This is a genomic window from Nitratireductor sp. OM-1 (assembly GCF_003296175.1).
GTDB lineage: Bacteria > Pseudomonadota > Alphaproteobacteria > Rhizobiales > Rhizobiaceae > Nitratireductor > Nitratireductor aquimarinus.
On sequence record NZ_CP029208.1, the window covers coordinates 3099017 to 3154867 of the forward strand.

Here is a 55851-nt window from a genome sequence, read left to right on the forward strand (position 1 = left end):
GCAACATTGATGTTGTTCGTGATGACCAGAAGCCCTTCATGATCCAGAAGTGCATCACTGACTGCCTCGGTCGTCGTGCCGATATTCACGAAGAGCGACGCCTTGTCGGGGATCAGACGGGCGGCGGCCTGGCCGATTGCGTGCTTCTCATCGGCCGCAATCTTGCGCCGTGCCTCATATTCCATGTTCTCGATGCCGGACGGCATCAGTGCGCCGCCATGAATGCGGGTCAGAAAACGTTTTTCGCAGAGTTCGTTCAAATCCCGGCGGATGGTCTGCGGCGTGACATCGAAATGGGCAGCGAGATCGTCGACAAGAACGCGACCCTGCTCCTTCGCCAGATCGAGTATCTCGGAAAGTCGCGGTGTCAGAAAAGTGTTGTTCATGCCCACTCCAATGTTCGTTTTCGATATTTAAAACTAAAAACGAACATTGAGCAAGCGCGCCCTTCAGCTGGCAAGAACGAAACCATCCCCTATTTTCTTACGTAACTGAAAGACAGGCGGCGCGGCTGCCTTTGAAAAGAGCCGTGATTGTCTGCCGCCGTTCAAGTGGCCGCCGTTCAAGTGGAGGAGCGATCATGCAACGACTGTTACTGACCATCCTTATCTGCCTGACACCCGTTTTCGCTTTTGCAGGTGAGGCAGAAATCCGCGCAGCGCAATCATCCATCAAGGGGCAGATCGAGGCGTTCATCGCCGGCGACGACGCCCGCGCCTATTCCTATGCCGCCCCCAACATCAAGCGCATGTTCCCGACACTGGAGCGCTTCATGGCGATGGTCAGGCAGGGCTATCAGCCTGTCTACCGCCCGCGCAGTCTTGCATTCGACAAGGCCGTGGAGCTTTCCGGCGAAACCATCATGCAGCGTGTTCTGACAACCGCACCGAATGGCAGGAACTACGAAGCCGTCTACACGCTGAAGCGACAGGCAGACGGCACGTTCCGCATCACCGGCGTGAGCCTCAGGGAAGCGGCGTCGCTCGCGATCTGATCCGGCTCACGGCAAGGTTCGTTCAGCGCGTGAAGTCGGGAAGGCTCTTGAACGCAGACTTCAGCGCTTGCGACCAACCCTCTGAAATCGTGCGCATATAAGGATCTTCCGCCTCGATGCGTTTCTCATATCCGATGCGGAAACTGTCCCGCTCGTAATAGAGAAGGTCTATGGGCGGCGCGACCGACAGGTTGGAGCGAAGCGTGGAATCGAAGGAGACGAGAAGCAGCTTCACCGTCTCCTCAAAACTCATTGCGGTATCGAATGCGCGCACCAGAATGGGCTTGCCGTATTTGGTCTCGCCGATCTGGAAGAACGGTGTATCCGCGCTCGCCTCGATGAAATTGCCTTCCGGGTAGATCATGAACAGACGCGGTTCCATCCCGCAGATCTGTCCACCCAGAATGAACGAGGCTCCGAAAGCGTCAGCGCTCTGACCCGCTGGCGCGGACTGGCGAATGACTTCCTTCACCGTGTCGCCGACCAGGCGTGCGGCCTGATACATGGACGGCGTCTCGAGCATGGATGGCGTGCGCTCGTCGGGGGCCTTGGTCCGCTCTTCCAGCAGGCTGACAACAGCCTGCGTGGTCGCCAGATTGCCCGCCGATAAAAGAACCAGAACCCGCTCGTCCTCTTTCTGCCAGCAATGCATCTTGCGGAAAACGGAGATGTTGTCGACGCCGGCATTCGTCCGCGTATCGGACATGAACACCAGCCCCTCATGGGTTTTCAGCCCGACGCAATAGGTCATGCGGACTGTGCCTCTTCAGTTTCGTCTGGATAGATTACTGCTCGACGGTGATCTGAACCGCAAGCTCTTCCTGCGCCATGCCGATCCTGATCCCCATAATCGGCATGGCGTCGCGGTAATCGCGGCCGGTCGCCACGCGCACATAGCGGTCGTCCGCCGAAATCCCGTTGGAGCAGTCGAATGCGACCCAGCCCAGTCCGTCGAGATGCGCCTCCGCCCAGGCATGGCTCGCCGCCTGTTCGTCCGTATCGTCCATGCGCAGATAGCCGCTCACATAGCGCGCGGGAAAGCCCATCAGGCGCGCCGCCGTGAGAAAGATATGTGTGTGATCCTGACACACGCCCTGGCCGTTTGTGAGCGCCTCTTCGGCAGGCGTTCCCGCATCCGTTGTTCCGATCCGGTAGGCCACCTCTTCGCGCACCAGCGCCATCAGGCTGTGCAGGCGCTCGACATCCGTTTCGCCTTCTGCTCGCTTTGCCAGCGCGGATATGCCGTCACCCGCGCTGCAAAGCGTGGTTTCCTGCTGAAACAGCCAGAGCGGCGCGAGCCCCTGATGCCGGCCGGTCACGCCGGCGGTGTCACGGGTCTCCACGATGCCCGAAGCCTCGATCACGATTGTATGGGGTTCGCCATCAATGCTGATAAGGCGCGTGTCGTTTCCAAACCCGTCGATGAACTGCACTTCTTGCGCTGCGCCATCGGTTCGAAGCGACCATTCGATCACCTCCTGCGTCGGGCCGCTGCGGGGAACAAGGCGGAGACGCTGCAGCGCGTAGACGAGCGGGGCGTCGTAGCGATATTCTGAATGATGCGTGATCCTGAGGCGCATGCGACCCTCCTCAATAAAAGCGGAAGTCTGCCGCGATCTGGTTGCCCAGCGCCGCATTGTCACGGATGAAGTCGCTCAGAAACTCGTGCAGCCCGTCATCAAAGACATCCGCAATGTCGGCCGATTTCAGCCGGGTCAGGCGGGCATGCGCAAGTTCGTGGCAGGGCTGGCGTTCGCCATACTCGTCGGCCAGATAATCGAGGGAATCGCAGATGCCGCGATAGGAAAAGGCCAGCGAGCGCGGCATGCGTCGATTGAGGATCAGAAAATCGGCAATCTTCGATGGATTGAAATCGCCGTCATAGGTCCAGCGGTAGGACCGCAGCGCCGAAACCGAGCGCAGAATGGTCTGCCACTGGCTGTTGTCGAGCGATGAACCGACCCAGGCGGCCGAAGGCAGGAGAACATAGTATTTCACGTCGAGAATGCGCGCCGTGTTGTCGGCCCGCTCGATCAGCGTGCCGATCTGCGCGAAGTCGAAAACCTCGTTGCGCAGCATGGTGCCCTGAAACGCCCCGCGAATAAGCGCCGTTTCCCGTTTCACCGCATCAAGAACGACCGGCAGATCGGGTTCGTCCACGCGGTGCTTGAGCATGCGATGAAGCGCCATCCACGCTTCGTTGACGCTTTCCCAAGTCTCGCGCGTCAGCGCCGTGCGCACCATCCGCGCGTTCATGCGCGCCGTGTCGATGGAGGAGAGGACGCTGGAGGGATTGTCCGTATCGCGGAGCAGGAAGTTCGTCACCGTCGCCGTATCGAAATTGTCGTTCGTCTCTTCGAACAGATCGCGCACGCCGGCACTGGTGAGAACCGAGGCCCATTCATCGGAGGCGGCATTGTTCTGGGTCAGCGCCAGCCGGAGCCCCGTGTCGGCCAGACGCGCCATGTTCTCCGCCCGCTCGATATAGCGCGCCATCCAGTAGAGACCGTTCGCAGAGCGCCCCAAAAGCATGTCAGCCCTTGCTCCTTCCACTCATAGCACAGCCCTTAATCATCGAGCCCCCTCAGTCATCGAGGACCCATGTGTCCTTGGTGCCGCCGCCCTGTGAGGAATTCACCACCAGAGATCCCTTCTTGAGCGCCACCCGTGTCAGCCCGCCCGGCACGATGCGGATGCGGTCGGAAACCAGAACGAAGGGGCGCAGATCGACATGCCGCGGCGCCAGCCCCTTGCCGGTCATGATCGGGCAGGTGGAAAGCGAAAGCGTCGGTTGTGCGATATAGTTCTTCGGCCGCGCCCTGAGCTTTGCGGCGAAGGCCGAAAGCTCCTTCTTCGAGGCTGCGGGACCCACAAGCATGCCGTAACCGCCCGAGCCGTGCACCTCCTTCACCACCAGTTCGTCCAGATGGTCGAGCACATAGGCAAGACTGTCGGGCTCCGAGCAGCGCCAGGTGGGCACATTGGGCAGGATGGCCTTGCTGCCCGTGTAGAACTCGACGATTTCCGGCATGTAGGAATAGATCGCCTTGTCATCGGAAATGCCGGTTCCGGGCGCGTTGGCGATGGTGATGTTGCCGGCGCGGTAGACATCCATGATGCCCGGCACGCCCAGCACGGAATCGGACCGGAAGGTCAGCGGGTCGAGATAATCGTCATCGATGCGCCGATAGAGGACGTCGATACGCTTGTAGCCCTGTGTGGTGCGCATGGCGACGTGCCCGTCCACCACCCGCAGATCCGGCCCTTCAACCAGCTCCACGCCCATCTGGTCGGCCAGAAAAGCGTGTTCGAAATAGGCGGAGTTGAAGCTGCCCGGCGTGAGAACGGCCACCGTCGGCGCGCCTTCGCAGTTCTGCGGCTTCACCGCATTGAGCGACTGGCGCAGGAGCCGGGGGTAATGCTCCACCGGCAGCACCTTCACTTGCTGAAACAGCTCCGGAAAGAGCTGCATCATCGTCTCGCGGTTCTCCAGCATGTAGGAGACGCCCGACGGCGTGCGCGCATTGTCCTCCAGCACGAAGAAATCATCCTCGCCGGTGCGCACGATATCGACACCGGTGATGTGCGTGTAGACGCCACCCGGCGGCCGCACGCCGATCATCTCGGGCAGGAAGGCCTCATTGTTGGATATGATCTCCCTGGGAAGGCGCCCTGCCCGCAGGATTTCCTGCCGGTGATAGATGTCGTCCAGAAAGGCGTTGAGCGCCTGTACCCGCTGCTCGATGCCCTGAACGAGCCTGCGCCACTCCTTGCCGGAAATGATGCGCGGAACGATGTCGAAGGGAATGAGACGCTCAGCCGCTTCCTGCTCGCCATAGACCGCGAAGGTGATGCCCGTTCTGCGAAACACGCGCTCCGCGTCGTCGGCCTTCTTCTTGAGGCGTTTGGGATCCTGCCGGTCGAACCAGCGCTGATAATCTTCGTAGGGATCTCGTGCCTGGCCCCCCAGGCGCATCTCGTCGAATGGCGTCAAGAAATGCTCCTCTCACGAGCATTTCAACGGGGATACAGCCAAAAAGCAAGTCGTTTCTATAACTTACCGAAAACGCGCCCAGATTGGGCGCGTTCTGGGCATGATCCGGGCACTGCGCTGGCCCCGCGCTGGCCCCTTGAGCAGCGATCACGGCGCGGCCGGTCAGAGCGGCGGCAGGTCGCCTTTTTCCCAGGCAGCGGTGATTTCGGCAGCGCGCTCGGCAAAGCGGCCGGCCTCGATGGCGTCGCGAATATCCTGCATCAGAGACTGGTAATAGGCGAGATTGTTCCAGGTCAGAAGCATGCCTGCGAGCGACTCGCCCGACTTCACCAGATGATGCAGATAGGCGCGCGAATAATCACGGGCTGCCGGGCAATCGCTCTCTTCATCCAGCGGGCGCAGATCTTCCGCATGGCGGGCATTCTTCAGATTAATCTTGCCCCGGCGCGTGTAGGCAAGGCCGTGCCGGCCGGCGCGCGTCGGCATCACGCAGTCGAACATGTCGATCCCGCGCGCCACCGATTTAAGAATGTCGTCAGGCGTGCCGACGCCCATGAGATAGCGCGGCTTTTCGACCGGCAGCACCGGGCATGTGGCTTCCAGCATCTCAAGCATCACCGCCTGCGGCTCGCCCACGGCCAGACCGCCAACGGCATAGCCCTTCAGGTCCATCGCAGCGAGTGCGGCTGCGGAACGCTCGCGCAGATGCGGTTTGTCGCCGCCCTGCACGATGCCGAACATGGCCTTGCCCGGCTGATCGCCAAAGGCGGTCTTGCAGCGCTCGGCCCAGCGCAGCGAAAGCTCCATCGCGCGCTCGATCTCTTTTTCTTCCGCCGGCAGCGCAACGCATTCGTCGAGCTGCATCTGGATATCGGATCCGAGCAGCCCCTGAATTTCGATGGAGCGCTCCGGCGGCATCTCGAACACCTGGCCGTCCACATGCGAGCGGAAGGTGACGCCCTTCTCGGTGATCTTGCGCAGTTCCGACAGCGACATCACCTGAAATCCGCCCGAATCCGTGAGGATCGGATAGGGCCAGCGCGCGAATTCGTGCAGTCCGCCCAGCCGCGCCATGCGCTCCGCACCCGGCCGAAGCATCAGGTGATAGGTGTTGCCGAGAATGATGTCGGCCCCCAGATCGCGCACCTGGTCCATATACATGGCCTTGACGGTGCCCGCCGTTCCCACCGGCATGAAAGCCGGTGTGCGGATCGTGCCGCGCGGCATGGTGATCTCGCCACGGCGGGCCTTTCCGTCCGAAGCGAGAAGGCGAAAGGTGAACCGGTCACTCACGGTTGGTCATCCCTGAAAAGCAGGCTGGAATCGCCATAGGAATAAAAGCGGTACTCATTGCTGATCGCGTGCTCATAGGCGCGCTTCATGCGTTCCGTGCCGCAGAAGGCCGAAACCAGCATGAACAGCGTCGAGCGCGGCAGGTGAAAATTCGTCATCAGCACATCGACGGTGCGGAAGCGATAGCCGGGCGTGATGAAGATGTCGGTCGCGCCGGACCAGGCTTCAAGCGCGCCCGTTCGTTGCGCCGCACTTTCCAGAAGCCTGAGCGATGTGGTGCCGACCGAGACGATCCTGCCACCCCGCGCCCGCACGGCGTTCAGCGCGGCAGCGGTCTGCGCGCTCACCTCGCCACGCTCAAAATGCATCTTGTGGTCGTCCGTATCGTCGACCTTCACGGGCAGAAAGGTGCCCGCCCCCACATGCAGCGTCACGAAGTGCCGCTCAATGCCGGCCGCATCCAGCGCCTGCATGAGTTCCGGCGTGAAGTGGAGCCCGGCCGTGGGCGCAGCCACCGCACCTTCCTCGCGGGCGTAGACCGTCTGATAATCGGTATCGTCGCGCGCATCTTCGGCGCGCTTTCCGGCAATGTAGGGCGGCAGGGGCATGTGGCCCGCAGCCGCAATCGCCTCATCCAGAACCGGACCGGAAAAATCGAACACCAGCAGGGCTTCGCCGCCCTCGCCCTTTTCGGCGACGGTTGCTTCCAGCGTTCCCAGAAAGCAGCTTTCGCCGTCATGGCCGAACTGGATGCGTTCGCCCTGCTTCACCCGCTTTGCGGGTTTCAGGAAGGCGCGCCAGCGGTCCGGGCCTTCGCGCATATGCAGCGTGGCCTCGATGCGGGCCTGAGCCTCGCCACGGCGGCGGATGCCGGAAAGCCGGGCCGGAATGACCTTGGTATCGTTGAAAACGAGTGCGTCGCCGGGTTGAAGCAGCGACGGCAGGTCGCGGACCGCGCGATCTTCAAGCGTGTCATCGCGAACCAGAAGCATGCGCGCACAATCGCGCGGACTGACAGGCCGCAGCGCAATGCGCTCTTCGGGGAGATCGAAATCGAAAATGTCTACGCGCATGGCAGGTAAGGCCGGAAAGAGACCGGGCGGCGACTGCCGCCCGGTGTCAGAAATTTAGGCGACGTCAGCCGCAACACGCATGGTGATGATGGAATCGGGTTCAGAAACCGGCTCACCGCGCTTGATCTTGTCGATGCTGTCCATGCCTTCGACCACCTGGCCCCAGGCCGAGTACTGACGGTCCAGCCACGGAGCCTTGTCGAAGCAGATGAAGAACTGCGAGTTGGCGGAATTCGGGTTCTGCGAACGGGCCATCGAGCAGGTGCCGCGCTCATGCGCCGTGTTGGAGAACTCGGCCTTGAGGTCCGGCTTGTCGGAACCGCCCATGCCGGTGCCCGTCGGGTCGCCGGTCTGCGCCATGAAACCGTCGATCACGCGGTGGAACACGATGCCGTCGTAGAAGTTCTCACGGGCCAGTTCCTTGATGCGCTTCACATGCTCGGGCGCAACGTCCGGGAAGAGCTGGATCACGACCTTGCCCTTGGTCGTCTCCATCACGATCGCGTTTTCCGGATCCTTGATATCAGCCATTTTTGTACCTTTCTTATATCGACGCGGTTAGAGCGTTTGCGCTTTTCGTTGAATCGAGAAAACGCTCTAATGCATTGGTTTTGCGCAGTTCCGGACGGAAAAAAGTTCCCGCTTTTCCTGGAACTGCTTTAATTCGCGCTGTCGCTCGCCATGCGTGCTTTCAGAACCTTGTCCGGGTTCTGCACCATGCCGTTTCTTGCGGAATCACCCTTCTTGATCTTGTCGACCAGCTCCATGCCCGATTCGACCTCGCCGATCACGGTATATTGGCCGTTGAGGTGGGAGGCGGGCGCAAACATGATGAAGAACTGGGAATTTGCGGAATTCGGATCCTGCGAGCGGGCCATGCCGACCGTGCCGCGCGCAAAGTCTGCATCGGAGAACTCAGCGGGAAGATCGGGCTTTTCCGAACCACCGGTGCCAACCAGACGCGCATCGAAACCATCTTCCACGTCGCCGAACTGGACATCGCCGGTCTGCGCCATGAAGCCATCGATCACGCGATGGAACGCGACATTGTCGTAAGCGCCTTCGGCCACCAGAGCCTTGATCTGTTCGACATGCTTGGGAGCCAGGTCAGGCCGCAGTCCGATGGTGACATCGCCGTTCTTGAGCGTGAGAATCACCGTGTTTTCGGGTTCGGCTGCAGAAGCAACGCCAAGACCGATCATGAGTGCACCGGCCACGAGCGCAGACGAGGCAAGCTTGCGAAGCTGCATGAAACTCTCCTTTTGGTTTCAGGCGGGGAATTTGGCTTTGAGCGCTTCCAGAACAACGGAAGGAACGAATGGCGCTATATTTCCGCCCATGGAAGCGATCTGCCGTACAAGTGTGGCGGTAATTGTGCGCACGGAAGGACTTGCCGGCAAAAAAACAGTCTGCAGGTCGGGCGCCATGGTTTCATTCATGCCCGCCATCTGCATTTCATAATCGAGATCGGTGCCATCGCGCAGGCCGCGGATCATGATCGATGCGCCATGCTCGCGCGCCGCATCGATGACCAGCCCGTCAAACGCGACGACCTCAATGCGCCCGGCATCGTCGCCAAGCTCGGCCAGCGCAGAGCGCTGGATCAGAGCGACGCGCTCCTCATAGGAAAAAAGCGGCTTCTTGCCCGGGTGAAGGCCGATCCCGACGACAATGCGGTCAGATACCGTGAGCGCGCCCTTGAGCACATCCAGGTGGCCATTTGTCAGTGGATCGAAGGACCCGGCATAAAAGGCTGTTCGTTCGGTCATGGCGTGCTTTTATCCGTCTTGCCGGGCGATGGCAATTCAGCAATCACGCCACGGCAGCCCCGTCGGGCACAACGCCGCAGAGCGCATGAACGAGGCATGAACGCCCCATTCAAGAACGGTTCGAACCAGTTGGGCTAGTCAGGACACCAATGGCAGGGAGAGCGCCAGCCATGAAACCAAATGGCGTCTCTCTTCGTTAACAGGCCAAAGGAGACAAGCCATGCTTATCTTTACGCTCGCTGCCGCAATGACCGTCGCCATGCTGATCGCAACGGCGGTCGGCCTTCATGAAGAGGCCAACCGCATCAAGCTGGAAAACCGCGTGCGCAACACGGGCCATAGCCGCCTGCGTTAAAGGGCAGGAACGGACCCCTGCCCCTTACGTTTGGAAGAAGGCTGCCGATTATTCGGCAGCGCCCTCGCCGCCAGAAGCACCGTCTTCGCCAGCGCCATTGTCGGCATCAGTGTCAGAACCAGTGTCGGGCGTTTCCGCGTTGGCGGCAGGAGCATCCCCCGCCTCGGCTGCGGCTTCTCCGTCCAGCGCTTCCATCTCTTCTTCTTCGGCCTGCGTATCGGAAATACGCTCAACCGAAACGACCTTCTCGCCCTTGGCCGTGTTGAAGATGGTCACGCCCTTGGTGGCGCGGCTTGCGATGCGGATGCCACCGACCGGAACGCGGATGACCTGACCGGCATTGGAAACCAGCATGATCTGGTCTTCCTGCTCGACCGGGAACGCCGCGATGAGCGGACCGATCTCGCCGGTTTTGGAGACATCGGTGGCGCGAATGCCCTTGCCGCCACGTCCGGTGACACGGAAGTCGTAGCTGGACGAGCGCTTGCCATAGCCGAACTCGCTGACGGTCAGAACCATCTGCTCGCGCGCCTGAAGCTCTTCGAAGCGCTCCGTGGAGAGGCTTTCCTCCTCACCGACATCCTCGTTGGTGAGCGCCACTTCCTCTTCTTCACCCGAAGCCTGACGCCGCTCGGCCGCGGCCTGCTTGAGATAGGCAGCGCGTTCGGACGGGCTCGCCTCCACATGGGCCAGGATGGCCATGGAAATGACCCGGTCGCCCTCGGCCAGATTGATGCCGCGCACGCCAATCGAGTTGCGTCCGGCAAAGACGCGCACATCGGTGACGCAGAAGCGGATACACTGCCCCGAAGCCGCCGTCAGCAGAACGTCGTCGTCTTCGGTACAGGTGAAGACGCCGAGGATCTCGTCGCTCGGATCATCCAGCTTCATGGCGATCTTGCCATTGCGGTTGACCTGAACGAAATCCGACAGCTTGTTGCGCCGCACCGTGCCGCGCGTGGTGGCGAACATGACGTCCAGCGCGCCCCAGCTCTCTTCATCCTCCGGAAGCGGCATGATCGTGGTGATGCTCTCGCCCTCTTCGAGCGGCAGCATGTTGCGCAGGAACTTGCCAACCGATTGCGGCGTACCGACCGGCAGACGCCAGACCTTCTCCTTGTAGACAATGCCACGCGAGGAGAAGAACAGGATCGGCGTGTGGGTGTTGGCGACGAAGAGCTGGGTGACGAAATCCTCGTCCTTGGTCGACATGCCCGAGCGGCCCTTGCCGCCACGCGCCTGCGCCCGGTAGATCGAAAGCGGCACGCGCTTGATGTAGCCCTTGCGCGTGACCGTAACAACCATGTCCTCACGCTGGATCAGATCCTCATCGTCGAGATCTGCGCCACCTTCGGTGATCTCGGTGCGGCGCGGCGTGCCGAACTCGTCGCGCACGCCGATGAGCTCGTCCTTGACGATCTGCTGAATGCGGGCGCGCGAAGACAGGATCTCGAGGAAATCCGCAATCTCCACACCGATCTTGTTCAATTCGTCGGCAATCTCGTCGCGTCCGAGCGCGGTCAGGCGCTGGAGACGCAGCTCGAGGATCGAACGCGCCTGTTCTTCGGACAGATTGTAGGTGCCATCCTCATTGATGCGGTGACGCGGATCGTCGATCAGCAGGATCAGCGCTTCCACATCGGAGGCCGGCCAGCGGCGCTCCATCAACTGTTCGCGCGCGGTCTGCGGATCGGGCGCGTGACGGATGAGCTTGATCACCTCGTCGATATTGGCAACGGCAATCGCCAGGCCGACGAGGACGTGCGCGCGCTCGCGCGCCTTGCGCAGCAGGTACTTGGTGCGCCGGCTGACCACTTCCTCGCGGAAGTAGACAAAGGCCTGGAGCAGATCAAGAAGGTTCATCTGTTCCGGCTTGCCGCCGTTGAGCGCCACCATGTTGGCGCCAAAGGAGGTCTGAAGCGGCGTGAAGCGATAAAGCTGGTTCAGCACCACATCGGCCACGGCGTCGCGCTTCAGCTCGACCACGACGCGGTAACCCTGACGGTCACTCTCGTCGCGAATGTCGGAAATGCCTTCAATGCGCTTGTCGCGGACCAGCTCGGCCATCTTTTCGATCATCGACGCCTTGTTCACCTGATAGGGAACTTCGGTGATGATGATGGCTTCGCGATCATTGCGCGCCGGCTCGATCGAGACCTTGCCGCGCATGAGGATCGAGCCGCGGCCCGTCTCATAGGCGCTGCGAATGCCCGAACGGCCGAGAATCAGGCCGCCGGTCGGGAAATCGGGACCGGGAATGATCTCCTGCAACTGCGGCAGGCCGAGTGCGGGGTTCTCGATCAGCGCCACGCAGCCATTGATGACTTCGACCAGATTGTGCGGCGGAATATTTGTCGCCATGCCGACGGCGATACCACCCGAACCATTGACCAGAAGGTTCGGATAGCGCGCCGGAAGCACGCGCGGCTCGCTGGAGGAGCCGTCATAGGTGTCCTGAAAATCGACCGTGTCCTTGTCGATGTCTTCCAGAAGCTCATGCGCGCCCTTGGTGAGACGCGACTCGGTGTAACGCATTGCCGCCGGCGGATCGCCGTCGATGGAGCCGAAATTGCCCTGCCCGTCGACCAGCGGCAGGCGCATGGACCAGTTCTGCGCCATACGCACCAGGGCGTCGTAGATGGCGGCATCGCCGTGCGGGTGATACTTACCCATCACGTCGGCAACAGGACGGGCCGATTTCACATATTTGCGGTTCCAGTGGTAACCGCTCTCATGGGATGCATAGAGAATGCGCCGATGCACCGGCTTCAGACCATCGCGTGCATCCGGCAGGGCGCGGCTCACGATCACGCTCATCGCATAATCGAGATAAGAGCGCTGCATCTCCTCGACAATGGAAATCGGCTCGATTTCGTCGGGCTCGCCCGATCCGTTCGGCGTCGTCTGGTCAGTCAAAACGTGTCACATTCTTAATGAGGAATCACATACTCTTTATATATGAGCCGTCAGCGATTCTCCAATTGAGCATCCGTTTTTGATGACGGAAATCCAACGCAATTTCAGGCGCATACGAACCTCCTGGGGATGAGCGCCTTGACAAATTGTCGCAGGAAGCGAGCCTGCGTGAAGAATGAGGGCTTTTCCCTCGCATCCAAGCTGGGCTAGAGAGGCCGCAAGGAGAACCCGATGCCTGGTTACGATACCGTTTTCAACGCCTTCGTCACATTGCTGGTAACCGTCGACCCGCCAGGGCTTGCGCCGCTCTTTCTGGCGCTGACAGCAGGCATGAACCGCTCGGAGCGCAATCAGGTGGCCGTGCGCGCAGCCATCATCGGATTCGCCGTTCTGGCCCTGTTCGGCGTCGCTGGCAGCGTCATTCTGGCCGTGTTCGGCATCACGCTTCCCGCCTTCCGCGTGGCGGGCGGCCTGCTTCTGTTCTTCATCGCCTTTGAGATGATCTTCGAGCGCCGCCAGGAGCGCCATGAGAAGAGCGCCGAGCGCGCGATCACGCGCGACATGATCCGCAACATCGCCGCCTTCCCGCTGGCCATTCCGCTGATCGCGGGTCCCGGCGCCATCTCGGCAACCGTGCTTCTTTCGGGCGAGTTCAATTCGATCCTTGGCACCATCGCGCTGCTCGGCATCCTGCTTGGAACAATCCTCCTCACCTATGCCGTTTTCACGCTGGCGGAGCGCGTGGACCGCTTTCTGGGCGAAACGGGACGCTCCATCCTGACGCGCCTCCTGGGCGTCATTCTGGCAGCCCTCGCGGTCCAGTTCGTGGCAGACGGAGCCAAGGCGCTTTTCGCCGCGCCATAAGCGCTGCAACCGGACGGTTGCGGAACACAACTGGAACATATAGAGTATGTTCTGGTTTTGTTTTTAACTGATTCTCGGTGGCGCCCATGCTGACCCGCAAGCAGCACGAACTTCTTCTGTTCATCCATGAACGACTGAAGGAGACCGGAATCCCGCCCTCCTTCGATGAAATGAAGGAGGCGCTCGACCTCGCCTCCAAGTCCGGCATTCACCGGCTGATCACGGCTCTGGAGGAGCGCGGCTTCATTCGCCGGCTCCCGAACAGGGCGCGTGCGCTGGAGGTTCTGCGGCTTCCCGATTCCATCGCGCCCGGCCTCAATTCCGCCGCGCGCGGCTTTTCGCCAAGCGTCATCGAGGGCAGCCTCGGCAAGACGCCCGCGCCAGCGGCCTCCAAGCCTGCCGCCAGCAATGATGACGCGCTTTCCGGCGTCGTCTCCGTGCCTGTCATGGGCCGCATCGCTGCCGGTGTCCCCATCGACGCCATTCAGCACCAGACCCATTCCATCGCGGTTCCGCCGGACATGCTGACCGGTGGCGATCACTACGCGCTTGAGGTCAAGGGCGACTCGATGATCGATGCGGGCATTTTCGATGGCGACACGGTGATCATCCGCGAGACGCAGACCGCCAATCCCGGCGAGATCGTCGTGGCGCTGGTGGATCAGGAAGAGGCAACGCTGAAGCGCTTCCGCCGCAAGGGCGCATCGATTGCCCTTGAAGCGGCCAATCCGGCTTACGAAACCCGTATCTTCGGCCCCGACCGCGTCAAGGTGCAGGGTCGCCTCGTCGGCCTGATGCGCCGCTACTGAGTTTAAGACTATCCGGGGCGGCTTCAGGCATGCCCCGGCTCCGATGCCATCCGGCATCCAGAATGCGCGCTCTTTTCAAGCTCCGCGTCGGTTCAGCTAACATCGTCCGGGAAGAGCGCCTGGAAGACATGCGGAAGCATCTCGGGCAGATCCTCCGCAATCAGGCCCCGGCCGAACATCCCGCCAGCCTCTGCATGCAGCCACACGCCGGCCGATGCCGCCTCGAAGACCGGCATGCCCTGCGCCAGAAGGCTGGCCACAATCCCGCACAGAACATCGCCAGAGCCCGCCGTCGCCAGGAAACGCGATCCGTTGGTGTTGATCGCGGCGCGCCCGTCCGGGCAGGCGACGACCGTGTCCGCCCCCTTCAGGATGATCACCGCTCCTGAGCGCTCTGCCGCTGCGCGCGCACGCTCCACCTTGGACATGGAAGCGTCAGCCGCAAGGTCGCCAAAGAGCCGCGCGAACTCTCCTTCATGCGGCGTCAGCACGGTCGCTATGACGGAACTTCTCACGGCCTCGAAGAGCGTATCGGGCGTATCGGCAAAGGCGGTGATGGCGTCGGCATCCAGCACCAGCCCTTTCAGCCCTTCATCGCGCTCCAGAAAGCCCAGCGCGAAGCTGCGCGTGCGCTCGCCTGTACCGGCTGCCGGACCGAGAACGGCGGCTGTCGGTTTTCGCTCATCGAGGAAGGCGATGAGTTCATCCACCGCCTCCGCCTTGCGCAGCATGATCGAGGTCAGGTGCATCGCGTTCACCGACAGGGCGTTTGCAGGCGAAAGCACCGTCACGGCCCCTGCCCCGGCGCGCGCCGCGCCACGCGCGGCAAGCCGCGCTGCACCAGTGGATGCGCCACCGCCCGAAACGACGGCCACATGACCACGCACATATTTATGCGCATCGATCTCCACCGCCGGCACGCCGTCGCGCCAGAGCGCCGGACCATTCTCCCAGAGGGCGATATCCATTGATGCAAGCGCCATCTCGGCAATGCCGATATCGGCCACGACCAGCTCGCCGCACAGGCGTCGACCGGGCATGAGCAGATGCCCCGGCTTTTTGCGGAAAAACGTGACGGTCAGGTCCGCATCGAAGCAGCTTCCCAGCGGTTTGCCCGTGAGCCCCGAAAGACCGGACGGAAGATCGACGGCAACCACCGGGACGCCCGCAGCAGCAACCCGCTCGATGAGTTCGGCCTCGATGCCCTCAACTGGCTTTGAAAGCCCGGCGCCATAGAGCGCGTCAACCACCAGCCAGCCGGTCTCGGGGCGAAAATCGGCCAGCGCCTCGGGCGTTACAAAACAGTCTTCACGCGCCCTGGCGGCATCGCTGTCTTCCTGCGGCGCAGCATCGGCGAACAGGCGAACATTGACGCCGCGCTCGGCCAGAAGCCGCGCAATGACATAGCCGTCCCCCCCATTGTTGCCCGGTCCGCATAAAACCGCGACGCCGGCAGCGCCGGAAAACCGCTCGAGGATCAGATCGGCCACCGCCGCGCCGGCATTGCGCATCAGCCCGTACCCGTCATGAGGGCCGGCTGTGATGGCCGCGCGATCCACATTGCCCATTTCTTCAGGTGTCAGAACAACCATACGCATAACAAGCTGCCGCTTTCTTCGGCTCATTGCATATTTTTTAAGCAAGTCTCAAACTGCGAACCGCACCGCATGGTTCCCATCTTGCTATCCGGGGGCGCTCGCCTAGCATGCCAAAGCCGGAGAAAACCGCGTCGCGCCAATTCTCAAGACGCAGAATGCAGCGTTTGGCACGCAACATGCAAGGCTCTGTCACGAGTTGGCATGTTTCGTGCTTCAACCGAACCGGAGCAATAAGGGATGCGGACCATCCGTCCCTGAACCCATTTGGAGGCCACCGAGGCATGAAAAAGGTCGAAGCGATCATCAAACCCTTCAAGCTAGATGAGGTGAAGGAGGCCCTTCAGGAAATCGGCCTTCAGGGCATCACTGTCATCGAGGCGAAGGGTTTCGGACGCCAGAAAGGCCACACCGAGCTCTATCGCGGGGCGGAATATGTCGTCGACTTCCTCCCCAAGGTGAAGATCGAGGTCGTCCTGCCGGACGAAACCGTCGACGCCGCCATCGAGGCGATCCGCAAGGCAGCCCAGACAGGCCGCATCGGCGACGGCAAGATCTTCGTCACCAATGTTGAAGAGGTCATCCGCATCCGCACCGGCGAGACCGGCGCAGACGCAGTCTGACCCAAATCAGTAGTTCCCGGACCATGTCCGGATCATCAGGCAAGCTCATCGCAAACAGGAAAGCGAATATGACCACAGCACAAGACATCATGAAGCAGATCAAGGAAAACGACGTAAAGTTCGTCGATCTTCGCTTCACGGATCCAAGAGGCAAGCTTCACCATGTCACGATGGATGTCACGGCAGTGGATGAGGACATGTTCGCCGATGGCGTCATGTTCGACGGCTCGTCCATTGCCGGCTGGAAGGCGATCAACGAGTCCGACATGGTTCTGATGCCGGAGCCCGACACGGCGCATATGGACCCCTTCTTCGCCCAGTCCACGATGGCCATCGTCTGCGACATTCTCGACCCGATCTCCGGCGAGGCCTACAACCGTGACCCGCGCGGCACCGCCAAGAAGGCAGAAGCCTTCCTCAAGGCCGAAGGCTTTGGCGACACCGTCTATGTGGGCCCGGAGCCGGAATTCTTCGTCTTTGACGACGTGAAGTACAAGGCCGATCCCTACAACACCGGCTTCAAGCTCGACTGCAGCGAACTGCCGTCCAACGACGACGCCGACTACGAGACCGGCAATCTGGGCCACCGTCCGCGCATGAAGGGCGGCTATTTCCCGGTTCCGCCGATCGACTCCGCGCAGGACATGCGCTCCGAGATGCTCACGGTCCTGTCCGAAATGGGCGTGATCGTTGAAAAGCACCACCACGAGGTGGGTGCTGCGCAGCACGAGCTCGGCATCAAGTTCGAGACGCTCCTGAAGAGCGCCGACAGCGTTCAGAAGTTCAAATACGGCGTTCACCAGGTCGCCAATGCCTATGGCAAGACCGCAACCTTCATGCCGAAGCCGATCTATGGCGACAACGGATCGGGCATGCACGTCCACCAGTCGATCTGGAAAGACGGCAAACCGACCTTTGCCGGCAATGAATATGCCGGTCTGTCCGAGAGCTGCCTCTACTATATCGGCGGCGTCATCAAGCACGCCAAGGCGATCAACGCCTTCACCAACCCGATCACCAACTCCTACAAGCGTCTGGTGCCCGGTTTTGAAGCCCCGGTCCTGCTCGCCTATTCGGCCCGCAACCGTTCGGCATCCTGCCGCATTCCTTTCGGCTCCTCGCCGAAGGCAAAGCGCGTCGAGGTTCGCTTCCCCGATCCGGGCGCAAACCCCTACCTCGCATTCGCAGCGCTGCTGATGGCCGGCCTCGACGGCATCAAGAACAAGATCCATCCCGGCCAGGCCATGGACAAGGATCTCTACGATCTGCCGCCGAAGGAGCTCAAGAAGGTCCCGACCGTCTGCGGTTCGCTGCGCGAAGCCCTCATGGCGCTCGACAAGGACCGCGGCTTCCTGAAGGCCGGCGGCGTGTTCGACGACGATCAGATCGACGCCTATATCGAGCTGAAGATGTCGGAAGTGCTGCGTTACGAGATGACGCCGCACCCGGTCGAGTTCGACATGTACTATTCCGTTTGATCGCTACTGTTGGGGCGATCAGGGCTCCGTCGTCGGACGGGGCCCTTTTTTATTGCGGCGTGCTCAAGTGACCGACTGCGCCCGCCAGTCCTGCGCCAGTTCAGGAAGCTCTGCGCGTTCGCGGAACGAGCGCGTCACTTCACCGAAGGCGAAGCGGATCGAGTTCTCCACGATCTCACGGTCATACCGCTTGAGTTCGTCAGCAATCGGCGCCCATTTGAAAAGCGCCTTTGGGCTTTCGGTAAAGCAATCTGCGGCCAGCGCCGCATTCTGCCAGTGAACATCCGCAATACGCTTCACGAAAGCGCTGCGCCAGGCCTCCACTGTACCGGCATCGGGCAGCACATCGCCATTGTCCGCCAGTCCGGCCTCGTGACAATGAAGCGCCAGCGTGCGTGCCTCTTCCCCCGCCAGCGCGCCGCCAGAAGCCACCCTCGCAACGGCATGAACCGTCAGATCCGATAGACAGGCGGCAAACACATGCAGCTTGGCGATATTGATGGATTCAACAAAGACATCATCCTCGAACATGGATGGATAGCGCGTGCCCATGCGCGCCTTCAGGTATCCATAGAGCTTCTTCTGTGCGACGAAAGATGAACGTGTGCAAACAAAGTCGCACATGATCCCGACAGTATTGATCGCTGTATTTTCACGCCGGAAACGCATGCGTGCTGCGGCTTCCCGCAAGAATAAAATGCCTTTCGACCACTCAACACCCATTGCGTGCTTCCCGTTACATACGACCAATGTCTCGATTTTCATTGAACTTGAGATGCCCAATGCTTGAGGCATTCCATTGTGATTCCAATTCCACAGAACCGCAATGGTGACATCCAACGACTTTCGTCGCTGACGTTTTTAGGGAGGAGGACAGCATGTCCGCTAATAACGCAGATGATGTGAGGGATCGCTACTGGGCAAAGACCAGAAACCTGACGATTGTGGTTCTGACGCTCTGGGCATTCTTCGCGCTTGTCGTGCCAGCCATGGTTTCGACGCTGGATCAATACACGTTCCTGGGCTTCCCACTCGGTTACTACATGATCGCCCAGGGTTCTCTGCTGGCCTTTGTCATCATCATCTGGGTGCAGAACTGGCGCCAGGATGCAATCGATGACGAGTTCGGCTTCGGCGAAGAAGACGAATAGGGAGGAACCGGCATGGCCTTATTACAGGGACGGTTCATTGATAATATCGGCCGGGTGTACACGCTCTACACCGGCGGTTTTCTAGCATTCATCCTCTTGATGGCGCTGTTGGAGCAATTCGGCGTGGGCGCCGACACGATCGGCATTCTGTTCGTGGCCTTCACCATCGGTATCTATGCTCTCATCGGCTGGTTATCGCGCACAATGGAGGTCGACGCCTACTATGTCGCCGGCCGACAGGTTCCTGCCGTCTATAACGGCATGGCGACGGCGGCCGACTGGATGTCGGGCGCATCTTTCGTGGCTCTCGCCGGCGGTGTCTATTTCGGCGGTTATGGCTACATGGCCTTCATCGTCGGCTGGACCGGCGGTTACGTGCTCGTCAATTCGCTGATGGCGCCCTATCTGCGCAAGTTCGGCTGCTACACGGTTCCAGACTTCATCGGTACGCGCTATGGCGGCAATCTTGCCCGTCTGTGCGCCGTGATCGTGCTTGTGGTCGCGTCCTTTACCTATGTGACGGCGCAGATCAACGCCACCGGCACCATCGCTGCCCGCGCACTTCACATTCCGTTCTCCTGGGGTGTCTGGTTCGGCCTTCTGGGCATTCTCTTATGCTCGATGCTCGGCGGCATGCGCGCCGTGACATGGACGCAGGTCGCACAGTACATCGTTCTCATCGTCGCCTATCTGGTGCCGGTGATCTGGATGTCCAACGTGCAGGGTTTTGGCCTGATCCCGCACTTCACCTATGGCGATGCAGCCTCCACCATGGCGCAACTCGAAGCGCAGTTCGGGCTCAACCCGCCAGCCGAGGCCATTCCCGGTCTTTCGGTGCTTACCACCCCGCATACCGGACCGGTGGGCGATTACGCGGAGTGGAGGTTCATCACGCTCGCACTCGTCATGATGTGCGGCACGGCATCCCTGCCCCATATCCTGATGCGCTACTTCACCACGCCGACCGTGCGCGCTGCGCGTAAATCGGTCGCCTGGTCGCTGCTCTTCATCTTCCTGCTGTACTTCACGGCGCCGGCTCTCGCCACGCTGACGAAGCTGCAGCTTCTCGATCCCAGCCTGCCGACGGCAATCATCGGCAAGCCGTTTGAAGAAGTGGCGTCGCTTGCGTGGATTCAGAACTGGGCAAGCGTGGGCTTCCTGGCCATCGCCGACCAGAATGGCGACGGTATCCTGCAGCTGAACGAGTTCTTCATGCGGCCGGACATCGTGGTGCTGGCAACGCCTGAAATCGCGGGTCTTCCCTATGTGATTTCCGGCCTGGTCGCCGCTGGCGGCATGGCGGCAGCCATGTCGACTGCCGACGGCCTTCTGCTGGCCATCGCCAACGCGCTCAGCCACGATCTCTACTACAAGATGATCGACCCGAAGGCAGACACTGCCGTCCGGCTCGTCGTCGCCCGCATCCTGCTTCTGGGCATCGGCGCACTGGCGGCCCTGATCGCATCGCTGCAGCTCACCGGCATTCTCGGTGCAGTCGCGTGGGCGTTCTGCTTCGCGGCATCCGGCCTCTTCTTCCCGCTCTGTCTGGGTGTGTGGTGGAAACGGGCAAACCGTGCAGGCGCAGTCGCCGGCATGGCCGCCGGCTTCACCGCCGGCACGCTCTACCTCTACTATGTCTACACCGGCGGAACGCCATGGTTCGGTCTCGACCATCTGCGCTTCGGCATTGTGGGCATGGCGGTGAGCCTGGTCTCCATGGTGGTGGTCACCCTGCTGACACCGGCTCCGGATGAGGAAATCCAGCGCATGGTGGAAGAAACCCGCGTGCCGACAGGCCCGTCCATTCTTTCCGACCAGCACTGAACAGTGCCAGATCGCCGTGCATCCATTCGAACGCACGGCGATCTAAACAATTGATCGAGCACCGGAACAGCCGAAAACCGGATTCCACTTTTCGATCCGATGCTCTAGGGTTTCGAAGTCAGGGGCGGGTTCTCCCGCCCCTGAATCACGCGGGGGAGATACTGCATGCAGGAAACGGTCGCCATACAGGAAACGATGGCCGCATTCCCGATCTGGGTGCTGGCGCTGGATTACATTCTCGGCGTCGTCATGTGGACGCTGATCGGCCGCGCCGCCATGAGCATTTTCCTGCCGGAAGATTCCAGTTTCTTCTTCATGCGCTTTTTCGTCCGTGCGACGAACCCGATCCTGAAATTCTTTCGCCCCATCACGCCCCGTTTTCTGCTGGAACCGCTGGTGCCCATCTATGTGGCGTGGTTCTTCTTCATGATCCGCTTCTATCTCATGCCGTGGCTGCTCGGCTATTCGGTGATGGGCATGCTGTCATTCCCGCTCGAAAGCGAGATCTCCGCCGTGCTCTACAAGATGTTTGGCGGAAGCTAGATCCCGGCGTTTCCATCCGGACGCCGCGCTGCCCAACACTGGGCTGCTTTGATCCTGTCCGTGGTTCGACAGGCTCACCATGAGGGAAGTCGCGCCCGGCAGTGAATCCTGATCAGAGACCTTAGCGCAGGTTTGGCCGCAATATCCTTTCTCTTGGTGGGCCTGTCAAACCAGGCACCACGCCGTGAACCGAGAAGCGATTTCGACTTTTCGGTCCAACGCCCTTAAAACCCGCACACAAATGCAAAACCGCCCTGCCTTCCGGCAGAGCGGTGGAACGTCTTACTGCTTGATGGTGTGATGCCGCCCGGAAATACGCCGTCAGTCGTCCAGCGCACGCAGGAGCGTTGCAGCGCCCATCATGTCGCGCTGACGCGCGGAACGCCGCAGCATGGCTTCTGAATCCGCGCCCCACAGGCCGATGTTCCAGTCCTCATCCACATGCGCCGCCGACCAGGCCTCATCCGGCGTGAGTTCCCGCGCCTCGACGGCAAGCGACAGAAGAGCCGATCCCATCAGCGTCGTCATCACGTGAAGAGCGGCAAGGCGGAACGGCTCGTTCTTCTGGCGCATATAAGCGCTGACGGCGGCAATCGCTTCACGCGGCTGCTCCACATGGATCACGCCTTCGGCGAGCACGAAATGCGCGCCCATATGCTGCTGCGCCCAGTCCAGAACCGGATCCCAGGCCTGCGCCTGCAACTCGACGAGACGTTCAGGAGACGGCGCGCGATAGCAGACAAGATCGCCGGTCACATAGCGCAGAACATCTTCGAGAACAGTCTGCGCGTGAGCCGCGACACCGTCGATGGCGGTGTTCACCAGCCGGGTCACCGGCATGGTGGCCGGATCGATCTCATCGCCCTGCGCTTCATATTCGCGCGCCACCAGAAGCGCCGTCGCTTCGTTCGGCAGCAGAACGGTGTTGGCGCTCGGCGTGCGTACGCTCTTGCCGTCGAGCTGCACGGCAAAGCCGCCCTCTTCCTGTGCGGCAACCGCCACATCCTTGTAGAAGCGCTTGGGCAGCGGCTTCTTCATTGTGCTTTGCGCACGCCGGATCGGGTCCAGCTCCGCTGGCGTCTTTCCGTCTTCGAGGTCGTTCAGAAGGTCACGCATGGCTGTTCATATAGTGAGTGTTGGCAATTAGGCGAGTGAAACGACGCAAAGGGTGCGCGATTCAACACCGCCATCAATCTTCGGCGGAGGCTTCGTCAAAGCCCAGAAGGTTCCAGCTCTGACGCATGTGTGGCGGCAGCGGCGCCGTCACATCGATCTTGCCGCCGCCCGGATTGGGAATGATGATGCGCCGGGCATGCAGGTGCAGACGCTTCTGAATGCCGCCCGGGAACTCCCAGTTCTGATCGGCCTCGAAATATTTCGGATCACCGATGATCGGGCAGCCGATATGGGCGGCATGCACGCGCAGCTGGTGGGTGCGGCCGGTATAGGGTTCCATCTCGAGCCACGAGAGCGCACTGCCGGCGGTTTCGATGACCCGGTAGTTGGAAACCGCATGGTCGGAATCGGGTTCGCCATGCTTGACCACCCGCATGCGGTCGCCATCCGGAGTCTGCTCTTTGGCGAGCCAGGTGGAAATGCGCGCCTCATCCCGGTTCGGAACGCCCTTCACAAGCGCCCAATAGGTTTTCTTGGTGTCGCGCGCGCGAAACGCCTCGGCAAGCCGCATGGCAGCCTGGCGCGTGCGCGCAACCACAAGAACACCGGAAGTGTCGCGGTCCAGACGATGCACCAGCCGGGGCTTCTCGCCCTTCTTGTTGCGCAGCGCTTCCAGCATGCCGTCGACGTGCCGGTTCACACCGGAGCCACCCTGCACGGCAAGGCCGGCCGGCTTGTTGAAGACATAGACCTTCGGGTCTTCATAAAGCAGCATCTGCATCAGAGCTTCAGCGTCGCCAGTGTTGCGCAGGCTGTGTGCGGTGGTCTGTCCGCCGCCCTTGCGGTCCACTTCCAGCGGCGGCACGCGCACCACCTGCCCCGGCTCAAGCCGCGTATCGGCCTTGGCGCGGCTGCCGCTCACCCGGATCTGGCCGGAACGCAGGAGCTTCTGCAAATGCCCGAATCCGAGCCCCGGAAAATGCGCCTTGAACCAACGGTCCAGCCGCATTCCGTTCTCGTCCTTGTCCACTTCGATCTGCTGAACGCCAGCCATTTCACCTATCCATTGAAAACACCGCCCCGGGCGAGATGTGAAAACATCGCCTCAGGCGAAATGCCGAACCAGCCACAGGCCGGCGAAAAGCGCGGCAATCGCGCCGCAAACACTGACGAGCACATAAGACGCCGCAACCAGCCCTTCGCCGCGTTCCCACAGAACCGCGACATCGAGCGAGAAGGCCGAGAAGGTGGTGAACCCGCCAAGCAGCCCCGTCGCCATGAAAAGCCGCAGCTCGGGAGACGCCCCCGTTCGCCGCGCCAGCCATTCGATGAATGCACCCATGACGAAAGACCCGACGAGGTTCACCGTCAGCGTTCCCCAGGGAAAGCCCAGCCCCAGAAGGCGCATGGCGGCAAGCCCCGTAAGATGTCGAAGGCTCGCCCCGACGGCACCGCCGATGGCGACGATCAGCAAATGACTCATGGCGCTCTTTTCGCAGAAGCTGCGCAAAAATCAACAACTGCGCGCATTACGGTTCACCGCGCTCCCTGCGCAATCGCGCCCAGTAGTCGAGCCGCTTGCGGATTTCGCGCTCAAAGCCGCGCTCTGGCGGGTCGTAGTAGCGCCGGCGCCCCATCTCCTCGGGGAAATAGTTCTGGCCCGAAAACGCATCCGGCGCGTCATGGTCATAGGCATAGCCTTTGCCATAACCGCTTTCCTTCATCAGCTTGGTCGGCGCGTTGAGAATGTGTTTGGGCGGCAAAAGAGAACCGTTCGCCCTGGCGTCGGCAAAAGCCTGTTTGAAGGCGGTATAGACGCCGTTGGATTTCGGCGCGGTCGCCAGATAAACACAGGCCTGCGCAAGCGCCAGTTCGCCTTCGGGAGACCCCAGATATTCATAGGCATCCTTGGCGGCGGTGGCGATGCCCAGCGCCTGCGGATCGGCAAGCCCGATATCCTCCACCGCCATACGGACGAGCCGGCGGCCGATATAGAGCGGATGCTCACCGGCATCGAACATGCGGCAAAGATAATAGAGCGCGGCGTCGGGGTCGGAACCGCGCACCGATTTGTGCAGCGCCGAGATCAGATTGTAATGCCCGTCCTGTCCCTTGTCGTAGACCGGTGCACGCCGTTGCGCCACGCGCTGAAGACCTTCGGCGTCAAACACCTCGCCTTCGCGCGCCGCGCGCCAGACCTCTTCGGCCAGGGTCAGCGAGGCGCGGCCGTCACCATCGGCCATGCGCACGAGCACGGCCCGCGCTTCCTCGTCCAGCGGCAGCGCCTTGCCTTCAAGCGCTTCCGCCCGCTCCAGAAGCCGCATCAGGCTTTCCGCATCAAGCGTGTTGAAGTTCAGGACGCGCGACCGCGATAAAAGAGCGGCGTTGAGTTCGAAGGACGGGTTTTCGGTTGTTGCGCCAACCAGAACCACGGTCCCGTCTTCCATGACCGGTAGAAAGGAATCCTGCTGCGAGCGGTTGAAGCGATGGATCTCGTCGACGAAGAGCAGCGTCTGCCGCCCCTGGCTGCGCCGCAGCCGGGCGGCCTCAAACACCTTCTTGAGATCCGCCACCCCGGAAAAGATCGCCGAAATCTGCTCAAACGCGAGATCCGTTTCGCCTGCGAGAAGCCGCGCGACCGTGGTCTTGCCCGTGCCGGGCGGCCCCCAGAAGATCAGCGAACCGAGCGACCGGCTCGCAATCATGCGGGTCAGAATGCCGTCCGGTCCGGTCAGATGCTCCTGCCCGACGACTTCGTCCAGCTTCATCGGCCGCAGGCGATCCGCCAATGGCCGGTTCATGGCCGGCTGGGCATCGTCGGTCTTGGCGAAAAGGTCACTCATCGGTCATTCGTTTCCAAGTGGCATTTCCAGTGGCGCGGTCCCAGACAGGAAACTGCCAGGGTGTCGGGCGTCAGAAACGCAGTCTCTGGCGCAGTATGCGTCCATCGCGTTCGATCGCAAAGGCCCAGCGACGGCCAGTGTCTCGCGCCACCACCTGCATGGTGTCAGCATCCTCGATCTCTATCCCATTCACCTCGCGAATGATATCGCCAGGGCGCAGGCCCACGCTGCCCGCAGGCGAACGGCGCTCCACATCAAGGATCACGACACCCTTCTTGTTGAGCGGCAGTTTCAGGCGCTGGGCAAGCCGTGGCGAAAGCGTCGCGATGGATGCGCCGGCGAACGGCCCCTGCCCATCGAGCTGAAGGGTCTGTGGTTCGCCGCCATCCGACAGGCGCTCCAGACGGAATTTCAGTTCCTGTGTGTTGCCGTCACGCAGGATGCGGATAACGCCTTCGTCCTCCAGTGGATGCGTGACCAGCCGGTATTCAAGCGCATCGGGATGCTGGATATCCGCACCATCCATGGCCACGACCACATCGCCTGGACGCAGACCTGCCTTCACGGCCGGGCTATCAGCAGCAATTTCACGCACCAGTGCTCCGACAGGACGGTCCATGCCGAGCGCTTCTGCAATCTGGGCGGTAACGGGATCGAAGGAAGCGCCAAAGAAGGGACGCTCAAACGTCTCCGCGCCATCAAGCGCAGCATTCACCACCGCGCGCACCATATTGGCCGGAATGGCGAAACCGATGCCGATGGAACCGCCACTGCGGCTGACGATGGCCGTGTTGATGCCGATTACCTGTCCGCGCATATCGATGAGCGCACCACCGGAATTGCCCGGATTGATGGCGGCATCGGTCTGAATGAAGAAACCGAAATCCGACACGCCCACATGGCTGCGCGCAAGGGCTGAAACGATGCCGCTCGTGGTCGTCTGGCCCACACCGAAGGGATTGCCAATGGCCAGAACCAGATCACCGACCTCAAGTGCGTCGGAATCGCCAAGCCGAACGGCCGGAAACGCCTCATCGTCCTGAATTTTGAGCACCGCCAGGTCGAGCGCCTTGTCCTTCAGAAGAATCTCGCTCTCAAATTCGCGGCCATCAGCAAGCGCAACCTTCACCTCATCCGCATCGCTGATGACGTGATTGTTCGTCACGATCACGCCGCTCGGGTCAACCAGAACGCCGGAGCCGAGTGATGAGCGTACGCGCGGCGGCATTTGCGGCCGGCCGAAAAACTGTTCGAAGAACGGGTCACCCATGAACGGTGAACGGACCTGCACGGTCGACGAGGCGTAGACATTCACCACGGCAGGCGATGTTTCGCGCACAAGCGGCGCAAAGGAAAGCTGAATGTCCTCGCGTCCGAATGGCACGCGCCGCTCAGCGCCGTCGGAAACCGGGGCCTGAAGCTCTGCCGGCGCATCGACGTCACTCTTCAAAAGCCCGGAAAGAAATCCGCGCAGGGTCCCGCCCCCGCTTTCCTGGGCAAGCGCTGCCCCGGTGGCGATTACGCCCACCGCTACAACGAGAGCAACGACCCTTAGAAAATCAGAACGCATCCGCATATGCCTGGCCTCGATCAATTCTGGACCGGTTCAGCGCCTGGCGGAGACGCGGCTCCAGTCGATATCCAATGGATCCGGGCATCTATGCCATCTCGACTGTCTCCAGCCGACTGCAAAACACCCCGGGAAGTGAAACCGGAAGAGATACCGGTCGCGCATCCTTGTTCCAGAGGATTGTGCATTTTGAAAGGCGTCGCCGGTTCAGCCACGCCATTTTCGCGCAACAAAAAAGGGGCCGCGAAGCCCCTTTTTATGTGTGCTCAAGGCGCGCAATATTATGCGGCTTCGGCCTCTTCGTTGCCACCCTCGGCTTCGAGACGCGCGCGATCTGCTGCGCCCTTCGCCTCGAAGTCGCGGTCGACGAACTCAATGACAGCCATCGGCGCATTGTCGCCGTGGCGGAAGCCGGCCTTCATGATGCGGGTGTAGCCGCCATTGCGCTCTGCATAACGCGGAGCGAGCGTGTCGAACAGACGACGGACCAGCGCTTCGTCGCGGATGGCCGAAATGGCCTGACGACGGGCGTGCAGGTCGCCGCGCTTGCCGAGCGTCACCAGCTTTTCCACGATCGGGCGAAGTTCCTTCGCCTTCGGCAGAGTGGTGACGATCTGTTCGTGTTCGATCAGCGAAGCCGCCATGTTGGCAAAGAGCGCCTTGCGGTGGCTTGCCGTCCTGTTCAGCTTGCGGCCGGATTTTCCGTGACGCATGGCCTTTCTCCTTCAATCCCCGTCGCCCGAACTTGGCGGGCTCTACGGGCCTAGTATTGGTCTTCGTAACGCTTGGCGAGTTCTTCGATGTTTTCCGGCGGCCAATCCTCGACTTCCATGCCGAGGTGGAGCCCCATCGAGGCCAGCACTTCCTTGATTTCGTTGAGCGACTTGCGGCCGAAGTTCGGCGTACGCAGCATCTCGGCTTCCGTCTTCTGGATCAGGTCGCCGATATACACGATGTTGTCGTTCTTCAGGCAGTTTGCAGAGCGAACCGAAAGCTCCAGCTCGTCCACCTTCTTGAGAAGCGCCGGGTTGAAAGCGAGCTCGGCCACCTGTTCGGCGGGCTGCTCCTTCTGCGGCTCTTCGAAGTTGACGAACAGCGCCAGCTGGTCCTGCAGGATGCGAGCAGCAAAAGCCACTGCGTCCTCGCCCGTCACCGAACCGTTGGTCTCGATGGTCATGGTCAGCTTGTCATAGTCGAGAACCTGGCCCTCGCGGGTGTTCTCAACCTTGTAAGAGACCTTCTTGACCGGCGAGTAGAGGCTATCGACCGGGATGAGTCCGATCGGCGCATCTTCTGCACGGTTGCGGTCAGCCGGGACATAGCCCTTGCCGTTGTCGACGGTGAACTCCATGCGGATTTCCGCGCCCTCGTCCAGCGTGCAGAGCACGTGATCGGGGTTGAGAACTTCCACATCGCCCACGGTCTGGATGTCGCCAGCCGTTACGGCGCCCGGACCCTGCTTGCGCACAACCATGCGCTTGGGGCCTTCGCCTTCCATGGAGAGCGCGATTTCCTTGATGTTCAGGACAATGTCCGTCACATCTTCACGCACGCCGGGGATCGACGAGAATTCGTGCAGCACGCCATCGATCTGCACAGCAGTCACAGCCGCGCCGCGCAGCGACGACAGCAGAACGCGACGCAGCGCATTGCCGAGGGTCAGACCGAAGCCACGCTCAAGAGGCTCGGCCACCAGCGTGGTGATCGTGCGACCCTTGGACGAAAACTCGACCTTGTTCGGCTTGATAAGTTCTTGCCAGTTCTTCTGGATCATTCCGGGTTCCTTCCGTTACCCCGCCACCATCCATTCGTGACGGGCGTCCTGGAAACCGCAGAGGAGCGCGCAAGGCGCTCTTACGGCAAAAACTCTGGTTAGACGCGGCGCTTCTTGCGCGGACGGCAGCCATTGTGCGGGATCGGCGTCACATCACGGATCGAGGTGATGGTGAAACCTGCAGCCTGCAGCGCGCGAAGAGCGGACTCACGACCCGAACCCGGACCGGAAACCTCAACCTCGAGCGTGCGCATGCCGTGCTCGGCAGCCTTGCGGGCGCAATCTTCGGCAGCAACCTGTGCAGCGAAGGGCGTGGACTTACGCGAGCCCTTGAAGCCCTGCGCGCCTGCAGACGACCAAGCAATCGCGTTGCCCTGTGCGTCAGTGATGGTGATCATCGTGTTGTTGAAGCTCGAATTGACGTGAGCAACACCCGACGAAATGTTCTTACGTTCGCGACGACGAACGCGTGCGGCTTCCTTGGCCATACTCTTCCTTTCAGTCGATCTCTACACCGCCGTAGCACCAGCGGCTCCACCTGAGAAAAGCCGCGCTCCGGAGAAGCGCGGCCAACCCAAATTACTTCTTCTTGCCGGCAATCGCCTTGGCAGGGCCCTTGCGGGTGCGCGCATTGGTGTGCGTGCGCTGACCGCGGACCGGAAGCGAACGACGGTGACGCAGACCGCGGTAGCAGCCCAGGTCCATCAGACGCTTGATGTTCATAGAAACTTCGCGACGCAGATCGCCTTCAACGCGCAGGTCACGGTCGATCGTCTCACGGATCGCGAGAACCTCGGCGTCCGTGAGTTCGTTGACGCGACGCTCGAGCGGGATGTTGACGAGCTTGACGATATCCGCAGCGGTCTTGGGACCAATGCCGTGGATATACTGAAGCGCGATCACAACGCGCTTGTTGGTCGGAATATTGACGCCAGCAATACGGGCCATCTTCTTCTCCATTTGAGCCGGATGATCCGGCGCTGCGTTTGCCCGCGTCCGGTGGAGGCCGGCCCTTGCGGGAATGAATTGTTCCTAAGAACAACGAGGCCGAGCCAGAAGGCCCGACCACCGTTACGTTCGATCAGGGAACCGGCTGGCATTAATCGATAACCGCTCTTTAGTCAAGCGGCACCGCACCAGCCTGGAAACTCCCTGATCAGAGCGATGCGAGGATCTGCTCGATATCTGCCGTCACTTCATCGATGCTCTTCATACCATCGACGCGGCGCAGAGCGCCCTTCGCATGGTAGTAGCCGATGAGAGCGGCGGTCTTCTTGTAGTACTCACGCAGGCGCTCGTCGAACACTGCGGCGTTGTCGTCCTTGCGCGGCGTCTGGCCTGCGGCAATCGCATCCTGCGCGCGCTTTTCGATGCGCCCCACGAGGGCCGTATCGTCAACCACCAGTTCGATGGTCGCATCAAGCTTCAGGTCGCGCTCGGCGAGCATTGCCTCGACGGCATCGGCCTGGGCAAGCGTGCGCGGGTATCCATCAAGGATGAAACCGTTGGCGCAATCAGCCTGGTCGATGCGCTCGGCGACGATCGCATTCACGATCTGGTCGGAGACGAGCTCGCCGGCATCCATCACAGCCTTGGCGCGTTTGCCGACATCAGTGCCGGCAGCAACCGCGGCCCGCAGCATATCACCAGTGGAGAGCTGCGGAACACCGTGCTTCTCGACCAGCCGCTGGGCCTGCGTGCCCTTCCCCGCTCCCGGCGGTCCAAGAAGTATAAGCCTCATCGTCCCCTCTTACCCCCACGCAACTTGGATTTCTTGATCAGCCCTTCGTACTGATGGGCGATCAGGTGGCCTTGCATCTGCGCAACCGTATCGAGCGTCACGCTCACCACGATCAGCAGCGACGTGCCGCCAAGGTAGAAAGGAACGCCAGTCGCCGAAATAAGGAACTCAGGCAGAAGACAGATCAAGACAAGATAGATAGCGCCAACGACCGTAATGCGGGTCAGCACGTAGTCAATGTACTCAGCGGTACGCTCGCCCGGACGGTAGCCGGGAATGAAGCCGGAATGCTTCTTCAGCTGGTCGGCTGTTTCCTTCGGGTTGAACACGATCGCCGTGTAGAAGAAGGCGAAGAAACCGATCAGCGCAGCATAAAGGACCATGAAGAGCGGCTGGCCGTGGCCGAGCGACGCGAGCATGGTGGACGCCCAGCCCGGAAGCTGGGTGGTGTCCGAGAAACCCGCGACGGTTGCCGGCAGAAGCAGCAGCGACGAAGCGAAGATCGGCGGAATGACACCGGCCGTGTTCAGCTTGAGCGGCAGGTGCGACGTGTCGCCCTGGAACATGCGGTTGCCGACCTGACGCTTCGGATACTGGATCAGGAGGCGGCGCTGGGCACGCTCGAAGAACACGATCACACCGATCACGGCAACCACGAGAACGATGATGCCGAGGATCAGGCCGGTGGACAGAGCGCCGGTGCGGCCGAGCTCAAGCGTACCACCGATGGCGGACGGCAGACCTGCAACGATGCCCGCGAAAATGATCAGCGAAATGCCATTGCCGATGCCGCGCGCCGTGATCTGCTCACCGAGCCACATCAGGAACATGGTGCCGCCCACAAGCGTGATGACGGCGGAAATCTTGAAGAACCAGCCCGGGTCGGTCACGATGTTCGCGCCGCCTTCAAGACCAACGGCAATGCCGTAAGCCTGAACCGTCGCCAGAATCACCGTTCCGTAGCGCGTGTACTGGTTGATGACCTTGCGGCCCTGCTCGCCTTCCTTCTTCAGCTGCTCCAATGACGGAACTACGGACGTCATGAGCTGCATGATGATGGAGGCGGAAATGTAAGGCATGATGCCAAGCGCAAAAATGGCCATACGCTCAACAGCACCGCCGGCGAACATGTTGAACATGCCCAAAACGCCGCCAGACTGCTGCTGGAATGCCTGCGCAAATGCTTCCGGGTTGATGCCCGGCATGGGAATGTAGGTGCCGAGGCGGTAGACCAGCAACGCGCCAAGCGTAAACCAGATGCGCTTCTTGAGGTCCTCGGCCTTTGCGAAGGCCGCGAAATTGAGATTAGACGCAAGCTGTTCCGCTGCCGATGCCATGAAGAATTCTCCGCTTCGTCACGAGCCCGCAGATTGAATATGCGATTCGGGCGCGTGTTGCCGAAAACCGAAATAGGTTTTTGGACGCATAGATGCAAGCGGCGGACTGTCGCCCGCCGCCTGTCATTCGGATTATTCGGCTTTCGCCGCTGCCTCGGGCAGCTTGACCGTTCCGCCGGCCTTCTCGATTTTCTCGAGAGCCGCCTTGGAAGCGCCAGCCACGTCGAGCGAAACCTTCGCCTTCAGCTCACCGTCGGCGAGAACGCGAACACCGTCCTTTGCACGACGAACAACGCCGGCTGCGATGAGTGCGGCAACGTCGATGACGGCCTTCTCGTCGAGCTTCTTCGCGTCGATGGCTGCCTGGATGCGGCCGAGGGAAACTTCATTGAAGTCCTTGCCGAACAGGTTTTTAAAGCCGCGCTTGGGAAGACGACGGTAGAGCGGCATCTGGCCACCCTCGAAACCGTTGATCGAAACGCCCGAACGCGATTTCTGACCCTTCACACCGCGACCACCGGTCTTGCCGGAGCCGGAACCGATACCACGGCCGACGCGCTTGCGCGACTTGGTGGCGCCTTCGTTGTCCCTGAGTTCGTTGAGTTTCATCATGTCTCTCCTGGGATCCTCAGGCCTCGTCCACAACGCGGACGAGATGCTGCACGGCTGCGATCATGCCACGAACGGACGGGGTGTCCTCGAGCGTAGAGCGCTTGTGCATCTTGTTCAAACCGAGGCCGATCAGCGTCTGGCGCTGGCTGGCCGGGCGACGAATCGGGCTGCCGATCTGTTCAACAGTGACCGTCTTGCCCTTCTTCTTCTCTGCCATCTTCATCAATCCTTGCAAACCTGGGCGATCAGAGCCCGCAAAACTGCGGGCCGATCAGCCTTTGATCCTTATTCCTCGCCGCCAGCAGCAGCGCCGCGGCGCGCCTGGAGCGTGGAATATTTGATGCCGCGCTGTGCAGCAACGTCCTTGGGATGCAGCTGATGCTTCAGGGCATCGAAGGTGGCGCGAACCATGTTGTACGGGTTCGAGGAGCCGAGCGACTTGGCAACAACGTCCTGAACGCCGAGCGTCTCGAAGACAGCGCGCATGGGGCCGCCGGCGATGATGCCGGTACCGGGCTTTGCTGCACGCAGGAACACGCGGCCAGCACCGTGGCGGCCTGCGACGTCATGGTGAAGCGTACGACCGCCACGCAGCGGAACGAAGACCATGTCGCGCTTGGCGCTCTCGGTTGCCTTGCGGATGGCTTCCGGCACTTCGCGCGCCTTGCCATGACCGAAGCCAACGCGGCCCTTCTGATCGCCGACCACGACGAGTGCGGCGAAACCGAAACGACGGCCGCCCTTCACCACCTTGGCGACGCGATTGATATGTACAAGCTTGTCGACGAATTCGCTGTCGCGTTCTTCACGCTCGCGGCGATCGTCCCTACGTCCTTGTGCCATTGCCCTTTTCCTTGTTCTTTTCCGGAAGCACGGGTTTTCAAATGATAATCCGGGCGCTCCAGAGGAACGCCCGAACGGTTCAGAACTTCAGGCCGCCTTCGCGGGCTGCGTCGGCGAGTGCCTTGACGCGGCCGTGGAAGAGGTAAGGACCGCGGTCGAAGACCACTTCCTCAACTCCAGCCTTCTTGGCGCGCTCTGCGACCAGCTTGCCAACGGCTGCAGCAGCCGAGGAATCCGCGCCGGTCTTGAGCTGACCCTTGAGATCCTTGTCGAGGGTCGATGCGGCCGCGAGCGTGTGGCCCTTGGCGTCGTCGATAACCTGGACATAGATGTTCTTCGAGGAACGGTAAACCGAAAGACGGGGCTGGCCGTTGGAGACTGCCTTGATCTTCCGGCGAACACGTCCCGCACGCCGCTTGACGGAGACTTTCGAGACCATGTTTCGAGTTCCTACTTCTTCTTGCCTTCTTTGCGAACGATCGTCTCGTCCGCATACTTGACGCCCTTGCCCTTGTACGGCTCGGGGCCACGCTTCTTGCGAATCTCGGCCGCAACCTGGCCAACCACCTGCTTATCAATGCCGGCGATGACGATTTCGGTCGGCTTCGGCACAGTGATCGTGATTCCTTCCGGAGCCTCGTAAATCACTTCGTGGCTGTAGCCAAGCGAAAGCTGCAGGTTTTTACCCTGCATTGCGGCACGATAACCAACGCCGTTGATCTCGAGACGCTTTTCGAAGCCGTCCTTCACACCGCTGAGGATGTTCGAGATCTGCGTGCGCGACATACCCCATTTGGAGCGCGCGTCCTTGGACTGGTCGCGCGGGTCGACGGTCACAGCGTCGTTTTCGAGCTTCACCAGAACTTCGTCGTTGACGACGAATTTCAGTTCGCCCTTCGGACCCTTGGCCGTAACGGTCTGGCCCTCGACTTGCGCGGTGACACCCTGCGGCACCGGGACCGGCTTTTTGCCAATGCGAGACATTTGTCTGCCCTCGTTCTTTGTGTGTGCTATCTGCCGGATCAGAAGATCTGGCAGAGCACCTCGCCGCCCACATTCTGCTCGCGAGCTTCGTGATCGGCCATCACGCCCTTCGGCGTCGAAAGGATGGCGATGCCAAGCCCATTGGCGACCTGCGGGATGGATTTCACCGACACGTAAACGCGACGGCCCGGCTTCGAAACACGTGCGATTTCGCGGATCACGGAACCGCCCTCTGCGTATTTCAGCTCGATTTCGATCTCGGACTTGCCGTTATCGTAGTCGATCTGGCTATAATCACGGATATAGCCTTCGGACTTCAGAACATCGAGCACACGGGCGCGAAGACGGGAGGCCGGCGTCGACACCTTCGGCTTGTTACGGCCGATGGCGTTGCGGATGCGGGTCAGCATATCGCCGAGCGGATCATTCACGGACATCGTTCTTACCCCTTACCAGCTCGACTTGACCAGGCCCGGGATGAGCCCGTTGTTGCCCAGTTCACGCAGCGCGACACGCGACATCTTCAGCTTGCGGTAATACGCACGCGGACGACCGGTCACATCGCAACGGTTGCGGATACGCGTCTTGGACGAGTTGCGCGGGAGAGCAGCAAGCTTGAGCTGCGCCTGGAAGCGCTCCTCGATCGGCTTGGACTGATCCATGATGATCGCCTTGAGACCTGCACGCTTTGCAGCGTAACGGTCGACCATCTTGCGCCGACGCTTGTTCTTTTCGACTGCGCTGACTTTTGCCATTTAAGTTGTCCTTCTTCTCGCCTGCCGTTACTGCCGGAACGGGAAGTTGAAGGCCTTGAGCAAGGCCCGCGCTTCGTCGTCGGTCTTAGCAGTCGTACAGACGATGATGTCCATTCCCCAAATCTGATCGACCTGATCGTAGTTGATCTCGGGGAACACGATGTGCTCCTTGAGGCCCATGGCGAAGTTGCCACGGCCGTCAAAGCTTTTCGGGTTCAGACCGCGAAAGTCGCGGACGCGCGGCAGCGCGATCGTCACGAGACGGTCCAGAAACTCATACATGCGGTCCTTGCGGAGCGTGACCTTGGTGCCCAGCGGCATGCCTTCACGCACCTTGAAGCCGGCGATCGACTTGGAAGCGTGCGTGATGACCGGCTTCTGACCGGCGATCTTGGCGAGATCCGCAGCAGCCGAAGCCGGCTTCTTGGAATCGCCCGTCGCTTCACCAACACCCATGTTGATGACGATCTTCTCGATGCGCGGCACCTGCATCTCGTTGTCGTACTTGAAGGTCTCGAGGAGCTCCTTGCGGATCACCTCGTCATACTTCGTCTTCCAGCGCGGCTGGTACTGAGCATTAGCCATCGATCAATTCTCCAGAGCGCTTTGCCACGCGCACCTTCTTGCCGTCTTCCTGGACCTTGAAGCCAACGCGGGTCGGCTTGCCATCCTTCGGATCGGCCAGCGCGAGATTCGAAAGATGAATCGGCGCTTCCTTGGTAATGATGCCGCCCTCTGCCTGAGCGGACTGCTTCTGATGGCGGCGAACCTGGTTGACACCGCGCACGAGCGCCTTGTCTTCCTTCGGCATCACCTTCATCACTTCGCCGGTACGGCCCTTGTCCTTGCCGGCCAGAACGACGACGTTGTCGCCTTTTTTAATCTTCTGCATATCCCCGGCCTCCTAGAGCACTTCCGGCGCGAGCGAAATGATTTTCATATGGTTCTTGGCGCGAAGCTCGCGCGGAACCGGCCCGAAGATGCGCGTACCGACGGGCTCTTTCTTGTTGTCGACCAGAACTGCTGCGTTCTTGTCGAAACGGATGACGCTGCCGTCAGCGCGGCGAATGTCTTTCGCCGTGCGCACAACAACCGCCTTCATCACGTCGCCCTTCTTGACGCGGCCGCGCGGGATTGCCTCTTTCACGGAGACGACAATGATGTCGCCCACGGAGGCATATTTCCGCTTCGAACCGCCAAGCACCTTGATGCACATGACACGACGGGCGCCGGAATTGTCCGCCACATCGAGGTTTGTTTGCATCTGAATCATGACTGGCCGCCTTCTCGTTCAATGGAAAGCGGTTCAGATAACCCGCTTTCCGGCAATTTCAATCTTTTTTTACGCCTGGGCGTCTTTAAGGACGACCCAGTTCTTGTCCTTAGAAATCGGCGCGGTCTCCTGGATGGTCACCAGATCACCGACCTTGCACGCGTTCTCTTCGTCGTGTGCCTTGTATTTCTTGGACATACGCACCGTCTTTTTCATCATCGGATGGGTAAAGCGACGCTCGACGCGGACGACTACAGTCTTGTCGTTCTTGTCGCTCACCACGGTGCCCTGCAAAACGCGCTTTGGCATGTTCGCTGTCCTCAGGCCTTGCTAGCAGCCGACTTCTCGGCTGCGATTGTCTTAATGCGCGCAATATCCCTACGGATTTCTTTAACGCGTGCGGTTTTTTCGAGCTGTCCGGTCGCTTTCTGGAAGCGGAGGTTGAACTGCTCTTTCTTCAGTTTGACAAGCTCGTCGTTGAGCTGGTCCGGCGTCATCGCCCTGACATCAACAGACTTCATCGCGTCCGCCTTTCCTACTCTGCAATACGCTGCACGAAGCGCGTCTTGACCGGCAGCTTGGCAGCACCGAGACGGAGAGCTTCACGAGCGATATCCGGGCCAACACCGTCGATCTCGAACATCACGCGGCCGGGCTTAACACGGCACGCCCAATAATCAACAGAGCCCTTACCTTTACCCATGCGGACTTCGGTCGGCTTCGAGGTGACCGGAAGGTCCGGGAAGATACGGATCCACACACGGCCCTGACGCTTCATGTAGCGGGTGATCGCGCGGCGGGCCGCTTCGATCTGACGCGCCGTAACGCGCTCCGGTTCAAGAGCCTTCAGACCGAAGGATCCAAAGTTGAGTTCCGTGCCGCCCTTGGCTGCGCCGTGAATACGGCCCTTGAACTGCTTGCGGAACTTTGTGCGCTTTGGTTGCAGCATCGTTCTCTACTCCAAAATTCCTAAGCGTTCTCGCGACGCCGGTTGCTGCTGCCGCCCTGGTCGCCCTCGGTGGCGCGGCGCTCGGAAGCCATCGGATCGTGCTCGAGGATCTCGCCCTTGAACACCCAGACCTTTACGCCACAGATGCCGTAAGCGGTCTTTGCCTCGGCCGTGCCGTAATCGATATCAGCGCGCAGCGTGTGCAGCGGAACGCGACCCTCACGGTACCATTCCATACGGGCGATTTCCGCACCGCCAAGACGACCCGCGCAGTTGATTCGGATGCCCTCTGCGCCGAGACGCATCGCCGACTGAACGGCACGCTTCATGGCGCGACGGAAAGCAACACGACGCTCAAGCTGCTGTGCAATCGACTGAGCGATCAGCGCAGCGTCGATCTCCGGCTTGCGGACTTCGACGATGTTGAGGTGCGTTTCCGCATTGGTCATCTGCGAGACCTTGCGGCGTAGCTTCTCAATGTCGGCGCCCTTCTTGCCGATGATCAGGCCAGGACGAGCCGAGTGGATGGTGACGCGGCACTTCTTGTGCGGACGCTCGATCACGACCTTGGAGATGGCAGCCTGCTTCAGCTCCTTCTCGATATAGTCGCGGATCTTGAAATCCTCGTGCAGCAGATCGCCATACTCGCCATCATTGGCGTACCAGCGGGAATCCCACGTGCGGTTGATACCGAGACGGAACCCGATCGGATTGATTTTGTGACCCATCAGGCGGCCTCCACTTTCTCTTCCACTTCGCGCACGACGATGGTCAGGTGCGAGAAGGGCTTCTCGATGCGGCTGGCGCGGCCACGGCCACGTGCATGGAACCGCTTCATGACGATCGACTTGCCGACATGGGCTTCGGCCACGACCAGCGCATCCACGTCCAGGTCGTGATTGTTTTCCGCGTTTGCGATCGCCGATTCCAGCGTCTTCTTGACGGTACCGGCGATCCGCTTGCGCGAGAACTCCAGATCAGCGAGAGCAGTGCCCACCTTCTTGCCGCGGATCAACGCAGCAACGAGGTTCAGCTTCTGCGGGCTGACGCGGATCGTGCGCAATACGGCACGGGCCTCATTGTCAGCAAGCCTGCGCGGCGCTTTGGCCTTGCCCATTGTTATTTCCTCTTTGCCTTCTTGTCCGCCCCATGGCCGTAATAGGTGCGGGTCGGAGCAAATTCACCAAACTTGTGACCGACCATCTCCTCGGAGACGGAAACGGGGATGTGCTTCTGGCCGTTGTAAACACCGAAGGTCAGCCCAACAAACTGGGGCAGGATGGTGGAGCGACGGCTCCACATCTTGATAACCTCGTTACGGCCGCTATCGCGCACCTTCTCGGCCTTCTTCAGGAGATAGCCGTCGACGAAGGGGCCTTTCCAGACTGAACGGGACACTTGCCGCTACCTTTCCTTAGCTCTTGCGCTGATGGCGCGAGCGCATGATGAATTTGTCGGTCGACTTGTTCGACCGGGTCTTCATGCCCTTGGTGGGTTTACCCCAGGGCGACACCGGATGACGACCACCGGAGGTGCGGCCTTCACCACCACCGTGCGGGTGGTCGACCGGGTTCATGACAACACCGCGGTTGTGCGGGCGCTTGCCCATCCAACGCTTGCGGCCAGCCTTACCAAGGCTGATGTTGCTGTGATCCGGGTTGGATACTGCACCAACGGTGGCGAAGCAAAGGCCCGAAACAAGGCGCTGTTCGCCAGAGTTGAGGCGAAGGATCGCCATGCCCTGATCGCGACCGACGAGCTGAACATAAGCGCCAGCCGAACGTGCGATCTGACCGCCCTTCTCGGGCTTCATCTCGACGTTGTGCACGATCGTGCCGATCGGCATCGCAGCAAGCGGCATCGCATTGCCCGGCTTCACGTCGACGGCCTTGTTGCTGGCGATAACGGTATCGCCCGCTGCAAGACGCTGCGGCGCCAGGATGTAGGACAGCTCGCCGTCCTCGTAGCGAACCAGCGCGATGAACGCGGTGCGGTTCGGGTCATACTCGATGCGCTCGACCGTGGCCGGTACGTCAAGCTTGCGACGCTTGAAGTCGATCAGACGGTAGGTGCGCTTGTGACCACCACCCTGAAAGCGAGCGGTGATGCGACCCGTGTTGTTGCGGCCGCCCTTGCCCGTCAGACCTTCGGTCAGGCCCTTGACAGGCTTGCCCTTGTGAAGGCCCGAGCGGTCAACGATGACCAGCTGGCGCTGGCCTGGGGTTACCGGTTTATACTTCTTCAGTGCCATTGTCTCTTCCTCGCCGCCCGATTAGAGGCCAGTCGCGATGTCGATGGAATGACCTTCGGCCAGCGTGACGATCGCTTTCTTCACGTCGCTCTGGCGGCCAATCGTTCCGCGAAAACGCTTCACCTTGCCCTTGCGAACAAGCGTGTTGACACCGGTAACCTTGACGCCGAAGAGCGCCTCGACTGCAGCCTTGATCTCAGGCTTCGTCGCATAGCGGTCCACATTGAAGACCACCTGGTTGTTCTCCGACGCCATGGTCGATTTCTCGGTGATCGCCGGGCTGACGATCACGTCATAGTGGCGAAGCTCCGTCATTTGAAACGCTCCTCAAGGGCCTCGACGGCGGCCTTGGAAAGGACCAGCGTGCCGCGGCGCAGAATGTCGTAAACATTGATGCCCTGCACAGGCAGAACGTCGATGTTGGCGATGTTTTGAGCCGCACGCTTGAAGCCGGCATCGACTTCCGGGCCGCCGATAAGCAGGGCGTTGTTCAGGCCGAGCTTTGCGAAGTTCTCAACGAGCGTCTTCGTCTTGCCGTCCTCGAGCGCCAGATCGTCGATGACGATGAGGCTGGCACCCTTTGCCTTCGCCGACAGGGCGAGCTTCAGGCCGAGTGCGCGGACCTTCTTGGGAAGGTCATGGCTGTGATCGCGAACGACCGGGCCATGAGCGCGACCACCGCCGCGGAACTGCGGAACACGGGCAGACGAGTGACGGGCGCGGCCCGTACCCTTCTGACGGTACATCTTTGCACCGGTGCGCGCGATTTCCGAGCGCCCCTTGGTCTGGTGCGTGCCCTGCTGCTTCTTTGCAAGCTGCCAGCGCACGACGCGGTGCAGGATGTCTTCGCGGGGCTCGAGACCGAAGATCTCGTCAGAGATCTTCAGCTTACCAGCGTCCTTGCCTGCAAGGGTCGTAACTTTAATGTCCATTATTCAGCCCCCTCGCTGGCGGCAGCTTCTTCAGCCTTGGCAGCGCGAATTGCAGCCGGCATCGGCACGTTGTCGGGCAGCGGAGCCTTGACGGCGTCGCGGACCATGATCCAGGCGCCCTTGGAGCCCGGTACGGCACCGCGGACCAGAATGAGGCCACGCTCAGTGTCGGTGGAGACCACTTCCAGGTTCTGGGTGGTGACGCGATGGTCGCCCATGTGGCCGGCCATCTTCTTACCCTTGAAGACCTTACCAGGATCCTGACGCTGACCGGTAGAACCATGCGAACGGTGCGAGACCGAGTTACCATGGGTTGCACGCCCGCCGCCAAAATTGTGGCGCTTCATGACACCCTGGAAGCCCTTACCGATCGAAGTACCCGTCACGTCGACCTTCTGGCCGGCGACGAAATGCTCGACCGTGATCTCCGCGCCGACATCAAGAAGATTGTCGGGCGACACACGGAACTCGGCCACTTTGGCCTTCGGCTCGACGGAAGCGGTCGCAAAATGACCGCGAAGCGCCTTCGACGTGTTTTTCACCTTGGCCAGTCCAACGCCAAGCTGCACCGCCGTGTAGCCGTTCTTCTCCTCGGTACGCTGCGCAACGACCTGACAGTTCTCCATGCGCAGAACCGTCACGGGCACATGTTCGCCCGCTTCGTTGTAGACGCGTGTCATACCGATCTTTTGTGCGATAACACCTGAACGCATCGGTTCGATTTCCTTTCGGGGTTCCCAGCCACCTTTCCCGCAGTTGCGGACGGTGGCGCAGGTTCCAGACTTTTTGTCTTGCGCCCTAGAGCTTGATCTCGACGTCCACGCCGGCAGCCAGGTCGAGCTTCATCAGAGCATCGACGGTCTGCGGCGTCGGATCGACGATGTCGAGCAGCCGCTTGTGGGTGCGCATCTCAAACTGTTCGCGGCTCTTCTTGTCGATGTGAGGAGACCGGTTAACAGTAAACTTCTCGATGCGCGTGGGCAGCGGCACAGGGCCGCGCACATTGGCGCCCGTGCGTTTAGCCGTAGACACGATTTCCCGCGTCGAGGCATCAAGAACGCGATGATCAAACGCCTTGAGGCGGATACGGATATTCTGTCCGTTCATGTGTCAAATCCTTGTTCCGCTGCGGCGCGGAGGTCCGCGCCGCGCCGGAAGTTTCCCGTTCTACTCAATGATGGCTGCGACGATGCCGGCGCCGACGGTGCGGCCGCCTTCGCGGATAGCGAAGCGCAGCTTCTCTTCCATCGCGATCGGAACGATCAGCTCGACGTCAACGGCAACGTTGTCGCCAGGCATGACCATCTCGGTGCCTTCCGGAAGGTGCACAACACCCGTCACGTCCGTCGTACGGAAGTAGAACTGCGGACGGTAGTTGGTGAAGAACGGCGTGTGACGGCCACCCTCTTCCTTCGTCAGGATGTAGGCTTCTGCCTTGAACTTCGTGTGCGGCTTCACCGAACCGGGCTTGCACAGCACCTGGCCGCGCTCAACGCCTTCACGGTCGACACCACGGATCAGCGCGCCGATGTTGTCGCCAGCCTGGCCCTGGTCGAGCAGCTTGCGGAACATTTCAACGCCCGTGCAGGTCGTCTTCGTCGTCGGACGGATGCCAACGATCTCGACTTCCTCGCCGACCTTGATGATGCCGCGCTCGACGCGACCCGTCACAACCGTACCGCGGCCAGAGATCGAGAACACGTCTTCGATCGGCATCAGGAACGGCTGGTCAACCGGACGCTCGGGCGTCGGGATGTAAGCGTCGACTTCTTCCATCAGCTTGCGGATTGCGTCCTCGCCGATCTCCTTGTTGGAGTCTTCGAGAGCAGCAAGAGCCGAGCCCTTGACGATCGGAATGTCGTCGCCCGGGAAGTCGTAGGACGACAGAAGCTCGCGAACCTCGAGCTCAACCAGCTCGAGAAGCTCTTCGTCGTCGACCTGGTCGACCTTGTTGAGGAACACGACGATGGCCGGAACGCCAACCTGACGCGCAAGCAGGATGTGCTCGCGGGTCTGCGGCATCGGGCCGTCAGCGGCCGAAACCACCAGGATCGCGCCGTCCATCTGTGCAGCGCCCGTGATCATGTTCTTCACGTAGTCGGCGTGGCCGGGGCAATCGACGTGGGCGTAGTGACGGTTCTCCGTCTCGTACTCAACGTGCGCGGTCGAAATGGTGATGCCGCGGGCCTTCTCTTCCGGCGCGCCGTCAATCTGGTCATACGCGCGGAACTCACCGAAATACTTCGTGATCGCCGCCGTCAAAGACGTCTTGCCGTGGTCAACGTGACCAATCGTGCCGATGTTCGCATGCGGCTTCGTACGCTCAAATTTACCTTTGGCCATGTGAGCTCTCCATTCCTTGTGCCCGTTCGGGCTCTTTCAACTTTCGATAATCCGTAACGACGTGCGTTGAGCGAATTATGCGTATTTCTTCTGGATCTCCTGCGCCACAGCGCTGGGAACCGGCTCGTAGTGATCGAACTGCATCGTGTACTGGGCGCGGCCCTGCGACATCGAACGCAGCGTGTCGACGTACTTGAACATGTTTGCCAGCGGAACCATGGCATTGATCACCGTAGCGATGCCGCGTGCTTCCTGGCCCTGGATCTGACCACGACGACCGTTCAGGTCACCGATGATGCTGCCCACATATTCTTCCGGCGTCACAACCTCAACCTTCATGATCGGCTCAAGAAGCTGCGCACCCGCCTTCTGGGCGCCTTCACGGAAGGCTGCGCGGGCGGCGATCTCGAACGCGAGGACCGAGGAGTCAACGTCGTGGTAGGCGCCGTCGATCAGCGTGGCTTTCACGCCGAGCATCGGGAAGCCTGCAACCGGACCGGAGGAAAGAACGCTCTCGATACCCTTCTGGACACCGGGAATGTATTCCTTCGGAACCGAACCGCCGACGATCTTGGATTCGAACTCGAATTCCTCGCTCTCGGTGTTCGGCGCGAACACGATCTTGACGCGGGCGAACTGGCCCGAACCACCGGACTGCTTCTTGTGCGTGTAGTCGATCTCGGCTTCGCGGGTGATCGTCTCGCGGTATGCAACCTGCGGGGCGCCCACATTGGCCTCGACCTTGAATTCACGCTTCAGGCGGTCGACGATGATGTCGAGGTGAAGCTCACCCATGCCGGCGATGATGGTCTGACCGGATTCCTCGTCGGACTTGACGCGGAAGGACGGATCTTCTGCTGCCAGGCGGTTGAGCGCGAGGCCCATCTTTTCCTGGTCGCCCTTGGTCTTCGGCTCGATGGCGATCTGGATCACCGGATCCGGGAACTCCATGCGCTCGAGAATGACCGGCTTCAGCGGATCGCAGAGCGTGTCGCCCGTGGTCGTCTCTTTCAGGCCTGCCAGAGCGACGATGTCGCCGGCGTAAGCAACTTCCAGATCGGAACGCGAGTTGGAGTGCATCTGCAGCATGCGGCCGATGCGCTCACGCTTGTCCTTCACGGTGTTCGACAGCGAAACACCCTTGTTCAGCACACCCGAATAGATGCGGCAGAAGGTGAGCGAGCCAACGAACGGATCGTTCATGATCTTGAAGGCGAGCATGGAAAGCGGCTCTTCGTCAGAAGAAACGCGTGCGATCTCTGCTTCGGTCTTCGGATCGATGCCCTTGATCGACGGAACGTCCAGCGGGGACGGCAGGAAGTCGACGACGGCGTCGAGAAGCGGCTGCACACCCTTGTTCTTGAACGCGGTGCCGCAGAGGACCGGATGGAAGTTCACGTTGATCGTGCCCTTCCGGATCAGCTGGCGAAGCTCGTCATTCGAAGGCATTTCGCCCTCAAGGTAACGCTCCATCGCGCCTTCGTCGATCTCGACAGCCGTCTCGATCATCAGTTCGCGGTATTCTTCGGCTTTCGCCTGAAGGTCGGCCGGGATCTCAACGATGTCCCACTGAGCGCCGAGCGACTCGTCGCGCCACACAACAGCCTTCATCTCGATGAGGTCGACAACGCCCTGGAAGTCGTTCTCTGCACCGATCGGGAGCTGGATGGCGAGCGGCGTGGCACCAAGACGCGACTTGATCATGTCGAGGCAGCGGTAGAAGTCCGCGCCGATCTTGTCCATCTTGTTACAGAAGATCATGCGCGGGACATGATACTTGTCAGCCTGACGCCAGACAGTCTCGGTCTGCGGCTCAACACCGGCGTTGGAGTCGAGCAGAGCAACCGCACCGTCGAGCACACGCAGCGAACGCTCGACTTCAATGGTGAAGTCAACGTGGCCGGGGGTGTCGATGATGTTGAAGCGGCGGGTGTTGCCATCACGACCGGTCCACGACGTCGTCGTCGCAGCCGAAGTAATGGTGATACCGCGCTCCTGCTCCTGCTCCATCCAGTCCATGGTCGAAGCGCCATCATGCGTCTCGCCCATCTTGTGGTTCTTACCGGTGTAGAACAGGATACGCTCGGTCGTCGTCGTCTTACCGGCGTCGATATGCGCCATGATACCGAAGTTACGGTAATCTTCGAGCTTATATTCGCGGGACATCGTCGTGTACCTTTTCGATCCTACGGCTACCAGCGGTAGTGCGAGAACGCGCGGTTGGCTTCAGCCATCTTGTGCGTGTCTTCGCGCTTCTTGACGGCAGTGCCGCGATTGTTTGCTGCGTCGAGCAGCTCGCCGGACAGACGATCGACCATGGTCGTTTCGTTGCGCTTGCGGGCAGCTGCGATCAGCCAACGAATGGCCAGAGCCTGGCGACGCTCGGGGCGAACGTCGACCGGAACCTGATAGGTCGCGCCACCAACACGACGGGAACGAACCTCGACGTGCGGAGCAACGTTATCAAGCGCCTGATGGAACACACCAACAGGCTCCTGCTTCATCTTGTCTTCTACCTGGTCGAATGCACCGTAAACGATGCGCTCGGCAGCCGACTTCTTGCCATCAAGCATGATGGCGTTCATGAACTTGGTCACAACCGTATCACCGAATTTCGGATCGGGGTTGATCTCTCGTTTTTCTGCACGGTGGCGTCGGGACATGTTTTTCGTCTCTTACCTTCGAGGCCCGGCTCAAAATCAAAGCGCCGAAGCCGGATATCCTACTTCGGACGCTTTGCGCCGTACTTCGAACGACGCTGCTTGCGATTCTTCACACCCTGGGTGTCAAGCACACCACGGATGATGTGGTAGCGAACACCCGGAAGGTCCTTCACGCGGCCGCCGCGGATCATCACCACGGAGTGCTCCTGAAGGTTATGCCCCTCACCCGGGATATAGCCGATGACCTCGAAGCCATTGGCGAGGCGGATCTTGGCCACCTTACGCATGGCCGAGTTCGGCTTCTTCGGCGTCGTCGTGTAAACACGCGTGCAAACACCCCGCTTCTGCGGGTTGGCCTGCATGGCCGGAACCTTATTGCGCTTAACCGGCGCAATGCGCGGCTTGCGGATCAACTGGTTAACGGTAGGCATCAAACCTTCCCTTGTTACAAATTCCGTGTCTCAAGCCCGAGGGCCGCATCCAGAACAAAAATTTGCTCTACGCACAAATCCAGGCTGCAAACCGCTTTTAACGGTCTTGCCCGGACAAAAAGCAGAGGAAGCGTTTCCGCTTCATGCGCCGCAAATTCTGTCGCTCGCAAAAACGAACCCTGTTTGAGACCTGATCCGGGGCGCGTCGCCCCGAAAGAAAAAGCCTCACATCGGCTCGGACGAAGCGGTAATTACTCGCATGAGGGTTAACCGTCAACCCCGCCGCCAGGATTATCTTGTACCGCAGGCCATCGCCGAGCCAGACAGGGTTAAAACGACAGATTATTTCCCGAAACAGCGCCATTTCGAACCAAAACGGCGCTCCATCTCTGTCATTCTCCAATCCCGCATGCGAGAAGCAGGCTTCATATAGTAAGCGATTGCCGGTTGGCAAGAATCAGGAATCACCATGAGCGAATCTGAACATCGCCCCGTCACCATCATCACCGGCCGGGTCTGGCGCGAAAAGGGTGATGAGAGCGAGGGCGTGCATATCATGCTGCAGGCCCCGGACGACGACACGGCGGTGCGGCTGGCGCTGGAAGCCCTCGCGCGCGAAGGCTACGCGGAAGCCGAGCTGGACCAGATCGGCGACATGCAGGGCGAGCCCGATGAAGAACCACACCTGTCGGCCTGGCAGGGAGCGCTTGAAGGCGAGATCGCAATCGTCACCTTCGACGAACCGGTCTGACCCCTTCACGGATCAGAGACAGGAAGCCCGGCCATCGCGCCGGGCTTCTTCTTTATGAGCGAGCCTCAGTCGTCCCGCTTTACTGAGAAGGCGCATCCAGGGCGAACACCACGAACTGGGTGAACTGGCCGTTCGGGTTGAAATTGTTGTCGGATGCCAGAACCAGCGTCTTCCGGCCAGCAATGACGGGCCCCCAGGTCAGGGATTCGATGTTGTCCACGTCGAGACCGAAGTCCCCTTCCCCGATCTTCAGAACATGCGTCTTGCTGACCGGCGTGACATCGCGGTCTGCGATGCTGTCAGCACCGAGAATATCGGTCGCACCCGCCGTTTCGACCCGATAGAGATTGATCTCGTTTCCGGTCCCCAGCGCAAAGGAGCGCTCGACCGCGAGAAACGTGCCGGCGTCGATCTCGAGGATCTCCGTCAGACCATTGTCGTTATAGTAAGGCTCGGTTTCCGACTTCTGGTGGATCGTTCCGGTTTCGTAGACATATTCGGCAACCGGCTCGCCGCTTTCGACGTTGAAACCAAGGATACGCGAAGGGCTTCCCGCCTCAAGCGTCGCTTTCGGTCCGTCCTGAACGAGCGCATTCTCGGTCGCGACCCAGATGGTCTCTCCATCGACCGAAAGCGTCAGTCCCTCGAACGCCAGATTGTTGCGAGTGCCGCGCTCGCCGGCCTCATCGGGAAGATAAGCGCCGGGGACCGCGAAACTGCGCTTGAACGCGCCGTCCGGTTTGGCCTCAAAGAGCGTCGGATTGCCTTTGGCATCCCGTTCGCTCGACCAGAACACGCTCTGGCGCGCACCATCGTAGCGGATCGCTTCGGGATCGATCGTCTTGGCCGCGAAGGGCTCGCCATTCTCACCCTGCAGCACATGGCTCGAAACAATGTCGACGCCCTTCACGCCGTCTTCCTCGATCACAAGCTTCAGACGGTAGAAGCGCGCCGGCGCTTTCTCCGACCGGTCGTCCGAAATCGCATAGAACAGATCCGCATCCGCGTCGTAGTCCAGGCCGGAAATGCCGCCGAACTCGACACCGGAGATCATGAGACCGCTGGGGAGGACGATTTCGCCGAGATAAGCGGGCTTCATCATGGCTTCGGCATGAGCCAGAGACTGCGCCGAAACGGACAATGCGGCAGCGAGCACTAATTTCCTGAACATGAGGTCTTCTCCGTGAACCGGGCGCGAATGCGCCTCCAGAGCATCGGACCGAAGAACCGAAACCGGTTTTCGGCTTATCCGACGCTCCATCGATGGTTTGGATCGCCCTTTGTGCGTCCGGATGAACGCACGGCGATCTGGAGAACCTCATGATGCAGCCGGGTGACAGACACGCGACGATGGCGGTGGACTGCCAAAAGAAAAGCCGGGCACAAGGCCCGGCTTCTGCATTCTCTGAGAAGAGGTCTGCCGATTACTCGGCAGCACTCGTCGTCATGTCGGCGATCATCGGATCGGCCATTTCCACGCCCGAGGTCTTGCGACGCTCGTCCAGGATCAGATCGTCGCGCGAGCGCGCAATCCGGCGAACCTGGCTCATCGCGCCACCCGTACCGGCCGGGATCAGGCGACCGACGATGACGTTTTCCTTCAGGCCCTGCAGCGTGTCGACCTTGCCGGCAACAGCCGCCTCGGTCAGCACGCGGGTGGTCTCCTGGAAGGAGGCCGCGGAGATGAAGGACGGCGTCTGCAGCGAAGCCTTGGTGATGCCGAGCAGGACCGGCTGGCCCTCGGCAGGCTTCTTGCCCTCTTCCACCAACCGGTCGTTGACCTCGTCGAACTCCACGGAGTCGACGTGATCGCCCGGAATATAGGTCGAGTCGCCCTGTGCCGTAATCTCGATCTTCTGCAGCATCTGGCGAACGATCACCTCGATGTGCTTGTCGTTGATCAACACGCCCTGCAAGCGATAGACCTCCTGGATTTCGTTGACCAGGTAGGAAGCCAGAGCCTCCACGCCCTTGATCGCCAGGATGTCGTGCGGCGCCGGGTTGCCGTCGAGAATGAAGTCGCCCTTCTCGATCTGGTCGCCGTCCTGAAGATGGAACGGCTTGCCCTTGGGAATGAGGTATTCCGCAGGCTCCAGAGTCGCGTCATGCGGCTCGATGATGATGCGGCGCTTGTTCTTGTAGTCGCGGCCGAAGCGAACCGTACCATCGATCTCGGCGATGATGGCGTGATCCTTCGGACGACGGGCCTCGAACAGTTCCGCAACGCGCGGCAGACCACCGGTAATGTCCTTCGTACGGGCACTTTCGGTCGGGATACGTGCAATCACGTCGCCCGGCATCACCTTGGAGCCCGGCTCCACGGAGAGAACCGTTTCCACCGAAAGCAGGAACCGCGCGTCGCCACCACGAGCAAGCTTGGAGATCTTGCCCTTGGAGTCGAGGATCGTCAGAGCCGGCTTCAGGTCGGTGCCGCGCGGCGTCGAACGCCAGTCGATGACCTCGCGCTTCGTGATACCGGTGGATTCGTCGGCGGTTTCCTGAACCGACACGCCATCCACCAGATCCTCGAACGCCACGGTGCCTTCCACTTCGGTGAGCATCGGACGGGTGTAGGGATCCCACTCGGAGATACGCTGACCGCGCTTCACCTTGTCGCCCTCGTCGATGAACAGACGCGAACCGTAGGTCAGGCGGTGGCTTGCACGTTCCTCGCCGTTCTCGTCCATGATGAGAACCGCCATGTTACGGCCCATCACGATGAGATCGCCTTCAGAGTTGCGCACCACATTGCGGTTGCGAACCTTGACCGTGCCTTCGAAGGAAGCTTCGAGGAACGACTGGTCGACCACCTGCGCCGTACCACCCATGTGGAAGGTACGCATGGTGAGCTGCGTGCCCGGTTCACCGATCGACTGAGCGGCGATGACGCCGACAGCTTCACCGATGTTGACCGGCGTACCGCGTGCAAGGTCACGGCCGTAGCAGACCGCGCAGACGCCGACGCGCACTTCACAGGTCAGCGCCGAGCGGATGCGGACGGACTGGATGCCTGCCTTCTCGATGGCTTCAACGTCACGCTCGTCGATCAGACGACCGGCAGCAACGATGACTTCTTCGGTTGCCGGGTTGATGATGTCATCAAGCGCGGTACGGCCCAGCACGCGCTGGCCGATGGAAGCAACCACCTGACCGGCGTCGACGATCGGCTGCATGGTCAGGCCCTTGTCGGTGCCGCAATCCGGCACGGTGACAATGCAGTCCTGAGCCACGTCAACCAGACGGCGGGTCAGGTAACCCGAGTTAGCCGTCTTCAGAGCCGTGTCGGCCAGACCCTTACGGGCGCCGTGGGTGGAGTTGAAGTACTCCATCACGGTCAGGCCTTCCTTGAAGTTCGAGATGATCGGCGTCTCAATGATGGAGCCATCCGGACGGGCCATCAGGCCGCGCATGCCGGCAAGCTGACGCATCTGCGCCGGCGAACCACGGGCACCGGAGTGCGACATCATGTAGACCGAGTTCATCGGCTTCTGGCGACCGTCATCGTCGAATTCGACCGCCTTAATGCGCTTCATCATCTCGTCGGCGACCTTTTCCGAGCACTTGGCCCAGGCGTCGACGACCTTGTTGTACTTCTCGCCCTGGGTGATCAGGCCGTCATTGTACTGCTGCTCGTATTCCTTCGCGAGCGCCTCTGTCTCGGCCACCAGGTTTTCCTTGGTGTCCGGAATGACCATGTCGTCCTTGCCGAAGGAAATGCCGGCGCGGCAAGCGTGGCCGAAGCCGAGCTGCATGACGCGGTCACAGAAAATGACCGTCTCTTTCTGACCGCAGTGACGATAGACCGTGTCGATCATCTTGGAGATGTTCTTCTTGGTCAGTTCCTGGTTGCAGATGTCGAAGGGCACATTGTGGTTCTTCGGCAGAAGCTCGCCAACGATCATACGGCCAGGCGTGGTCTCGTGGATCTGCGATACGGGGTTGCCCTCCGCGTCGACAGTCTTGAAACGGCCCTTGATCTTGGTGTGCAGCGTGACAACGCCGGTCTCGAGTGCGTGATGCAGCTCGCCCATGTCGGCGAACACCATGCCCTCACCCGGTTCGTTCTGGTTCATGATGGACAGGTAGTAGAGTCCGAGAACCATATCCTGCGACGGCACGATGATCGGTGCGCCGGAGGCCGGGTGGAGAATGTTGTTGGTCGACATCATCAGGACGCGCGCTTCAAGCTGCGCTTCGAGCGACAGCGGCACGTGAACGGCCATCTGGTCGCCGTCGAAGTCGGCGTTGAACGCGGTACAGACCAGCGGGTGCAGCTGGATCGCCTTGCCTTCGATGAGGGTGGGCTCGAACGCCTGGATGCCCAGACGGTGCAGCGTCGGCGCGCGGTTCAGAAGAACCGGGTGCTCGCGGATCACCTCGTCCAGGATATCCCAGACTTCCGGCTTTTCCTTCTCGACCAGCTTCTTCGCCTGCTTGACGGTGGACGAATAGCCCTTCGCGTCGAGACGTGCGTAGATGAACGGCTTGAAGAGCTCCAGAGCCATCTTCTTCGGCAGGCCGCACTGGTGCAGCTTCAGCTCGGGACCGGTCACGATCACCGAACGGCCGGAGTAGTCGACGCGCTTGCCGAGCAGGTTCTGACGGAAGCGGCCCTGCTTGCCCTTGAGCATGTCGGAGAGCGACTTCAGCGGACGCTTGTTGGCACCCGTGATGACGCGGCCGCGGCGGCCGTTGTCGAACAGCGCATCCACGGATTCCTGAAGCATGCGCTTCTCGTTGCGGATGATGATGCCCGGTGCGCGCAGCTCGATCAGACGCTTCAGACGGTTGTTACGGTTGATCACACGACGGTAGAGGTCGTTCAGATCCGAGGTCGCGAAACGACCGCCATCCAGCGGAACCAGCGGACGCAGATCCGGCGGAATGACCGGGACGATCTTCATGATCATCCACTCCGGACGGTTGCCCGACTCCAGGAAGTTCTCGACCACCTTGAGGCGCTTCAGAAGCTTCTTCTGCTTCAGCTCGGACGTGGTAGACGCGAGCTCGGAGCGCAGATCGCCGGCGATCTTCTCCAGTTCCATCGATTCCAGAAGGTGATGGATCGCCTCGGCGCCGATCATGGCGGTGAACTGGTCTTCACCATACTCGTCGACCGCGATCAGATACTCTTCTTCGGAGAGGAGCTGATTTTCCTTAAGCGCCGTCAGACCCGGCTCGGTCACGATGTAGTTCTCGAAATAGAGAACCCGCTCGATGTCCTTCAGGGTCATGTCGAGCAGCGTGCCGATGCGCGACGGCAGCGACTTCAGGAACCAGATGTGAGCGACCGGAGCGGCCAGCTCGATGTGGCCCATACGCTCGCGACGCACCCGCGACAGCGTGACTTCAACGCCGCACTTCTCGCAGATGACGCCCTTGTACTTCATGCGCTTGTACTTGCCGCACAGGCATTCGTAATCCTTGATCGGACCAAAGATGCGCGCGCAGAACAGACCGTCACGCTCGGGCTTGAACGTGCGGTAGTTGATGGTCTCGGGCTTCTTGATCTCGCCATACGACCAGGAAAGAATTTTCTCGGGGCTAGCGAGAGAAATCCTGATCGAATCGAAAGTCTGTGCCGGCGCCTGAGGGTTGAAAAGATTCATGACCTCTTGGTTCATGCCGATCTCCTTTTCGGGACGCATTGTCCCTTTTTCAAACTTCGGTGTTGGCTGCCGCCGCCTGCCTCACCGGTTCAAATGCTCGGCCGCTATGCTGCCGTGCGAACGACGAATGCGTGTCGCGGGCAATCCCGCGACACGCCGTAACGCTTATTCAGCCGCGTCGGGCAGCTGCTCAGCCTCGGATCCTTCAATGCGGGAGTTTTCAAGCTCCACATTGAGACCGAGCGAGCGCATTTCCTTGACGAGAACGTTGAAGCTCTCGGGAATGCCTGCCTCGAACGTGTCGTCGCCGCGCACGATGGCTTCGTAGACCTTGGTACGGCCTGCCACGTCGTCCGACTTCACCGTCAGCATTTCCTGGAGCGTGTAGGCCGCGCCGTAAGCTTCCAGCGCCCAGACCTCCATCTCACCGAAGCGCTGACCACCGAACTGCGCCTTACCACCCAGCGGCTGCTGGGTAACGAGCGAGTACGGGCCGATCGAACGGGCGTGGATCTTGTCGTCCACCAGGTGATGCAGCTTCAGCATGTAGATGTAGCCCACGGTCACCTGACGGTCGAAGGCTTCGCCCGTACGTCCGTCGTAAAGCGTGACCTGGCCAGAGGTCTTCATACCGGCCAGCTCCAGCATGTCGTTGACGTCAGCCTCATGCGCGCCGTCGAAGACCGGCGTTGCAATCGAGACACCGCGACGCATCTGCTCGCCCAGACGCACGACGCTCTCGTCGTCATACTGGCGAACCGGTTCGTTGCGGTCATTCTCGGGAATGACGGCCTCGATGGTCTGGCGCAACGGCTTGATGTCGCCGCTTTCCTTGTAGCTGTCGATCAGGTCGCCGATCTGCTGCCCCATGCCGGCACAGGCCCAGCCAAGGTGCGTCTCGAGAATCTGTCCGACGTTCATGCGGCTCGGCACGCCAAGCGGGTTCAGCACGATGTCGACATGCTGACCGTCATCGAGGAACGGCATGTCTTCAACCGGCACGATGCGCGACACGACACCCTTGTTGCCGTGACGACCGGCCATCTTATCGCCGGGCTGCATCTTGCGCTTAACGGCAACGAAGACCTTGACCATCTTCATCACGCCGGGCGGCATCTCGTCGCCGCGCTGCACCTTCTCGACCTTGTCCATGAAGCGCTGCTCGAGCGCCTTCTTGGACTCGTCATACTGTGCACGCAGCGCTTCGAGCGCTTCCTGCTGCTTCTCGTCCTCGACGGCAAACTGCCACCACTGCGAACGCGGATACTCGCTCAGCGCATCAGCGGAGAGCTCGCTACCCTTCTTGAAGCCCTTCGGACCGGCGATTGCCTGCTTGCCAACGAGCATGTCGGAAAGGCGCGCGTAGACGTTGCGGTCGAGGATCGACTGCTCGTCGTCACGGTCCTTGGCGAGGCGTTCGATTTCCTCGCGCTCGATGGCCATGGCGCGCTCGTCCTTCTCAACGCCGTGGCGGTTGAAGACGCGCACTTCGACGACCGTGCCATACGTGCCGGGCGGCATGCGCATGGAGGTGTCGCGGACATCCGAAGCCTTCTCACCGAAGATGGCGCGCAGAAGCTTCTCTTCCGGCGTCATCGGGCTCTCGCCCTTCGGCGTGATCTTGCCGACGAGAATGTCGCCCGGCTGAACTTCAGCACCGATATAGGTGATGCCGGCTTCGTCGAGGTTCTTCAGCGCTTCTTCCGACACGTTCGGAATGTCGCGCGTGATTTCTTCCGGTCCAAGCTTCGTATCACGCGCCATCACCTCGAATTCCTCGATGTGAATGGAGGTGAAGACGTCATCGCGAACGATGCGCTCGGACAGAAGGATGGAGTCCTCGTAGTTGTAGCCGTTCCAGGGCATGAACGCGACGAGCACGTTGCGGCCAAGCGCCAGATCACCCAGATCCGTCGACGGACCATCGGCGAGGATGTCGCCCTTGTTGATCCGGTCGCCCACGCGGACCAGCGGACGCTGGTTGACGCAGGTGTTCTGGTTGGAGCGCTGGAACTTCATCAGACGGTAGATGTCGACGCCGGAGCGCGATGCATCCACATCCTCGGTGGCGCGGATAACGATACGCGTCGCATCCACCTGGTCGACGATGCCCGTGCGGCGGGCCGCGATGGCAGCGCCGGAGTCGCGCGCCACGATCGGCTCCATGCCGGTGCCGACGAACGGAGCCTCGGCGCGCACCAGCGGCACGGCCTGACGCTGCATGTTCGAGCCCATCAGTGCGCGGTTGGCGTCATCGTTCTCAAGGAACGGAATGAGCGCTGCCGCGACCGACACGAGCTGCTTGGGCGACACGTCCATCAGGTCGACGTTCTCGCGCGGAGCCATCATCACCTCGCCGGCATGGCGGCAGATGACGAATTCATCCGTGAACGCACCATCTTCACCGATCACGGCATTGGCCTGTGCAACGTAGTGCTTGGCCTCTTCCATGGCGGAGAGATAGACGACGTCCTGCGTGACCTTGCCATCCACGATCTTGCGGTACGGGCTCTCGATGAAGCCGTACTTGTTGACGCGGGCGAAGGTGGCAAGCGAGTTGATCAGACCGATATTCGGGCCTTCCGGCGTCTCAATCGGGCAGATACGGCCATAGTGGGTCGGGTGCACGTCGCGCACCTCGAAGCCCGCACGCTCACGCGTCAGACCGCCCGGTCCAAGCGCCGAAAGGCGACGCTTGTGGGTGATCTCGGAGAGCGGGTTGGTCTGGTCCATGAACTGCGAGAGCTGCGAGGAACCGAAGAACTCGCGCACGGCGGCAGCCGCCGGCTTCGCGTTGATCAGGTCCTGCGGCATGACCGTGTCGATCTCGATCGAGGACATGCGTTCCTTGATCGCGCGCTCCATGCGGAGCAGGCCGACGCGGTACTGGTTTTCCATCAGCTCGCCGACCGAACGCACACGGCGGTTGCCGAGGTTGTCGATGTCGTCGATCTCGCCCTTGCCGTCGCGCAGTTCAACCAACGTCTTGACCACGGCGACGATGTCTTCCTTGCGCAGAACGCGCACGGTGTCCTCGGCATCGAGCTCGAGACGCATGTTCATCTTCACGCGACCAACGGCCGAGAGGTCGTAGCGCTCGGCGTCGAAGAACAGCGAATGGAACATCGCTTCGGCCGTCTCAAGCGTTGGCGGCTCGCCCGGGCGCATGACACGGTAGATGTCGAACAGCGCGTCCTGGCGCGACTCGTTCTTGTCGGCAGCCAGCGTGTTGCGGATGTAACCGCCCACATTGACGTGGTCGATGTCCAGGAAGTGGACTTCGTCGACACCGGCTTCCAGAAGAACCTTGAGGGTCTTCTCGTCGATCTCGTCACCGGCCTCGAGGAAGATCTCGCCGGTTTCCATGTTGACGATGTCTTCGGCCAGATAGTTGCCGAGCAGGTCTTCTTCCGTCGCGTGAATGGCCTTGAGGCCCTTCTCTGCAAGCATCTTTGCCTGACGCGCGGTGATCTTCTTGCCGGCTTCAACGACCACTTCGCCGCTGTCGGCGTCGATGAGATCTGCAGTGGCCTTGAGGCCCTTGTAGCGCTCAACCGTGTACGGCACGCGCCAGTTATCACCGTCGCGCTGATAGGTCAGCTGATCGTAGAAGGTGGACAGGATCTCTTCGCCGTCCATGCCCAGCGCCATCAGAAGCGACGTCGCGGGAAGCTTGCGGCGGCGGTCGATACGCGCGTGGACGATGTCCTTGGCGTCGAACTCGATGTCGAGCCAGGAACCGCGATAGGGAATGACACGCGCGGCAAACAGAAGCTTGCCCGACGAGTGCGAC

62 protein-coding genes (2 of these 62 only partly in view) are annotated in these 55851 nt (G+C 60.8%); 10 read left to right on the forward strand and 52 right to left on the reverse strand.

Annotated elements, in window-relative coordinates; genetic code table 11:
- Positions 1-386, reverse strand: the start of a protein-coding gene (locus tag DEJ54_RS14805; protein WP_113155249.1) for a DeoR/GlpR family DNA-binding transcription regulator. It extends 388 nt beyond the left edge of the window; only the first 386 of its 774 coding nucleotides appear in the window; it begins with the start codon at positions 384-386; the stop codon falls past the left edge of the window.
- Between the two features lie 194 nt (positions 387-580).
- Between DEJ54_RS14805 and DEJ54_RS14810 the strand changes: the two genes are divergently transcribed.
- A complete protein-coding gene (locus DEJ54_RS14810) occupies positions 581-994 on the forward strand; it encodes a DUF4864 domain-containing protein (protein WP_113155250.1) in 414 nt (137 codons plus the stop codon).
- Positions 995-1016: 22 nt separating this feature from the next.
- Here DEJ54_RS14810 and DEJ54_RS14815 read toward each other — a convergent pair whose 3' ends face one another.
- The 9 genes from DEJ54_RS14815 to coaD form a co-directional block, all read right to left on the reverse strand.
- Positions 1017-1745: a proteasome-type protease gene (locus DEJ54_RS14815; protein WP_113155251.1), complete on the reverse strand. Its 729-nt coding sequence runs from the start codon at positions 1743-1745 to the stop codon at positions 1017-1019.
- 34 nt (positions 1746-1779) lie between these two features.
- Positions 1780-2574, reverse strand: a complete 795-nt coding sequence (locus DEJ54_RS14820) for a transglutaminase family protein (protein WP_113155252.1) — start codon at positions 2572-2574, stop codon at positions 1780-1782.
- A gap of 10 nt (positions 2575-2584) precedes the next feature.
- Positions 2585-3526 (reverse strand): alpha-E domain-containing protein, encoded by a 942-nt coding sequence (locus tag DEJ54_RS14825; RefSeq protein WP_113155253.1) that lies wholly within the window; start codon positions 3524-3526, stop codon positions 2585-2587.
- Between the two features lie 52 nt (positions 3527-3578).
- A complete protein-coding gene (locus DEJ54_RS14830; RefSeq protein ID WP_113155254.1) occupies positions 3579-4988 on the reverse strand; it encodes a circularly permuted type 2 ATP-grasp protein in 1410 nt (469 codons plus the stop codon).
- Between the two features lie 162 nt (positions 4989-5150).
- Positions 5151-6281 carry a tRNA guanosine(34) transglycosylase Tgt gene (gene tgt, locus DEJ54_RS14835; RefSeq protein WP_113155255.1) on the reverse strand — a complete coding sequence of 377 codons (1131 nt, stop codon included), beginning with the start codon at positions 6279-6281 and terminating at the stop codon, positions 5151-5153.
- Positions 6278-7354 (reverse strand): tRNA preQ1(34) S-adenosylmethionine ribosyltransferase-isomerase QueA, encoded by a 1077-nt coding sequence (gene queA / locus DEJ54_RS14840; protein ID WP_113155256.1) that lies wholly within the window; start codon positions 7352-7354, stop codon positions 6278-6280. Before queA ends, tgt begins: the two co-directional genes overlap by 4 nt.
- Before the next feature lie 54 nt (positions 7355-7408).
- Complete coding sequence (locus DEJ54_RS14845) at positions 7409-7885, reverse strand: peptidylprolyl isomerase (RefSeq protein WP_113155257.1); 477 nt, start codon at positions 7883-7885, stop codon at positions 7409-7411.
- 128 nt (positions 7886-8013) lie between these two features.
- On the reverse strand, positions 8014-8604 hold the full coding sequence (locus DEJ54_RS14850) for a peptidylprolyl isomerase (protein WP_113155258.1): 591 nt from the start codon (positions 8602-8604) through the stop codon (positions 8014-8016).
- An 18-nt stretch (positions 8605-8622) separates the two neighbouring features.
- Positions 8623-9123, reverse strand: coding sequence for a pantetheine-phosphate adenylyltransferase (gene coaD, locus DEJ54_RS14855; RefSeq protein ID WP_113155259.1), 501 nt, complete (start codon positions 9121-9123; stop codon positions 8623-8625).
- 220 nt (positions 9124-9343) lie between these two features.
- Here coaD and DEJ54_RS23615 point away from each other — a divergent pair, with 220 nt between their 5' ends.
- Positions 9344-9478, forward strand: coding sequence for a hypothetical protein (locus tag DEJ54_RS23615; RefSeq protein WP_256370529.1), 135 nt, complete (start codon positions 9344-9346; stop codon positions 9476-9478).
- Between the two features lie 48 nt (positions 9479-9526).
- Here the strand turns inward: DEJ54_RS23615 and gyrA are convergent, their stop codons facing one another.
- Positions 9527-12394, reverse strand: coding sequence for a DNA gyrase subunit A (gene gyrA / locus DEJ54_RS14860; RefSeq protein WP_113155260.1), 2868 nt, complete (start codon positions 12392-12394; stop codon positions 9527-9529).
- 231 nt (positions 12395-12625) lie between these two features.
- Between gyrA and DEJ54_RS14865 the strand changes: the two genes are divergently transcribed.
- Both DEJ54_RS14865 and lexA read left to right on the forward strand, forming a co-directional pair.
- Positions 12626-13258, forward strand: coding sequence for a MarC family protein (locus DEJ54_RS14865; RefSeq protein ID WP_113155261.1), 633 nt, complete (start codon positions 12626-12628; stop codon positions 13256-13258).
- Between the two features lie 86 nt (positions 13259-13344).
- Positions 13345-14067: a transcriptional repressor LexA gene (gene lexA / locus DEJ54_RS14870; RefSeq protein WP_113155262.1), complete on the forward strand. Its 723-nt coding sequence runs from the start codon at positions 13345-13347 to the stop codon at positions 14065-14067.
- A 92-nt stretch (positions 14068-14159) separates the two neighbouring features.
- On the opposite strand, the gene DEJ54_RS14875 is transcribed toward lexA, so the two are convergent.
- Entirely contained in the window at positions 14160-15665 is a 1506-nt protein-coding gene (locus DEJ54_RS14875; protein WP_113155263.1) for an NAD(P)H-hydrate dehydratase, read from the reverse strand.
- 281 nt (positions 15666-15946) lie between these two features.
- Here DEJ54_RS14875 and DEJ54_RS14880 point away from each other — a divergent pair, with 281 nt between their 5' ends.
- Together DEJ54_RS14880 and glnA are read left to right on the forward strand one after the other, a co-directional pair.
- Positions 15947-16285: a P-II family nitrogen regulator gene (locus tag DEJ54_RS14880; RefSeq protein WP_007009552.1), complete on the forward strand. Its 339-nt coding sequence runs from the start codon at positions 15947-15949 to the stop codon at positions 16283-16285.
- Positions 16286-16353: 68 nt separating this feature from the next.
- Complete coding sequence (gene glnA, locus DEJ54_RS14885; protein ID WP_113155264.1) at positions 16354-17763, forward strand: type I glutamate--ammonia ligase; 1410 nt, start codon at positions 16354-16356, stop codon at positions 17761-17763.
- 63 nt (positions 17764-17826) lie between these two features.
- Here the strand turns inward: glnA and DEJ54_RS14890 are convergent, their stop codons facing one another.
- Positions 17827-18603, reverse strand: a complete 777-nt coding sequence (locus DEJ54_RS14890) for a hypothetical protein (RefSeq protein ID WP_245447569.1) — start codon at positions 18601-18603, stop codon at positions 17827-17829.
- A 38-nt stretch (positions 18604-18641) separates the two neighbouring features.
- Between DEJ54_RS14890 and DEJ54_RS14895 the strand changes: the two genes are divergently transcribed.
- The 3 genes from DEJ54_RS14895 to DEJ54_RS14905 all read left to right on the forward strand — a co-directional run bounded on the left by DEJ54_RS14895 (position 18642) and on the right by DEJ54_RS14905 (position 21281).
- Positions 18642-18914 carry a DUF4212 domain-containing protein gene (locus DEJ54_RS14895; RefSeq protein WP_113155266.1) on the forward strand — a complete coding sequence of 91 codons (273 nt, stop codon included), beginning with the start codon at positions 18642-18644 and terminating at the stop codon, positions 18912-18914.
- 12 nt (positions 18915-18926) lie between these two features.
- Positions 18927-20738: a sodium:solute symporter family protein gene (locus DEJ54_RS14900; protein WP_113155267.1), complete on the forward strand. Its 1812-nt coding sequence runs from the start codon at positions 18927-18929 to the stop codon at positions 20736-20738.
- 165 nt (positions 20739-20903) lie between these two features.
- Positions 20904-21281, forward strand: a complete 378-nt coding sequence (locus DEJ54_RS14905) for a YggT family protein (protein WP_210343937.1) — start codon at positions 20904-20906, stop codon at positions 21279-21281.
- A gap of 321 nt (positions 21282-21602) precedes the next feature.
- Here the strand turns inward: DEJ54_RS14905 and DEJ54_RS14910 are convergent, their stop codons facing one another.
- The 36 genes from DEJ54_RS14910 to rpsL all read right to left on the reverse strand — a co-directional run bounded on the left by DEJ54_RS14910 (position 21603) and on the right by rpsL (position 45698).
- The gene (locus DEJ54_RS14910; RefSeq protein ID WP_113155268.1) at positions 21603-22397 is read right to left on the reverse strand and encodes an ATP12 family chaperone protein; all 795 of its coding nucleotides are present in this window, start codon (positions 22395-22397) and stop codon (positions 21603-21605) included.
- A 73-nt stretch (positions 22398-22470) separates the two neighbouring features.
- A complete protein-coding gene (locus DEJ54_RS14915; protein WP_113155269.1) occupies positions 22471-23451 on the reverse strand; it encodes an RluA family pseudouridine synthase in 981 nt (326 codons plus the stop codon).
- A gap of 51 nt (positions 23452-23502) precedes the next feature.
- A complete protein-coding gene (gene crcB / locus DEJ54_RS14920) occupies positions 23503-23880 on the reverse strand; it encodes a fluoride efflux transporter CrcB (protein ID WP_113156310.1) in 378 nt (125 codons plus the stop codon).
- Between the two features lie 46 nt (positions 23881-23926).
- Positions 23927-25240 carry a replication-associated recombination protein A gene (locus DEJ54_RS14925; protein WP_113155270.1) on the reverse strand — a complete coding sequence of 438 codons (1314 nt, stop codon included), beginning with the start codon at positions 25238-25240 and terminating at the stop codon, positions 23927-23929.
- A gap of 70 nt (positions 25241-25310) precedes the next feature.
- A complete protein-coding gene (locus tag DEJ54_RS14930; protein ID WP_113156311.1) occupies positions 25311-26816 on the reverse strand; it encodes a DegQ family serine endoprotease in 1506 nt (501 codons plus the stop codon).
- 275 nt (positions 26817-27091) lie between these two features.
- On the reverse strand, positions 27092-27523 hold the full coding sequence (gene rplQ / locus DEJ54_RS14935) for a 50S ribosomal protein L17 (RefSeq protein ID WP_113155271.1): 432 nt from the start codon (positions 27521-27523) through the stop codon (positions 27092-27094).
- Between the two features lie 50 nt (positions 27524-27573).
- Positions 27574-28584 (reverse strand): DNA-directed RNA polymerase subunit alpha, encoded by a 1011-nt coding sequence (locus tag DEJ54_RS14940; RefSeq protein ID WP_113155272.1) that lies wholly within the window; start codon positions 28582-28584, stop codon positions 27574-27576.
- 98 nt (positions 28585-28682) lie between these two features.
- Positions 28683-29072, reverse strand: coding sequence for a 30S ribosomal protein S11 (rpsK, locus tag DEJ54_RS14945; RefSeq protein WP_007009537.1), 390 nt, complete (start codon positions 29070-29072; stop codon positions 28683-28685).
- 91 nt (positions 29073-29163) lie between these two features.
- Positions 29164-29532 carry a 30S ribosomal protein S13 gene (gene rpsM, locus DEJ54_RS14950; protein ID WP_113156312.1) on the reverse strand — a complete coding sequence of 123 codons (369 nt, stop codon included), beginning with the start codon at positions 29530-29532 and terminating at the stop codon, positions 29164-29166.
- Positions 29533-29740: 208 nt separating this feature from the next.
- Positions 29741-30325 (reverse strand): adenylate kinase, encoded by a 585-nt coding sequence (locus DEJ54_RS14955; protein ID WP_113155273.1) that lies wholly within the window; start codon positions 30323-30325, stop codon positions 29741-29743.
- Positions 30322-31662, reverse strand: coding sequence for a preprotein translocase subunit SecY (gene secY, locus DEJ54_RS14960; protein ID WP_113155274.1), 1341 nt, complete (start codon positions 31660-31662; stop codon positions 30322-30324). Before secY ends, DEJ54_RS14955 begins: the two co-directional genes overlap by 4 nt.
- Positions 31663-31794: 132 nt before the next feature.
- Positions 31795-32271 (reverse strand): 50S ribosomal protein L15, encoded by a 477-nt coding sequence (gene rplO / locus DEJ54_RS14965; protein WP_113156313.1) that lies wholly within the window; start codon positions 32269-32271, stop codon positions 31795-31797.
- Between the two features lie 19 nt (positions 32272-32290).
- Positions 32291-32491, reverse strand: a complete 201-nt coding sequence (gene rpmD, locus DEJ54_RS14970; RefSeq protein WP_113156314.1) for a 50S ribosomal protein L30 — start codon at positions 32489-32491, stop codon at positions 32291-32293.
- A gap of 68 nt (positions 32492-32559) precedes the next feature.
- Complete coding sequence (rpsE, locus tag DEJ54_RS14975) at positions 32560-33117, reverse strand: 30S ribosomal protein S5 (protein WP_113155275.1); 558 nt, start codon at positions 33115-33117, stop codon at positions 32560-32562.
- A gap of 79 nt (positions 33118-33196) precedes the next feature.
- A complete protein-coding gene (rplR, locus tag DEJ54_RS14980; protein WP_113155276.1) occupies positions 33197-33556 on the reverse strand; it encodes a 50S ribosomal protein L18 in 360 nt (119 codons plus the stop codon).
- 11 nt (positions 33557-33567) lie between these two features.
- Positions 33568-34101 (reverse strand): 50S ribosomal protein L6, encoded by a 534-nt coding sequence (rplF, locus tag DEJ54_RS14985; RefSeq protein WP_113155277.1) that lies wholly within the window; start codon positions 34099-34101, stop codon positions 33568-33570.
- 38 nt (positions 34102-34139) lie between these two features.
- Positions 34140-34538: a 30S ribosomal protein S8 gene (gene rpsH / locus DEJ54_RS14990; protein WP_025030949.1), complete on the reverse strand. Its 399-nt coding sequence runs from the start codon at positions 34536-34538 to the stop codon at positions 34140-34142.
- A gap of 12 nt (positions 34539-34550) precedes the next feature.
- The gene (gene rpsN / locus DEJ54_RS14995) at positions 34551-34856 is read right to left on the reverse strand and encodes a 30S ribosomal protein S14 (protein WP_113155278.1); all 306 of its coding nucleotides are present in this window, start codon (positions 34854-34856) and stop codon (positions 34551-34553) included.
- A gap of 27 nt (positions 34857-34883) precedes the next feature.
- Positions 34884-35441: a 50S ribosomal protein L5 gene (rplE, locus tag DEJ54_RS15000; protein ID WP_113155279.1), complete on the reverse strand. Its 558-nt coding sequence runs from the start codon at positions 35439-35441 to the stop codon at positions 34884-34886.
- Positions 35434-35748 carry a 50S ribosomal protein L24 gene (gene rplX / locus DEJ54_RS15005; protein WP_113155280.1) on the reverse strand — a complete coding sequence of 105 codons (315 nt, stop codon included), beginning with the start codon at positions 35746-35748 and terminating at the stop codon, positions 35434-35436. Before rplX ends, rplE begins: the two co-directional genes overlap by 8 nt.
- A gap of 12 nt (positions 35749-35760) precedes the next feature.
- Positions 35761-36129 (reverse strand): 50S ribosomal protein L14, encoded by a 369-nt coding sequence (rplN, locus tag DEJ54_RS15010; RefSeq protein WP_007009523.1) that lies wholly within the window; start codon positions 36127-36129, stop codon positions 35761-35763.
- A 69-nt stretch (positions 36130-36198) separates the two neighbouring features.
- Positions 36199-36438, reverse strand: coding sequence for a 30S ribosomal protein S17 (gene rpsQ, locus DEJ54_RS15015; protein ID WP_113155281.1), 240 nt, complete (start codon positions 36436-36438; stop codon positions 36199-36201).
- Positions 36439-36449: 11 nt separating this feature from the next.
- Positions 36450-36650: a 50S ribosomal protein L29 gene (gene rpmC, locus DEJ54_RS15020; RefSeq protein ID WP_113155282.1), complete on the reverse strand. Its 201-nt coding sequence runs from the start codon at positions 36648-36650 to the stop codon at positions 36450-36452.
- 14 nt (positions 36651-36664) lie between these two features.
- A complete protein-coding gene (rplP, locus tag DEJ54_RS15025) occupies positions 36665-37078 on the reverse strand; it encodes a 50S ribosomal protein L16 (protein ID WP_113155283.1) in 414 nt (137 codons plus the stop codon).
- 20 nt (positions 37079-37098) lie between these two features.
- Positions 37099-37806, reverse strand: coding sequence for a 30S ribosomal protein S3 (rpsC, locus tag DEJ54_RS15030; protein ID WP_113155284.1), 708 nt, complete (start codon positions 37804-37806; stop codon positions 37099-37101).
- On the reverse strand, positions 37806-38195 hold the full coding sequence (rplV, locus tag DEJ54_RS15035; protein WP_113155285.1) for a 50S ribosomal protein L22: 390 nt from the start codon (positions 38193-38195) through the stop codon (positions 37806-37808). Before rplV ends, rpsC begins: the two co-directional genes overlap by 1 nt.
- Positions 38196-38197: 2 nt before the next feature.
- Complete coding sequence (gene rpsS, locus DEJ54_RS15040) at positions 38198-38476, reverse strand: 30S ribosomal protein S19 (protein ID WP_009452531.1); 279 nt, start codon at positions 38474-38476, stop codon at positions 38198-38200.
- Between the two features lie 16 nt (positions 38477-38492).
- Positions 38493-39329: a 50S ribosomal protein L2 gene (gene rplB, locus DEJ54_RS15045; protein WP_113155286.1), complete on the reverse strand. Its 837-nt coding sequence runs from the start codon at positions 39327-39329 to the stop codon at positions 38493-38495.
- A gap of 21 nt (positions 39330-39350) precedes the next feature.
- Positions 39351-39644, reverse strand: a complete 294-nt coding sequence (locus tag DEJ54_RS15050; protein WP_113155287.1) for a 50S ribosomal protein L23 — start codon at positions 39642-39644, stop codon at positions 39351-39353.
- Positions 39641-40261 (reverse strand): 50S ribosomal protein L4, encoded by a 621-nt coding sequence (gene rplD / locus DEJ54_RS15055; RefSeq protein ID WP_113155288.1) that lies wholly within the window; start codon positions 40259-40261, stop codon positions 39641-39643. The genes DEJ54_RS15050 and rplD overlap by 4 nt, the downstream gene beginning before the upstream one ends.
- Positions 40261-40974 carry a 50S ribosomal protein L3 gene (gene rplC, locus DEJ54_RS15060; protein ID WP_113155289.1) on the reverse strand — a complete coding sequence of 238 codons (714 nt, stop codon included), beginning with the start codon at positions 40972-40974 and terminating at the stop codon, positions 40261-40263. Before rplC ends, rplD begins: the two co-directional genes overlap by 1 nt.
- 85 nt (positions 40975-41059) lie before the next feature.
- Positions 41060-41368: a 30S ribosomal protein S10 gene (gene rpsJ, locus DEJ54_RS15065; RefSeq protein WP_007009511.1), complete on the reverse strand. Its 309-nt coding sequence runs from the start codon at positions 41366-41368 to the stop codon at positions 41060-41062.
- 60 nt (positions 41369-41428) lie between these two features.
- On the reverse strand, positions 41429-42604 hold the full coding sequence (gene tuf / locus DEJ54_RS15070; protein WP_113155290.1) for an elongation factor Tu: 1176 nt from the start codon (positions 42602-42604) through the stop codon (positions 41429-41431).
- Between the two features lie 75 nt (positions 42605-42679).
- On the reverse strand, positions 42680-44770 hold the full coding sequence (gene fusA / locus DEJ54_RS15075; protein WP_113155291.1) for an elongation factor G: 2091 nt from the start codon (positions 44768-44770) through the stop codon (positions 42680-42682).
- 26 nt (positions 44771-44796) lie between these two features.
- Positions 44797-45267, reverse strand: a complete 471-nt coding sequence (gene rpsG, locus DEJ54_RS15080) for a 30S ribosomal protein S7 (protein ID WP_113155292.1) — start codon at positions 45265-45267, stop codon at positions 44797-44799.
- A 59-nt stretch (positions 45268-45326) separates the two neighbouring features.
- Positions 45327-45698, reverse strand: coding sequence for a 30S ribosomal protein S12 (gene rpsL, locus DEJ54_RS15085; protein ID WP_007010616.1), 372 nt, complete (start codon positions 45696-45698; stop codon positions 45327-45329).
- Between the two features lie 469 nt (positions 45699-46167).
- Between rpsL and DEJ54_RS15095 the strand changes: the two genes are divergently transcribed.
- Positions 46168-46449 carry a transcriptional regulator gene (locus DEJ54_RS15095; RefSeq protein WP_113155294.1) on the forward strand — a complete coding sequence of 94 codons (282 nt, stop codon included), beginning with the start codon at positions 46168-46170 and terminating at the stop codon, positions 46447-46449.
- 79 nt (positions 46450-46528) lie between these two features.
- Here DEJ54_RS15095 and DEJ54_RS15100 read toward each other — a convergent pair whose 3' ends face one another.
- From DEJ54_RS15100 to rpoB, 3 genes are all read right to left on the reverse strand, one after another.
- Positions 46529-47620, reverse strand: coding sequence for an esterase-like activity of phytase family protein (locus DEJ54_RS15100; protein WP_113155295.1), 1092 nt, complete (start codon positions 47618-47620; stop codon positions 46529-46531).
- Between the two features lie 253 nt (positions 47621-47873).
- A complete protein-coding gene (rpoC, locus tag DEJ54_RS15105) occupies positions 47874-52073 on the reverse strand; it encodes a DNA-directed RNA polymerase subunit beta' (RefSeq protein ID WP_113156315.1) in 4200 nt (1399 codons plus the stop codon).
- 150 nt (positions 52074-52223) lie between these two features.
- Positions 52224-55851 carry the 3' portion of a DNA-directed RNA polymerase subunit beta gene (gene rpoB, locus DEJ54_RS15110; protein ID WP_113155296.1) on the reverse strand. Its footprint extends 512 nt past the window's final position, so only the last 3628 of its 4140 coding nucleotides appear in the window; its start codon lies beyond the right edge, outside the window; the stop codon is at positions 52224-52226.

Excerpts from the sequence above, each read along its gene's own strand:
- rplN (WP_007009523.1), bottom strand. The coding sequence starts at position 36,129 with ATGATTCAGATGCAAACAAACCTCGATGTGGCGGACAATTCCGGCGCC.
- rpoC (WP_113156315.1), bottom strand. The coding sequence starts at position 52,073 with ATGAACCAAGAGGTCATGAATCTTTTCAACCCTCAGGCGCCGGCACAG.
- DEJ54_RS14875 (WP_113155263.1), bottom strand. The coding sequence starts at position 15,665 with ATGCGTATGGTTGTTCTGACACCTGAAGAAATGGGCAATGTGGATCGC.
- DEJ54_RS23615 (WP_256370529.1), top strand. The coding sequence starts at position 9,344 with ATGCTTATCTTTACGCTCGCTGCCGCAATGACCGTCGCCATGCTGATC.
- rpmC (WP_113155282.1), bottom strand. The coding sequence starts at position 36,650 with ATGAAGTCTGTTGATGTCAGGGCGATGACGCCGGACCAGCTCAACGAC.
- rplQ (WP_113155271.1), bottom strand. The coding sequence starts at position 27,523 with ATGCGTCACGGAAAATCCGGCCGCAAGCTGAACAGGACGGCAAGCCAC.
- coaD (WP_113155259.1), bottom strand. The coding sequence starts at position 9,123 with ATGACCGAACGAACAGCCTTTTATGCCGGGTCCTTCGATCCACTGACA.
- lexA (WP_113155262.1), top strand. The coding sequence starts at position 13,345 with ATGCTGACCCGCAAGCAGCACGAACTTCTTCTGTTCATCCATGAACGA.
- rpsH (WP_025030949.1), bottom strand. The coding sequence starts at position 34,538 with ATGTCCGTGAATGATCCGCTCGGCGATATGCTGACCCGCATCCGCAAC.
- DEJ54_RS14955 (WP_113155273.1), bottom strand. The coding sequence starts at position 30,325 with ATGAGGCTTATACTTCTTGGACCGCCGGGAGCGGGGAAGGGCACGCAG.
- DEJ54_RS15050 (WP_113155287.1), bottom strand. The coding sequence starts at position 39,644 with ATGACGGAGCTTCGCCACTATGACGTGATCGTCAGCCCGGCGATCACC.
- DEJ54_RS14915 (WP_113155269.1), bottom strand. The coding sequence starts at position 23,451 with ATGGCTGGCGTTCAGCAGATCGAAGTGGACAAGGACGAGAACGGAATG.
- DEJ54_RS14810 (WP_113155250.1), top strand. The coding sequence starts at position 581 with ATGCAACGACTGTTACTGACCATCCTTATCTGCCTGACACCCGTTTTC.
- DEJ54_RS14930 (WP_113156311.1), bottom strand. The coding sequence starts at position 26,816 with ATGCGGATGCGTTCTGATTTTCTAAGGGTCGTTGCTCTCGTTGTAGCG.
- DEJ54_RS15100 (WP_113155295.1), bottom strand. The coding sequence starts at position 47,620 with ATGTTCAGGAAATTAGTGCTCGCTGCCGCATTGTCCGTTTCGGCGCAG.
- glnA (WP_113155264.1), top strand. The coding sequence starts at position 16,354 with ATGACCACAGCACAAGACATCATGAAGCAGATCAAGGAAAACGACGTA.
- DEJ54_RS14820 (WP_113155252.1), bottom strand. The coding sequence starts at position 2,574 with ATGCGCCTCAGGATCACGCATCATTCAGAATATCGCTACGACGCCCCG.
- rplO (WP_113156313.1), bottom strand. The coding sequence starts at position 32,271 with ATGAAACTCAACGAACTCAGGGACAACGAAGGCGCCACCAAGTCGCGC.
- rpsJ (WP_007009511.1), bottom strand. The coding sequence starts at position 41,368 with ATGAACGGACAGAATATCCGTATCCGCCTCAAGGCGTTTGATCATCGC.
- rplX (WP_113155280.1), bottom strand. The coding sequence starts at position 35,748 with ATGCAGAAGATTAAAAAAGGCGACAACGTCGTCGTTCTGGCCGGCAAG.
- queA (WP_113155256.1), bottom strand. The coding sequence starts at position 7,354 with ATGCGCGTAGACATTTTCGATTTCGATCTCCCCGAAGAGCGCATTGCG.
- DEJ54_RS14925 (WP_113155270.1), bottom strand. The coding sequence starts at position 25,240 with ATGAGTGACCTTTTCGCCAAGACCGACGATGCCCAGCCGGCCATGAAC.
- crcB (WP_113156310.1), bottom strand. The coding sequence starts at position 23,880 with ATGAGTCATTTGCTGATCGTCGCCATCGGCGGTGCCGTCGGGGCGAGC.
- rplC (WP_113155289.1), bottom strand. The coding sequence starts at position 40,974 with ATGCGTTCAGGTGTTATCGCACAAAAGATCGGTATGACACGCGTCTAC.
- rplV (WP_113155285.1), bottom strand. The coding sequence starts at position 38,195 with ATGGGCAAGGCCAAAGCGCCGCGCAGGCTTGCTGACAATGAGGCCCGT.
- rplB (WP_113155286.1), bottom strand. The coding sequence starts at position 39,329 with ATGGCACTGAAGAAGTATAAACCGGTAACCCCAGGCCAGCGCCAGCTG.
- rpsL (WP_007010616.1), bottom strand. The coding sequence starts at position 45,698 with ATGCCTACCGTTAACCAGTTGATCCGCAAGCCGCGCATTGCGCCGGTT.
- rpsG (WP_113155292.1), bottom strand. The coding sequence starts at position 45,267 with ATGTCCCGACGCCACCGTGCAGAAAAACGAGAGATCAACCCCGATCCG.
- rpsC (WP_113155284.1), bottom strand. The coding sequence starts at position 37,806 with ATGGGTCACAAAATCAATCCGATCGGGTTCCGTCTCGGTATCAACCGC.
- DEJ54_RS14940 (WP_113155272.1), bottom strand. The coding sequence starts at position 28,584 with ATGATCCAGAAGAACTGGCAAGAACTTATCAAGCCGAACAAGGTCGAG.
- DEJ54_RS14815 (WP_113155251.1), bottom strand. The coding sequence starts at position 1,745 with ATGACCTATTGCGTCGGGCTGAAAACCCATGAGGGGCTGGTGTTCATG.
- rplD (WP_113155288.1), bottom strand. The coding sequence starts at position 40,261 with ATGGACATTAAAGTTACGACCCTTGCAGGCAAGGACGCTGGTAAGCTG.
- DEJ54_RS14850 (WP_113155258.1), bottom strand. The coding sequence starts at position 8,604 with ATGCAGCTTCGCAAGCTTGCCTCGTCTGCGCTCGTGGCCGGTGCACTC.
- rpsN (WP_113155278.1), bottom strand. The coding sequence starts at position 34,856 with ATGGCAAAAGTCAGCGCAGTCGAAAAGAACAAGCGTCGGCGCAAGATG.
- rplP (WP_113155283.1), bottom strand. The coding sequence starts at position 37,078 with ATGCTGCAACCAAAGCGCACAAAGTTCCGCAAGCAGTTCAAGGGCCGT.
- DEJ54_RS15095 (WP_113155294.1), top strand. The coding sequence starts at position 46,168 with ATGAGCGAATCTGAACATCGCCCCGTCACCATCATCACCGGCCGGGTC.
- DEJ54_RS14895 (WP_113155266.1), top strand. The coding sequence starts at position 18,642 with ATGTCCGCTAATAACGCAGATGATGTGAGGGATCGCTACTGGGCAAAG.
- DEJ54_RS14880 (WP_007009552.1), top strand. The coding sequence starts at position 15,947 with ATGAAAAAGGTCGAAGCGATCATCAAACCCTTCAAGCTAGATGAGGTG.
- tuf (WP_113155290.1), bottom strand. The coding sequence starts at position 42,604 with ATGGCCAAAGGTAAATTTGAGCGTACGAAGCCGCATGCGAACATCGGC.
- rplF (WP_113155277.1), bottom strand. The coding sequence starts at position 34,101 with ATGTCTCGCATTGGCAAAAAGCCGGTCCCGGTGCCGCAGGGTGTCACC.
- rpsE (WP_113155275.1), bottom strand. The coding sequence starts at position 33,117 with ATGGCACAAGGACGTAGGGACGATCGCCGCGAGCGTGAAGAACGCGAC.
- DEJ54_RS14905 (WP_210343937.1), top strand. The coding sequence starts at position 20,904 with ATGCAGGAAACGGTCGCCATACAGGAAACGATGGCCGCATTCCCGATC.
- rplR (WP_113155276.1), bottom strand. The coding sequence starts at position 33,556 with ATGGTCTCGAAAGTCTCCGTCAAGCGGCGTGCGGGACGTGTTCGCCGG.
- rpsM (WP_113156312.1), bottom strand. The coding sequence starts at position 29,532 with ATGGCCCGTATTGCTGGCGTCAATATTCCGACCAACAAGCGCGTTGTG.
- secY (WP_113155274.1), bottom strand. The coding sequence starts at position 31,662 with ATGGCATCGGCAGCGGAACAGCTTGCGTCTAATCTCAATTTCGCGGCC.
- fusA (WP_113155291.1), bottom strand. The coding sequence starts at position 44,770 with ATGTCCCGCGAATATAAGCTCGAAGATTACCGTAACTTCGGTATCATG.
- DEJ54_RS14910 (WP_113155268.1), bottom strand. The coding sequence starts at position 22,397 with ATGCGTGACCTTCTGAACGACCTCGAAGACGGAAAGACGCCAGCGGAG.
- rpsK (WP_007009537.1), bottom strand. The coding sequence starts at position 29,072 with ATGGCCAAGGAAGCCGCACGCGTTCGTCGTCGCGAACGTAAGAACATT.
- rpmD (WP_113156314.1), bottom strand. The coding sequence starts at position 32,491 with ATGGCAGAGAAGAAGAAGGGCAAGACGGTCACTGTTGAACAGATCGGC.
- DEJ54_RS14900 (WP_113155267.1), top strand. The coding sequence starts at position 18,927 with ATGGCCTTATTACAGGGACGGTTCATTGATAATATCGGCCGGGTGTAC.
- DEJ54_RS14865 (WP_113155261.1), top strand. The coding sequence starts at position 12,626 with ATGCCTGGTTACGATACCGTTTTCAACGCCTTCGTCACATTGCTGGTA.
- DEJ54_RS14825 (WP_113155253.1), bottom strand. The coding sequence starts at position 3,526 with ATGCTTTTGGGGCGCTCTGCGAACGGTCTCTACTGGATGGCGCGCTAT.
- DEJ54_RS14845 (WP_113155257.1), bottom strand. The coding sequence starts at position 7,885 with ATGGCTGATATCAAGGATCCGGAAAACGCGATCGTGATGGAGACGACC.
- rpsQ (WP_113155281.1), bottom strand. The coding sequence starts at position 36,438 with ATGCCAAAGCGCGTTTTGCAGGGCACCGTGGTGAGCGACAAGAACGAC.
- rplE (WP_113155279.1), bottom strand. The coding sequence starts at position 35,441 with ATGGCTAATGCTCAGTACCAGCCGCGCTGGAAGACGAAGTATGACGAG.